The sequence below is a fragment of the Streptomyces sp. NPDC050211 genome (genome assembly GCF_040656035.1).
Classification (GTDB): domain Bacteria; phylum Actinomycetota; class Actinomycetes; order Streptomycetales; family Streptomycetaceae; genus Streptomyces.
In genome coordinates, this window is sequence record NZ_JBFALC010000077.1 from 1 (window position 1) to 40,895 (window position 40,895).

Annotated in this window: 21 protein-coding genes; 11 read left to right on the forward strand and 10 right to left on the reverse strand. The window is 73.8% G+C overall.

Features of this window, described 5'->3' with window-relative positions; translation table 11 throughout:
• The 3 genes from AB0I98_RS42780 to AB0I98_RS42790 all read left to right on the forward strand — a co-directional run.
• Positions 1 to 1,347, forward strand: a 1,347-nt coding sequence (locus AB0I98_RS42780; RefSeq protein ID WP_362951438.1) for a condensation domain-containing protein, incomplete at its 5' end; no start/stop codon positions are given.
• On the forward strand, positions 1,344 to 4,481 hold the full coding sequence (locus tag AB0I98_RS42785) for an amino acid adenylation domain-containing protein (RefSeq protein ID WP_362951440.1): 3,138 nt from the start codon (positions 1,344 to 1,346) through the stop codon (positions 4,479 to 4,481). The genes AB0I98_RS42780 and AB0I98_RS42785, both read left to right, overlap by 4 nt.
• 1 nt (position 4,482) lies before the next feature.
• Positions 4,483 to 5,844, forward strand: coding sequence for a cation:proton antiporter (locus AB0I98_RS42790; RefSeq protein ID WP_362951441.1), 1,362 nt, complete (start codon positions 4,483 to 4,485; stop codon positions 5,842 to 5,844).
• On the opposite strand, the gene AB0I98_RS42795 is transcribed toward AB0I98_RS42790, so the two are convergent.
• On the reverse strand, positions 5,826 to 6,575 hold the full coding sequence (locus AB0I98_RS42795; RefSeq protein ID WP_362951442.1) for a 2OG-Fe dioxygenase family protein: 750 nt from the start codon (positions 6,573 to 6,575) through the stop codon (positions 5,826 to 5,828). The genes AB0I98_RS42790 and AB0I98_RS42795 overlap by 19 nt on opposite strands.
• A 66-nt stretch (positions 6,576 to 6,641) precedes the next feature.
• Positions 6,642 to 8,210 carry an NAD(P)-binding domain-containing protein gene (locus tag AB0I98_RS42800; protein ID WP_362951443.1) on the reverse strand — a complete coding sequence of 523 codons (1,569 nt, stop codon included), beginning with the start codon at positions 8,208 to 8,210 and terminating at the stop codon, positions 6,642 to 6,644.
• Between the two features lie 148 nt (positions 8,211 to 8,358).
• On the opposite strand from AB0I98_RS42800, the gene AB0I98_RS42805 reads away from it, so the two are divergent.
• The 7 genes from AB0I98_RS42805 (at position 8,359) to AB0I98_RS42835 (ending at position 14,751) form a co-directional block, all read left to right on the forward strand.
• Positions 8,359 to 10,194 (forward strand): alpha/beta fold hydrolase, encoded by a 1,836-nt coding sequence (locus AB0I98_RS42805; RefSeq protein WP_362951444.1) that lies wholly within the window; start codon positions 8,359 to 8,361, stop codon positions 10,192 to 10,194.
• Positions 10,191 to 10,385, forward strand: coding sequence for a hypothetical protein (locus AB0I98_RS42810; RefSeq protein ID WP_362951445.1), 195 nt, complete (start codon positions 10,191 to 10,193; stop codon positions 10,383 to 10,385). Before AB0I98_RS42805 ends, AB0I98_RS42810 begins: the two co-directional genes overlap by 4 nt.
• Positions 10,382 to 11,458, forward strand: coding sequence for a ribosome small subunit-dependent GTPase A (gene rsgA, locus AB0I98_RS42815; protein ID WP_362951446.1), 1,077 nt, complete (start codon positions 10,382 to 10,384; stop codon positions 11,456 to 11,458). The genes AB0I98_RS42810 and rsgA overlap by 4 nt, the downstream gene beginning before the upstream one ends.
• 222 nt (positions 11,459 to 11,680) lie before the next feature.
• Positions 11,681 to 12,349, forward strand: coding sequence for a DUF4097 family beta strand repeat-containing protein (locus AB0I98_RS42820; protein ID WP_362951447.1), 669 nt, complete (start codon positions 11,681 to 11,683; stop codon positions 12,347 to 12,349).
• A 43-nt stretch (positions 12,350 to 12,392) separates the two neighbouring features.
• The gene (locus AB0I98_RS42825) at positions 12,393 to 12,890 is read left to right on the forward strand and encodes a GtrA family protein (protein ID WP_362951448.1); all 498 of its coding nucleotides are present in this window, start codon (positions 12,393 to 12,395) and stop codon (positions 12,888 to 12,890) included.
• Between the two features lie 208 nt (positions 12,891 to 13,098).
• Positions 13,099 to 13,869, forward strand: coding sequence for an alpha/beta fold hydrolase (locus AB0I98_RS42830; RefSeq protein ID WP_362951449.1), 771 nt, complete (start codon positions 13,099 to 13,101; stop codon positions 13,867 to 13,869).
• 81 nt (positions 13,870 to 13,950) lie between these two features.
• Complete coding sequence (locus AB0I98_RS42835; RefSeq protein ID WP_362951450.1) at positions 13,951 to 14,751, forward strand: alpha/beta fold hydrolase; 801 nt, start codon at positions 13,951 to 13,953, stop codon at positions 14,749 to 14,751.
• A gap of 199 nt (positions 14,752 to 14,950) precedes the next feature.
• Here AB0I98_RS42835 and AB0I98_RS42840 read toward each other — a convergent pair whose 3' ends face one another.
• The 8 genes from AB0I98_RS42840 to AB0I98_RS42875 form a co-directional block, all read right to left on the reverse strand.
• Positions 14,951 to 18,229, reverse strand: coding sequence for an amino acid adenylation domain-containing protein (locus AB0I98_RS42840; RefSeq protein ID WP_362951451.1), 3,279 nt, complete (start codon positions 18,227 to 18,229; stop codon positions 14,951 to 14,953).
• Positions 18,230 to 18,359: 130 nt separating this feature from the next.
• A complete protein-coding gene (locus AB0I98_RS42845) occupies positions 18,360 to 21,455 on the reverse strand; it encodes an acyltransferase domain-containing protein (protein ID WP_362951452.1) in 3,096 nt (1,031 codons plus the stop codon).
• A gap of 15 nt (positions 21,456 to 21,470) precedes the next feature.
• A complete protein-coding gene (locus tag AB0I98_RS42850; protein WP_362951453.1) occupies positions 21,471 to 28,028 on the reverse strand; it encodes a type I polyketide synthase in 6,558 nt (2,185 codons plus the stop codon).
• A 9-nt stretch (positions 28,029 to 28,037) separates the two neighbouring features.
• Positions 28,038 to 33,596 (reverse strand): SDR family NAD(P)-dependent oxidoreductase, encoded by a 5,559-nt coding sequence (locus AB0I98_RS42855; protein WP_362951454.1) that lies wholly within the window; start codon positions 33,594 to 33,596, stop codon positions 28,038 to 28,040.
• Between the two features lie 39 nt (positions 33,597 to 33,635).
• Positions 33,636 to 36,716 carry an acyltransferase domain-containing protein gene (locus tag AB0I98_RS42860; RefSeq protein WP_362951455.1) on the reverse strand — a complete coding sequence of 1,027 codons (3,081 nt, stop codon included), beginning with the start codon at positions 36,714 to 36,716 and terminating at the stop codon, positions 33,636 to 33,638.
• Positions 36,717 to 36,772: 56 nt separating this feature from the next.
• A complete protein-coding gene (locus AB0I98_RS42865; protein ID WP_362951457.1) occupies positions 36,773 to 37,510 on the reverse strand; it encodes an alpha/beta fold hydrolase in 738 nt (245 codons plus the stop codon).
• The gene (locus tag AB0I98_RS42870; protein WP_362951459.1) at positions 37,507 to 38,757 is read right to left on the reverse strand and encodes a cytochrome P450; all 1,251 of its coding nucleotides are present in this window, start codon (positions 38,755 to 38,757) and stop codon (positions 37,507 to 37,509) included. Before AB0I98_RS42870 ends, AB0I98_RS42865 begins: the two co-directional genes overlap by 4 nt.
• The gene (locus AB0I98_RS42875) at positions 38,754 to 39,017 is read right to left on the reverse strand and encodes a phosphopantetheine-binding protein (RefSeq protein WP_362951460.1); all 264 of its coding nucleotides are present in this window, start codon (positions 39,015 to 39,017) and stop codon (positions 38,754 to 38,756) included. The genes AB0I98_RS42870 and AB0I98_RS42875 overlap by 4 nt, the downstream gene beginning before the upstream one ends.
• Positions 39,018 to 39,318: 301 nt before the next feature.
• On the opposite strand from AB0I98_RS42875, the gene AB0I98_RS42880 reads away from it, so the two are divergent.
• A complete protein-coding gene (locus tag AB0I98_RS42880; RefSeq protein WP_362951461.1) occupies positions 39,319 to 40,836 on the forward strand; it encodes an FAD-dependent monooxygenase in 1,518 nt (505 codons plus the stop codon).
• Positions 40,837 to 40,895 lie beyond the last annotated feature (59 nt).

The following is a 40,895-nucleotide window of genomic DNA, read 5'->3' on the forward strand; positions in this document are numbered from 1 at the left end:
GCCGGCCCGGCACCGCTGAGCGGCGAACAGTACGAGATCTGGCGGTCCCTCAAGGACGGGGCCCCGCAGGCCGCGTTCGCCGTGGTGGAGGCGCTGCGCACCGGGCCCGTCGACGCGCACGCGCTGCGCGAGGCGGTCGAGGACACCGCCGCCCGCCACGACGCCCTCTCCAGCCGCCTGGTGGACGACGGCGCGGAACCCCGCTGGCACCGGCTGCCCGTGCCGCGCATCTCCTGGCACGAGGAGGACCTGAGCGCCCTGGCGCAGGACGACCGGGCCGCGGCACTGCGCGAGATCGCCCAGCGGCACGTCGGCGAACCCTTCGACCTGGCCGCCGGCCTCCTCGTCCGCGCCCGCCTGGTGCGGCTCGCCGCCGACGCGCACGTCCTGCTGCTGGCCGTCCATCACATCGCCGTGGACGGCCGCTCCATGGAGCTGATCGTCGCGCAACTGGAGGACGCCTACGCCGCGTTCGCGTCCGGGCGGCGCCCTGACCCCGAACCACCGGGCCGGCTGCGGCTGGCGGACGTCGCCCGCTGGCAGCGCACCCGCACCGGCAGCCAGGACGGCGTCCTGGACGAGTGGCGCCACGCCCTGGCCTGCCCGCCGCCCGAGCTGCGGCTGCCCTATGACCGGCCCCGGCTGGTGCGCGCGGCGCTGATCCCCACCGAGCTGCCGTTCCTGCTGCCCGCGCCCGGCGCCGGGCGGTTCGCACGGACCGCGGGACTCACCCCGTTCACCGCCGCGCTCACCGCCCTGACCGCGGCGCTCGGACAGTACGGTCAGCACGAGGGCCGGGGCGAGGTGTGGCTCGCGACCGTGCTCAGCACCCGGGACCGGCCCGGCCTCGCCGCCGTCGTCGGCCCGCTCACCAGCACCGCCGTGCTGCGCGTCGACACCGCCGGTGCCTCAACCCACCGCGAACTCGCCCGGCGGGTCGCCGACGCGCTGCTGAACGCACACACCCACCCCGACACGGACCTCACCGCCGTCGGCGAGCTCGCCGAGCGGGAATACGGCATCGACCGCGCCCGGCTCAGCCAGGTCCTCGTGGTCGCCCAGGAGGAGGCCGCCGCCCGGCCCGGCGGCCTGTTCACCCCCGACGGCGACACCGCCGCGGTGCGCCCGACGGCCACCGCGTTCGATCTGGTGTGGTCCCTGCGCGCCGGACCCGACGACGTCGAGGGCGTCCTCACCTACAAGGGGGAACTCTTCGACGCCGCGACCGCCGACGGCCTCGTCCAGCGCTACGGCCGCGCCCTTGACGCCCTGCTGCGCACCCCGGACGCCCCCTGGCGGGACACTCCCGGCGGCGAGCGGACCGGCGCCGCCGGGGAGCGGGCATGAGCGGCGACTGGGCCTCGGTGCTCGCGCGGCTCAACGACACCGCGGCGCCCGTCCCCGACGGCACCGTCGCCGACCTGCTGCGTGCCCGGTCGGCCGGCTGGGCCGGCCGCCCGGCCGTGATCACCGGCGACCGCACCCTCACCCACGCCGCCCTGCACGCCCTGGCCGACGTCCTCGCCGGACGCCTGGCCGACCACGGGGCCGGCCCCGGCAGCGTGGTCCGCGTCTGCCTGCCGCGCTCGGCCGAGCTGGTCGTCGCCCTGCTCGCCGTCCTGCGCTGCGGCGCGGCCTATCTCCCGCTCGACCCCGGCTACCCGCGCGCCCGGCTCGCCCACATCGCCGAGGACGTCAGCGGCGAGATCACCGTGACCACACCCGGCCTCACCGGCCTGGTCCCCGACGGCCGCACCGTGCTGCTCGACCTCGACGACCTGCACGACCACCTCCCCGCCACACCGGGCGCGGTGCGCTGCCCCGCCACCGGCGGCGACCTGGCCTACGTCATTCACACCTCCGGCTCCACCGGCCGTCCCAAGGGCGTCGGCATCGAACACCGCAGCCTGGTCAATCTGCTGGCCGCCACCGCCGAACCCTTCGGGCTGCGGCCCGGGCGCCGCGTGCTGCAGTTCGCCGGCCCGGGCTTCGACGTCTCGGTGTGGGAGATCTTCGCCGCGCTGTGGGCGGGCGCCGCCGTCGTCCCCTTCGACGCCCCGGCCGCCTCCGCCGATGCGCTGGCCGCCCTGGTCCGCGACCGCGAGGTGGACACCGTCTTCCTGCTCGCCGCGCTCCTGGCCCAGCTGGACCCCGCCGGCTTCCCCGGCGTGCGCACCGTGGTGACCGGCGGCGAGGCGTTCTGTCAGGCGCTGGTGGACCGCTGGGCCGCGGCGCCGGGCCGTGACCTGTTCTATGTGTACGGGCCGACCGAGGCCACCGTCTTCCAGTCCTGGCACCGCTGCCCGCCCGGCGCCCCGGGCGAACCGCCCACCGTGGGGCGGCCGATGGCGAACCTGCGCTACCACGTGTACGACGCGCAGGGCCGGCCGGCGGGCCCGGGCACGGTGGGCGAGCTGTACATCGGCGGCACGGGCGTGGGCCGCGGCTACCTGGGCCGCCCCGGACTCGACACGGAGCGCTTCGTCGCCGACCCGTGCGATCCGCGGCCCGGCGCCCGCCTCTACCGCACGGGCGACCTCGCAAGCCACCGCCCCGACGGCACCCTCGACTTCCGCGGCCGGGCCGACCGGCAGGTCAAGATCCGCGGGTTCAGGATCGAACCGGGAGAGGTGGAGGCCGCCCTGACGGCCCTGCCGGGGATCGCCGCCGCGGCCGTCGTGGTACCCGCCGGCACCCCCGAACCCCTCCTCGTCGCCCATGTGGTGACACGCGGTCAGGGCCTGCCCGGCGACTGGCGTGACCGGCTCGCCCAGCGTCTGCCGTACTACATGGTCCCGGCGGCCGTGGCCGTCTGCGACCGGCTGCCCCAGACACCCAACGGCAAGATCGACCGCCGCGAACTGGTATCCCGCGGGCTCCCGGCAGCACCCCAGGCCGCGGGCGAGGCCGGGCCGGCGGCGGGCGCGGCGCTGCGGCCGCAGGTGCGGGCGCTGTTCGTCGAAGTGCTCGGCCGCCCGGTCACCGACACCGACGACTTCTTCCACTGCGGCGGCACCAGCCTCAAGGCGGCCGCACTGGCCCAGAGGGCGGCCGGCCGGCTCGGCACCACGGTCACCGTACGCGACGTGTTCGAGTCGTCCACCCCGGCCACCCTCGCGGCCCGCCTGGCCGCCCGCCCCACCACCGAACCCCCCGACGAGCCCGCCGCCGGGTCCCCCGCGGCTCCCCTCCAGCGCCGCCTCTGGCTGGAACAGCAGCTGCGCGGCCCCCACGACACCGCCTACCACGTGCCGTTGCTCCTGCGCTGCACCGGCACCCTCGACCCGCAGGCCCTCGCCCGCGCCGTGACCCTCCTGCAGACCCGGCATCCGGCGCTGCGCACCGCGTTTCGCGAGCAGCGCGGTGAACCGGTGCCGTACCTGCGCGCCGACGCTGCGCTGCTCGCGGTGGAGCGGGCCGCCGGCCCGGCGCAGCGCGAGGCCCTCGTCGAGCGCCTGGTGCACGAGCCGTTCGACCTCGCACGCGGCCCGCTGCTGCGCGCCACCCTGATCCGCACCCCGGACGAGAGCCACCTCCTGCTGGTGCTCCACCACACCGTCGCCGACCAGCTCTCCCTGCAGATCGCCGCCGATGACCTGGTCTCCTGCCACGACGCCCTGGCCGAGGGCCGCCCGCTGCCCCCGCCGCCCGCCGGCGACACCCCCGACCCGCAGCCGACCGGCCGTGAACTCGCCTACTGGAAAGGCGAGTTGACCCCCTTGCCCGAGCCGGTCCCGCTCCCCGTCGACCACCCGCGCACCCCCGCGCCCGGCCGCCGCACCGCCGTCCACGGTGAACGCCTGGACGCGGCGGCGACCCGCGCCCTTCAGGACCTGGCCCGTGCCCGGCGCACCTCGCTGTTCACCCCGCTCGCCGCGGCCGTCGCCCTGGCGCTGCACACCGCCACCGGCGCCGAGGACATCTGCCTGGGCACCGCGGTCAGCCACCGCACGGGCGGCACCATCGGCTGCCGGATCAACACCGTGGCCCTGCGCACCCCCGTCCGCCCGGCCCTCACCTGCGCAACTCTCCTCGACCACCTGGCCGGGAAGGTGGTCGGCGCGCTCGAGCATGCCGCGCTGCCCTTCGACGAGGTGGTCCGCGCCCTTAACCCGCCCCGCCCGACCGGACGCGGCCCCCTCTTCGACGTCTGGGTCACCCTCTGGGAGGAGATCGACGCCGCCGGGCTGCTGCGGCTGACCGGCTCACCCGTGCCGCTGCGTGACGGACTGTTCGACCTGTCCTTCCAGTTCGCCAGGGACCCGCACGGAACACGCCTGACCCTCCAGTACGACCGGGACCTGTACGAGCCCGGCACCGCCGCCGCCCTCGCCCGCCGGGTGCTGCGGCACGCCGAAGCGCTCACCCGCGCCCGGCCCGGGGACCCCGTCCCCGTGTGCCCGGCCGGATCCGTCCCGCCCGCCCGCGCGGGCTTCGCCGGGTTCGACTGGACCGCGGCCCCCGACGACGAAAGCGTGTGAGATGCCCACCAACAACGAACTGGCCATGCTGTTCTTCGTGCAGCTGGCCGCCGTCCTGGCCGTGTGCCGGCTGCTGGGACTGCTGCTGCGCCGGCTGGGCCAGCCGCAGGTCGTCGCCGACATGGCGGCGGGCTTCCTGCTCGGCCCCACCCTGCTCGGCCATGTCTTCCCCGCCCTGTTCGACGACCTCTTCCCGCGGCTGCTCACCGTGCCGGGGACGGCCACCGACATCCAGCACCCGGCCCTGACGACGCTGTTCGTCGCGGGCCAGCTCGGCCTGGTCCTCTACATGTTCGTGGTCGGCCTGAAGTTCGACCACTCCATCCTCGCCGGGCACCTCCGGCAGTCCGCCGTCGCCTCGGCGGCCGGCGTCCTCGCGCCGATCGTCGTCGGCGGGCTGCTCGGCTGGTATCTGGCCGACGGCGACCTGTGGTTCGCCGACGACGTCGCCGCCTGGCAGGCCGCCGTGTTCGTCGGCGCGGCCTGCGCCATCACCGCGTTCCCGATGCTCGCCCGCATCATCCACGACCGCGGGCTCACCCGCACCAAGATCGGCACCGTCGCGCTGGCCTGCGCCGCGGTGGACGACGCCGCCGCCTGGATCCTGCTCGCCATCGTGGTCGCCGCCGCCCAGGGCGATCCCATGGTCGCGCTGCTCGCCCTCGGCGGCAGCGCCCTGTACGTGGCCGTGCTGCTCGGCGTCAAGCGGGTCGCCGGCGCGCGCTTCGCCCGCTGGAGCACAGGCGAGGGCGGGGCGCGGCCCGAGGCGCTCGGCGCGGTCGTCGTGGTCCTGCTGGTGTGCGCGACCTTCACCGAATGGGTCGGCGTGTACTCGGTGTTCGGCGCGTTCGTGCTCGGCACGTGCATGCCGCGCGGCGCGTTCGCCGACGAGATCGGACGCCGCCTGGAACCGGTCACCTCCTACGTCCTGCTGCCTTTGTTCTTCGTCTACGCGGGCCTGGGCACCCGCCTGGACGTGGTGTTCGACCCGACGGTCCTCGCCACGCTGCTGCTGGTGCTCGTGGTGGCGTTCGCGGTGAAGGGCGGCGCCTGCACCCTCGCCTGGCGCGCCACCGGCAGCAGCTGGCGCGACGCCGCCTCGCTGGGCTCACTGATGAACGCCCGCGGCCTGATGGAGCTGATCCTGCTGAGCATCGGGCGCGACGCGGGCCTGATCACCGTGGAGCTGTACACCGTCCTCGCGCTGATGACGGTCCTGACCACCTTCGCCGCGACCCCGCTGTACGAGTGGATCGAGCGCCGGGGCGCCGCCAAGGCCGGGCCCGGGACAGGGACGGCGACGGCGCCCCTGCCCCCGCCCGCGGCCGAGCCGGTGGGCGCAGGTCAGTCCGCGCGCCGGTAGCTTGTCAGCAGCATGTCCCGGTGGCCCTCGGGCGCACCCGCCGCCGGATCCAGCCGCACCGGCTCGGTGCCGTGCAGGATCCGGCGGTCGTCGGCGTACAGCGAGTCCATCGGCTCGGCCAGCAGCGGGGTCTCGATCGGCGTGCCGTCGGCGGAGCAGATGATGCTGCGGCCGCCCAGCACCCGGCGGCGGTCCATCAGATGCAGGGAGATGAAGTCGAAGCCGTCGCGGTGCACCCCCTCCGGGGAGGGCAGCCCCATCTCGTCGGCCAGCGCCCGGATGCGCACCAGATGGACGTCCACCTCCCAGTCGCAGGGCGCCGCAGTGTCCGCGAACACCCGCACACTGCGCAGCAGCAGCGCGTGCAGGAACGGATTGTCGCGGACCTGGGGCGGGAGCGGGGCGAAGTGGCGCGGCGTGCCGCCCGCGAACGGGTTCACCTCGGCGCTCTGCAGATACGGGCCCGGCCGCTCGGGCAGCAGCGCCTGACGCGCCGCCCGGTAGCGGTAGCGGGCGTGGCGGCGCAGCCGGTAGGCGCCGCCGTCGGCGAGATAGGCGTCCGGCTCCAACTGCCCGTACGCGGCCCGCAGTCCGGCCAGCGCCGGGGCCCAGGCGGCGGTGCGGAACGCGCTGCCGGGCACGGTCGCATACCCCTTGCGGCGCACCCGGCCGGCGATGTCGGCGTCGACGGCCAGGGCCGCGGCCCGGCCGCGGTCGATCACAGGCTGCACGGTGTTCTCCCAGTTCCCCTCGTACCGGTCATGCCGGCGTGCCGGTTGTCCCTATGGGCCGGCCCGTCAGCACAGGCGCTCCAGCATCCGGCCGACCGCCTCGCGGGCGGGCTTGAGGTAGGTCTCCTTGTCCCACTCGTTCTCCAGGTCCTCCGGGATGTGGTGGGTGTCGAGCAGGGCGCCGCCGCGGTACAGCCGCAGCACCGGGTGGATGAACTGGCTGGTCGAGCCGTCCGCCGGGTCGCGTTCCACGTGGAAGGGGTCGGCGCCGGGCGGCAGCTTGCCGTACTCCAGCGTCACCAGCAGCAGCGGACGCTCGGCCAGGCCGGGGCTGTCCAGGGCGTATTCGACGGGCACGTCGACCCGCGTCGACGCCGTGCCGTCGGGGCCGTCCAGCGCGTACACATCGCCGAGGAAGCCCGGCAGCTGGAACAGCGAGGAGGCGTGCACGGCGCGGTGGGCGATGCGTTCGACGAGGGCCTCGGGGCTGCGCCGCAGCGTGTGCCAGGGTGCGGGGGCGCCGTGGTGGCGCTCGGCGAAGTGCCCGGCAAGGAAGCGGATGTTGTAGCGGAAGCCGTGGATGAAGCCCGAGAAGGACCGCTTGTAGTCGCGGGCCTGCATCAGCGTCCCGGCGAAATACAGATCGGGTACGTTGACGGATTCCCAGGCGCTGGTGAGTGCGGGGAAGCGGCCCTCGCGCACGGTGTCCGGCACGGCCCCTTCCCCGAATATGGAGAAGTCCGGCCTGAATCCGGTGCACAGGACCACACGGTCGACGTCGAGGGTCCACTGCTGTCCGTGGGCGTGGCTGTAGCGGAAATCGACCCGGAGTTTCCCGGAGGACAGTTTCTCGATCGATTCGAGTTTCCCGTCCAAAATGGTGTTCTGCATCTTCAGCTGATAGGAGTCCAGCGTGTTGTTGTAAACTGCCCGCAGGTCGCTCACATGGTGTGTCGTCCAGGCCAGGCGTACCGGATTCGGGCTGAGCATGTGCGTGGATGCGGTGTGCTGGAAAATGTTCTCCGCGGTTTCGAATCCAGAGTTTCCCTTGCCGACGACCAGCACGCGCTGGCCGGCGAAGTCCGCGGGGTTGGTGGAGATGTCGGCGTAGTTCTCGGCGTACTCGATGCCGGGCACGCCGGGCGGGGTGAACGGCACGTGGAAGCCGGTCGCGATCACCGCACGGCGGGCGCGCCAGCTGCGTCCGGCCCGGTCCGTCACGGTGAACAGGCTCTGCCCCGGGGCGGGTTCGGTGCGTGTGATGCGCTCGACGCGGGCCCCGGTGGTGACGGTGAGGCCGTGGCGCAGGCGGAAGTCGCGCAGATAGCGCACGAGGTCGTCGGCCTTGGGGAAGTAGTCCGAGGAATAGCGCGGGAACACCAGCTCCGGGTCGTCGCTCAGCAGCGAGTTCCAGTCCCAGCGCAGTTTCTTGTCGGCATCGTCGAATCCGGTGTGCACCTTGTTGTTGGAGATCAGCCGGCGGTGCCGCGGATACCGCGTGAAGAACGTGGCGACGTCGTCGCCCGCCTCCAGCACCCGGTAGGTGCGCTGCTGCCGGTGCAGGAAGTAGCCGAGCTGCAGACCGGCAGGACCGCCGCCCACAACGATGTAGTCGAGAATTTCTGAGTCACCCACGGATGGTCCTCCGGATTCGGGAGGAGAACCGCGGAAAATGGCATGAGATTCCCTCGGAGCGGCGTACGGAAACCCTGCTCCGCTCCTTCTCGGAAATATTCCGCTGGGGCTCTTCCCGGGCTCGATCCTCGTTCCACATAATGGCGTGGTGACTTTATACAGCGGGGCACTAGAAGCGGAGTCGAGTCCGGCGGACCGCTGCGCGGTGCCCTCGGTGGGGCTTCCGGTGTGGGGGCGTGAGCGGCCCGGGGTGTGCGCGGTGCGCGGCAATGCGAGCGGGACCGCGCAGTTCTATCTGTGGGACCTCACCACGGGCGCGTTCAGGCAGCTCACCGACGCGGCCCACGGAGTGGAGCTCGGCCTGGTCGACCCGCGCGGCCGGCGGCTGTGGTGGTACCGCGACGACGACGGCAGCGAGCAGGGCCACTGGGTGCGCTCCCCGCTGCGCGGCGGGCCCGCCGTCCCCGCGCTGCCCGGCATGCCCGGCGGCTCCCCGGAGGGTCTCGCGCTCGGCCGGTCCTCTCTCGCCGTGTCCGCCGTCGGCGAGCCGGACGGCGGATACGGCCTGTATGTGATGCGGCCGGGCGCCGCCGCCGTGACACCGCTGCGTCTCAGCCGGAGTCCGCTGTACGTCGGCGGGATCAGCGACGACGAGTCGCTGGTGCTGTACGTCCACGCCGAGCGCGGCGACCCCCAGCGGACCGCCCTGCGCGTGGTCGGCCTCGACGGCGCAAGCGTCGGCGAGCTGTGCGACTGGCCTGCGAGCGGCATCGAGGTCCTGCCCTTCGGCCACCCCTTCGAGCCCGGCGGCCACCGGGTCCTGGCCACCCACGAACGCCGGGGCGTGCGCGCCCCGTTGCTGTGGGACCCGCGCACCGGCGAGGTGCGGGAGATCGCCACGTCGCTGCCCGGCGAGGTACGGGCCCAGTTCTACCCGGACGGCCGGGCGCTGCTGCTGCACCACCGTCACCACGGCCGCAGCGAACTGCTGCGCCACAGCCTCGCCGACGGCCGCACCACCGCGCTGCCCACCCCGCCCGGCACCGTCCACGAGGTGGCGGCCCGTCCCGACGGCGGCCACTGGTACACGTTCTCCTCCGCGGCCACCGCCCCCGTGCTGTACGACGGCACCGGCAGCGAACTGCTCAGCGTGCCGCGGGCGTTCCGCCCCGCCTCACCCGTCCGGGAGATCCTCACCGACGGCGCCGGCGGCCCGGTGCCCGCCTATGTCAGCACCCCCACCGGGCAGGGTGAGCGACAGCGCGACGGGGCCCCGCACCCGGCCGTGTTCCTGCTGCACGGCGGCCCGCACGCCGCCGACGGCGACGCCTATCTGCCCGCGGCCGCCGCCTGGAACGACGCCGGATACACCGTCGTACGCGTCAACTACCGCGGCTCCGGCGACAACGGCCGCAGCTGGCGGCTGGCCCAGCGCGCCGCCGTGGGCCACACCGAACTCGCCGATGTCGCCGCCGTCCGCGCCCGCCTGGTCGCCGACCGGCTCGTCGACCCCGGCCGCTGCGTCCTGGCCGGCGGCTCCTGGGGCGGCTACCTGGTGCTGCTGGGCCTGGGCACCCAGCCCGGCCTGTGGGCCTGCGGTGTCGCGGAGAACCCGGTCGGCGACTACATCGCCGCCTACGAGGAGGAACTCGAGGGGCTGCGCTGGGTCGACCGCGCCATGTTCGGCGGCAGCCCCGCCGAGGTCCCCGCCACGTACGCCGCCTCCTCTCCCCTCACCCATGCCGGAGCCGTCCGCGCACCGCTGCTCGTCCTCGCCGGCGAGCACGACCCGCGCTGCCCGCCGCGGCAGGTCGAGAACTACGTCGCCGCGCTGCGCGGCCGGGGCGCCGACGTCGAGGTCCGCTACCGCGCCATGGGGCACCGCACGGCCCACACCGGCCTCGGCGCCGAGTCGATCACCACGCAGATCACCTTCGTCCACAGCCGGGTCGGCACCCGGCCCCACACGGAAGCGGGAACATGAGCGAGAACAGCGACAACAGCGGCACCAGCACGCAGCAGCCGGCCACCCCCGCACCGCGCCGCCGTTTCACGGTCCAGCGCGGCGGCTGCGGCTGCGAGGGCAAACCCGCCCCGGCCGCGGCCGCCCGGGCCGCCGGCACCGAAGAGACCGCTGCCCAGCCCGCCGGCGCCGAGCAGGGAGAGGGCCGTTGAGCACCAGCGACTTCACCGGACTCGATGTCCTCGGCTGGCGGCCCGAGCTGGCCGTGGCCTGGGCCGACGGCGGCTTCGCGGACGCCTTCCCGGGCTCCTCGCCCGGCCGCGTCGGGCAGGTCGACCGCGGCGCCTGCACCGTGCTCCTCGCCGGCCGGACGGTGCGGGCCACCCCCGCACCCCGGGTGTTCAGGCCCGAACAGCCCCGCCTCGGCGGCCCCGGACTCGCCACCGGCGACTGGGCCGTCGTGGCGGACGACCGGGTCGAGGACGTCCTGCCGCGCCACTCCGCGTTCGTGCGGGGCAGCGCCGGCGCCCGGACCGAGGCCCAGATCGTCGCCGCCAACGTCGACACCGTCTTCGTGGTCGCCGCCCTCACCGGGGAGCAGCGGCTGCGCCGGGTCGAGCGGTATCTGGCGGTGGCCTGGCAGAGCGGCGCCCAGCCCGTCGTCGTCCTGAGCAAGGCCGACCTGCACCCCGACCCCGAAGCCGCCGCCGACGAGGTCCGCCGCATCGCCCCCGGCACGCCGGTGCACACCCTGTCCTCCCACACCGGCGAGGGCCTCGAGGCGCTGCGCCGGTACGCGGGCCCCGGCCGCACCGTCGCCCTGGTCGGGCTGTCCGGCGTCGGCAAGTCCACCCTGGTCAACGCCCTCAGCGGCAGCGAGAGGCTGAGCACGCAGGAGGTGCGCGGCGACTTCAAGGGCCGCCACACCACCACCCACCGCGAACTCGTCCCGCTGCCCGACGGCGGCCTGCTCGTCGACACCCCCGGCATGCGCGGCCTGGCCGTGTGGGACGCCGACGAGGGCATCGACCGCGCCTTCAGCGACATCGAGCAGCTGACCGGCCGGTGCCAGTTCCGCGACTGCACCCACGGCGCGGAACCCGGCTGCGCCGTGCGCGGCGCCGTCGCCGAGGGCGCACTGGACGCCGGCCGCCTCGGCAACTGGCACAAGCTGCGCCGCGAACAGCGCATGCTCGAACTGCGTCAGGACGCCCGCGCCCGCGCCGAGGACAAACAGCGCATCCGCTCCCGCGCCCGCGCCCTGAAGAAACGCCCGCACCGCTGAACCCCGGACCCCCGGGCCGCCCCCGGGGGTCCGGCATAGCGTTCACCCTCAATTCATTGCAATGAACCAGCAGGCACTGTTGCATTAGATTCAGACCCGTTGCAACGATTTCTCGGCTCCTACCTGCATTGATAATGATTATGCGCAACGATTCTGTTGCCAGATCCTTGAATGCAACGTAGCGTTTCTTTCATCAGAAACGACGAGCCGAAGGATCACACCATGAAGCAGTACGCCACCTCCGCCCCCATCTCCGTCGTCCTCGACATCCCCGCCGGGCACATCCGCCTCGTCGCGGCCGACCGCACCGACACCACCGTCGAGGTCCTGCCCGCCAACGCCGCCAAGAGCCGCGACATCAAGGCGGCGGAGCAGACCGAGGTCAGCTACGGCGACGGCGTCCTGCGGATCGAGACCGCGGCGGCGAAGAACCGGGTCCTGGGGCCGTCCGGCTCCCTCGAGGTGACCATCCAGCTGCCCGCCGGCTCCCGCATCGAGGCGAAGGCGGCCGACGCCGAGTTCCGCAGCGCCGGACGCCTCGGCGACGTCACCTTCGAGGGCGCGCACGGCACCGTCAAGCTCGACGAGGCCGCCAGCGCCCGCCTCACCCTCCAAGCCGGCGACATCTTCCTCGGCCGCCTGGGCGGCCCCGGCGAGATCAGCACCCACAAGGGCGACCTGCATATCGCCGAGGCCGTCCACGGCACGGTCACGCTCACCACCCAGTCCGGCGACATCACCGTCGGCGCCGCCCGCACCACCTCCGCCACCCTCAACGCCCACAGCGCCCACGGCCGCATCGACAACGCGCTGCGCAACACCGACGGCGCCGCCGGCCTCACCCTCCACGCCACCACCCAGCACGGCGACATCACCGCCCGCAGCCTGTAAGGCCCCCAACGCCCCTGACGCCCCGCCAGAAAGGAGCACGCCCATGACGTCGCCACTCGCACCCAGGCCCGAGCCGGCGACGCCGGCCGGCCCCGGCCCCCTCGCCTCGTTCCTGCGGTTCGTGCTCTTCGGGGGCGGCGTCGGAGTCCTCTGCAGCTTCGCCGTACCGCTGCTGGCCATGGCCCTGCCCTGGGCGGTCTCGAACGCGGTCATCACCGCCGCCTCCACCCTGCTGTGCACCGAACTCCACGCCCGCTACACCTTCGCCACAGGGCGCGGCGCCGGCTGGCGCGAGCACGGGCAGTCGGCGGGCTCGGCCCTCGCCGCCTACCTGGCGACCAGCATGGCCGTGTACGTCCTGCATCTGGCGCAGCCCTCCCCCGGCCTGCTGACCGAGCAGATCGTCTACCTCGGCGCCTGCGGCCTGGCCGGCACGGCCCGCTTCGCCGTCCTGCGCCTGTACGTCTTCGCCGCCCGCCGGACTACGCGGCGGCCCCTGACGCGGCAGGCGCCGGTGGCCGCGCCCGTCCTCGCGGCGTAGGCCACGCCCGCTCTCCACCGCCCTGCGAGCACCCGTCGAGGGCGGGGCGACAGGGTCGGGTCCAACGCTCCGACGCGGACGGGCCCGAGCCGCCGCGGGGGCACCGAACCGCCCGCCGGCGCCCCACGTCCCCCGGGGGCACCGGCGGGCTTCTTACTGCCCGCCGCCACGTGACGTGCGCCGGGCGGCAGGACGAAGGGACACCGAAGTGAACAGCACGTGGTTGAGGCGCTTCACCACGGCCGCGGGCAACGGGCCGCGGCTCGTGTGCTTCCCGCACGCGGGGGGCTCCGCGACGGCGTACGTGCAGCTGGCGCGTACCCTGCCCGCGGACTTCGACGTGGTGTCCGTGCAGTATCCGGGGCGTCAGGACCGGTACGGCGAGGCGCCGTTCACCGCCCTGGCCCCGCTCGTCGAGGCGGTGGCCGAGGAACTGGCCCAGGAACTGGCGGCGGAGGCCGCACGGCCGTACGCCCTGTTCGGCCACAGCATGGGCGCGCTCGTCGCGTTCGAGACGGCCCGGCTGCTCGCCCGCAGTGAACTGCCCGCCCCCCGGCGGCTGTTCCTGTCCGGCCGGGGCGCGCCGGGCACCCGGATCAGCGCCCAGGACCGCCTCTACGGCGACTACGACGACGCCGATGTGCTGGCCGAGGTGCGCCGGCTGGGCGGCACCGATCAGGCCATGCTCGACAACCCCGAGATCCTGGAGATCGTGCTGCCGGCGCTGCGGGCCGACTACCGGGCCCTGGGCACGTACCGCTGGAGCGGAGGAGAACCGCTCGCCACCGCGATGACCGTCCTGGTCGGCGACAGCGACCCGATGGTGACGGTCCAGGAGGCCGGGACCTGGCGGGAGCACACCAGCGGTGACTTCGCTCTGAAGGTCTTTCCCGGCGGGCACTTCTATCTCGCCGACCACGTCGGCCAGGTCGCCGCGGCCGTCACCGAGGATCTGCTCGCCGGCACCGCCGCCTCCTGACCGCCGGGCCCGGCGGCCGGGCCCGGGATGGCTCAATGTGGCTGGTTGACCATGACCCCGGGTCAGGGGGGACCCTGGGGCATGACCCGTTCTGCTCGTTCGCCCTGGGCCCGCATGGTCCCGGTCGAGGACACGGCCCTGGCCGTCAACGACACCCGCGGCCCCGGCCGTCCCGTCGTCTACCTCAACGGCTCCTATGCCGATTACCGGCCCTGGCGGCCCGTGATCGCCGAACTCGGCTCCGACTGGCGGCACATCACCTTCGACGAGCGGGCCCGCGGCCGGTCGAAGCGGTCGGCGGACTACTCCTTCGAGGCGTGTCTGCGGGACATCGACGCCGTCCTGGAGGCGACCGGGGTGGACCGGCCGCTGCTCGTCGGCTGGTCCTACGGTGCGGCGCTCGCGGCGCACTGGGCCGACCGCAATCCGGACCGCGTCCTGGGCGTGGTGTGCGTGGACGGCGCCATTCCGTACGGTCTGACCGGTGAGGCCGGCCGCGCACGGATCCGGAAGCTGTTCCGCCGGATGCGGCTGCTGCTGCCGCTGGTGCGTCCGCTGGGCATGGCCGCGCGGATGACCGCCGACCAGCATGCCGACATCAACATCGAGGCCAATGAGATCAACGCCGCCATCGAGCCGGTCCTCGCCCGGCTGACCTGCCCGGTGCGCTACGTCCTGGCCACGGGCAAAAGCCTCGGCGGGGGCCAGGAGGAGATGGAGGAGATGCGGGCCTCGCTCAGTCCGGTGCTGGCCCGCAACCCGAACCTCCAGGTGAGCGCGAAGGTCGCGAGCAACCACTCCCACGTGCTGCGCAAGGACTTCCGGGCCGTCGCCGAGGCCACCCGCCAGATCGCCGCCGCGCACGAGCAGGGGGCCCGCTGAACAGACGGTGCGGACCGTGCGCCACCCGATCGCGCGGCGCGCGGTGCCGCACCGGCTCGGCGACCCTCGGTACGCCGCGTCGATGACGCGTTCCCAGGAGGCCGGGTCGTGGGATCCGGGCGACCCACGGCCCGGCTGCCTGCGCGCAGTGGGCGTCGACGGCCCGCGTCGACGGCGGCCCGGCCGGCGGGCCCGGTGCTCACAGGACGGCGCCCTCCCTGGTCCTCCTGCGCAGTGTGGGCCTGCTGGACTGGGCGAGGTCCTTCCACATGTCCGACAGACCGGCGACGGTGCGTGCCGCGAACAGCGTGCGGATGGACACCTCCTGGTGCAGCTCCGACCGGATCAGGCCGACCAGCCGGATCGCCCGCAGTGAGTTGCCGCCGAGATCGAAGAAGTCGTCGTCGATGCCGACCCGGTCCCGTTCGAGTACGTCGGCGAAGGCCGCGGCCAGGGTGCGCTCGGTGTCGTTGCGCGGTGCCCGGTAGGTGCCGTCGTCGGTCTCGGGCTCGGGCAGCGACGCCCGGTCCACCCTGCCGTCGGCCGTGACCGGCAGGCGGTCCAGGGCGGTGAACACCGTCGGCACCAGGGACTGTGGCAACCGGCCCGCGGCGAACCGGCGCAGTTCCTCGCCCGGGACGGCCCGGCCGGCCGCCCAGACCACATGGGCCACCAGCCGCTGCTGCCCGGCGTCGTCCGCGGCGACGCTCACCACCGCCTGTGCCAGGCCCCGGTGCTCGGCCAGCGCCTCCTCGGCCTCGGCCAACTCGACCCGGACACCGCGTACGTCTGCCTGGCTGCCGGCCCGGCCGACGTACTCGAGCCGGCCGCCGTCGGCCCACCGCACCCGGTCCCCGGTGCGGTGCATGAGCGCGCCGGGCGGACCGAACGGGCAGGGCACGAAGCGCTCCGCACTCTGCCCGGGGCGCCCGTGGTAGCCGCGTGCCAGGCCGGGCCCGGCCACATACAGCTCTCCGGTCACGCCGGCGGGGACCGGCGCCAGCCCCGGGCCCAGCACATAGAGGGCGGTGCCGGCCGTCGGGCGGCCGACCGCGGGCGCGGGGGGCGCCGGTTCGCCGGCGGCCAGGCGGTGGGATGCGGCCCACGCGGTCGTCTCCAGCGGGCCGTGACCGTGGACGATCGTCAGGTCGGGGCAGGCCTGGCGTATCCGTCGCAGCGCGGCCGCGGGCACGCGGTCACCGCCGGTCCACACCTCGCGCAGCCCGGCAAGGGATGCGGGGTGTGCCGCGGCGAGTGCCGCGAACAGGCCGGCGGGCAGCCACACCGTGGCGATGTCGTGCGCCGTGCGCAGCCGGGTCAGCGCGTCGAGGGCCGGCTCGCCGTCAGGGGCCACGACCACGCGGCCGCCGCTCAGCAAGGGCGCCCACACTTCGAGGGCGAACGCGCCACAGGTGGGCGGCGAGTGCCACAGCACGGTGCCGCGGCCGGCTTCCCGCACCTGACGGTCGGTGACGAACCGCTGCAGGTTGCGGTGCGTCACGGCAACTGCCGTGGGCGCACCGGCCGCTGTGGAGGCGTACAGCACGGCCAGCAGGCCGTCCGGGTGTGCCGGGGCCGCAGCCTGCGGCCCGCCGTCGCCGTCGGCGTCGGCGGTGTCCGGCCCGAGGTCGTCGCACACGATCGCCAAGGCGTCCAGGCCGGCGGGGAGCGTCTGGGCTGTCGCCGCGTCGGTGAGCAGGGCGCGCGCCGATGAGTCGCCGAGCTGCGAGGTGATCTGCTCCGCCGGGGACGTCGGGTCGATCGGGAGGTAGGCGCCGCCCGCCCGCGCCACCGCCAGCAGGGCGACGACCAGGTCCACCGAGCGGGGCAGCGCCACCGCCACGACCGTCTCGTCTGCGATGTGCCGCCGGCGCAGCGCCCGGGCCAGGCGGCCGGCCCGCTCGTCCAGTTCGCGGTAGGAGACCGTGGCGTCGCCGGACACCAGGGCGACGGCGTCGGGCTCTTGCCGCACCTGCCGGGCGAACAGCTCCGGCACGGTCAGCGCCGGCGCCGGCGCTTCGGTGTCGTGCGGTGCCGCCAGGACCCGGTCGCGCTCCACGCCGCTGACCACGTCCAGCGCACCGACGGGCTGCTCCCCGGCGGCCACCACGGCCCGGATGCAGGCGAGCAGTTCTTCGCCGATGAAGCGCAGCTCCGCGCGGGTGTACAGGCTCGCCGGGGCGTCGAGGCGGATGAACAGGTCGCTGTCGGCGCTGCCGTCGGTGTAGACGCCGATCGACAGTTCGTCGAAGGTGCCGGTCGTCGCGCCCAGGTAGCGGGCCCGGTGGCCGGCGAAGTGGAGCTGCTCCACGAATTCGACGACGTTCATGACGGCACCGAAACTGCCGCGGCTGCCAAGGACGGTTTGGGCCGCGCGCTGGATGTCCGAGTAGTGGCAGGCGGTGTGATCGAAGATCTCGTACGTCTCGTCGCTGATCGCGTCGGCGAGTTCGGTGACGGTCGCACCGAGGGGAACCCGCACCCGTACCGGCACCACGTTGACGGCCAGGCCGGGCGTCCTGCTGGCCACCCCGACCCGGTTGCCCACGGCCAGCGACAGGAGGAACTCCGCACGCTCGCAGCGGTGCCGCAGGAACACCGCGGCGGCCGTGGTCAGCAGCTGCGACATCCACACGCCCATGGACTGCGCGGTCTGGGTCCACGCGTCCGCCTCGGCGCGCGCGACGGTCAGCGTCCGGCTGGCCATGCCGATGGCGCCGGCCACCTCCGACCAGCGGTCGGCGCTGCTCATCGGCGCGTCGAGCGCGGACCGCATCGGCTCGGACAGGGCGACGCGCGGCACCTGCGCGGGCGCGGGCGCATCGGTCAGGTAGGTGCGCCAGAACTCCGTGTCCTCGGTGAACGTGGGGGAGGCGAGGTAGTCCACCGCTTCGGCCGCGAACGACTCGGCGTCCCACGGGTGCGGCAGCCGGGGTACGGGCTCCCCCCGCACCAGCGCCGTGTACACCTCGGCGAGACGCTTCGACAGCAGGCCGCCCGCGCCGAACCCGTCCGAGATGAGGTGGTGGTAGGCGATCACCAGGAGGGAGCGGGTCGCCGCGAGCTTGACCACACCGAGCCGGAACAGCAGGTCCCGCTCCAGGTCGAACGGCTGCCGCACCAGGTCGGCGAGGGCTTCGCGGGCCGCCTGCTCGGGGTCGGCCTCGGCGCTGAGGTCGAGGAAGAACGGCTGCCAGTCCCCCAGTTCCCGGGGGATCAGGCGCAGCCCGCCGCCGTCGTCGGCGAAGGTGACGCGCAGCACGTCCGCCTCGCCCATCACGTGCAGGAACGCGGATTCCATGACCGCCGAATCCAACTCACCGTCCACATCCCACATGGTCAGCGCATGGTTCGGCGTGTCGGGAGCCATTTCCTGCGCCCGCCACATCCCTTTATGCGCAGACGACGCACCGAACGAACGCACACAGATCAACCCCTCAGCAAACAGGCCCGGGAATCGGAGGAATTCACAGATCACCCCACCTTCGGGGAGGTGAATCGGCCGTTCAAGACAACTCGATGCCGGGCGGGACAGGCCGCTGCGGAGCTTGCGGTGTCCCGCCGGCGGGACAGTCCCCAGTCCTCAAGGACAGTCCTTACGCCATGCCTTATGGCAGGGAGGACATGAGGTGCTCGGCGATCCGCCGCGGTGACGGGTGCCGCAGCACCAGATTCGCCCTCAGTTTCAGTCCGGTCGACGCGGTGAGGCGTTTACTCAGCTCCACCGACAGCAGCGAGTCGAATCCGAGCTCCTTGAACTCCTGGTCGGGGTCGACGGATTCACTGGAGGGATGTCCGAGCACGACGGCGACCTTTTCGATGACGTGGTCGAGGACGAGGGCCTTCGCGTCGTCGCCGGCCAGGCCCAAGATCCTCGTCGACAGGGAGACGGGCTGGTCATCGTCTGCGGGCGGCTGCGCCGGGGGCATCTGCGCCGCGGCCGCCGTGGGCGCGGAGCTCAGCCAGTACCGCTGCCGCTGGAACGCGTACGTCGGAAGGTCCACCCGCCGGCGCGTGCCGAACAGGGCATCGAAGTTCACCGACCCGCCGCGGACGTGGAGTTCGGCCAGCGAGCCGACCACGGCCTCCACCTCGTCGCGCTCCCGGCGTGACGACGACAGGACCACCGCGTCGTCGACGTCCTCGACGATTTCCTGCACCGGGACGGTCAGCACGGGGTGCGGGCTCATTTCGATGAACACCCGGAAACCGTCCTGGGCCAGCCGCCGCACGGAGGATTCGAAGAGGACCTTTTCGCGCAGGTTGTTGTACCAGTAGTCGCCGTTCAGCCCGGCGGTGTCGATGATTTCGCCGTACAGGGTCGAATAGAAGGGCAACGCCGACGCTTTCGGGCTCACGTCGGACAGCGGGTCGATCACCTGGTCGCGGACCCGGGCCACCTGGTGGGAATGGGAGGCGTAGTCGACGGATATGCGCCGCGCCTGAACGCCGTCGGCCTTCATCTTCTCGACGAATTCATCGAGTGCGTCCGGTTCCCCGGACACCACCACGGAGCGGGGTCCGTTGACCACGGCGACGCTCACCCGCTCGCTCCACGGAGCCAGCCGCTGCGCCACGACGTCCGCGGACTGTGCGACCGAGGCCATCCCGCCGTGCCCGATCAGCTCCACCAGGGCCTTGCTGCGCAGCGCCACGATCTTGGTGGCGTCCCGCAGCGACAGCGCACCGCAGACATGGGCGGCGGCTATCTCGCCCTGGCTGTGTCCCACGACCGCGGCCGGTTCCACACCCCAGGACCGCCACAGGGCGGCCATGGACACCATCACCGAGAACAGTGCCGGCTGCACCACGTCCACCCGGTCCAGGGCGGGCGCCCCCTGAACGCCGCGTATCACGTCGAGCAGCGACCAGTCGACCCACTCGGCCAGGGCGGCCGCGCACGCGTCGAGGCTCTGCGCGAAGACGGGGAAGGTGCCGTACAACTGGCGGCCCATGCCGGCCCATTGCGAGCCCTGCCCGGGGAACATGAACGCGACACCGCCGAGGCTGCCGGCGACGCCCCGCACCACCGAGGCCGACTCCGCGCCCTCGCTCAGCGCCGCCAGCCCACCGAGCAGCTCGTCCCGGTCGCGGCCCAGCACCACCGCGCGGTGCGCGAACCGCGACCGGCCCGACACCAGCGACCAGCCGATGTCGGCGATGTCCGCGCCCGGACGGGCGGCGGCCTCGCGCAGCCGGCCCGCCTGCCGCTGAAGCGCCGTCGCCGTCTTGCCCGACACCACCCACGGCACCAGGCCGCCGACGACGCCCGGGCCCGGGCCGCGCTCCTCGGCCGGCGGCGGTTCCTCTTCCAGGATCACGTGCGCGTTGGTGCCGCTGACGCCGAACGACGACACCCCGGCCCGCCGCGGACCGTCCGCCCGGGGCCACTGGCGCCCCTCAACCAGCAGCTCGACCGCACCGGCCGACCAGTCCACGTGCGCGGACGGCGTATCCACGTGCAGGGTCTTGGGCAGGTAGCCGTGGCGCAGGGCCAGCACGGCCTTGATGACTCCGGCGACCCCGGCGGCGGCCTGCGCGTGCCCCATGTTCGACTTCAGCGACCCCAGCCACAGCGGCCTGCCCTCGGGCCGGTCCTTGCCGTACGTCGCCAGCAGCGCCTGCGCCTCGATGGGGTCCCCCAGCACGGTTCCGGTGCCGTGGGCCTCGACCAGGTCCACCTCGGCGGGCGAGAGGCTGGCGTTCGCCAGGGCTGTGCGGATCACCTTCTCCTGGGCGCGGCCGTTGGGAGCGGTCAGCCCGTTGCTGGCGCCGTCCTGGTTGACCGCGCTGCCGCGCACGACGGCCAGCACCGGGTGGCCGTTACGGCGGGCGTCCGACAGCCGCTCCAGCAGCAGCACGCCCACCCCCTCGGCCCAGCCGGTGCCGTCGGCCGCGTCCGCGAAGGCCTTGCACCGGCCGTCGGCCGACAGGGCGCGCTGCCGGGAGAACTCCACGAACATCGCGGGCGTCGACATCACCAGCGCCCCGCCCGCCAGCGCGAGCGAGCACTCCCCCGCCCGCAGGGACTGCGCGGCCAGGTGCAGGGCCACCAGCGACGACGAGCACGCCGTGTCCACCGACACCGCAGGCCCCGTCAGCCCGAGTTCGTACGCCACCCGGCCGGAGGCGACGCTGAGCGAGCTGCCGTACAGCAGGTGGCCCTCCAGCTCGCTGTGGCCCGCCTCCAGGAAACGCCACCCGTATTCGGTCGAGCTCACCCCGGAGAAGACGCCGACGTCGGCGCCGCGCACCTCGGCGGGAACGATGCCGGCCCGCTCGAAGACCTCCCACGACGTCTCAAGCAGCAGGCGGTGGTGTGGATCGATCGCCAGGGCCTCGCGGGGGCTGATGCCGAAGAAGCCCGCGTCGAAGTCCGCCACGCCGGTCAGGAAGCCGCCCTGGCGGGTGTACGAACTGCCGGCCGTGTCGGGGTCCGGGTCGTACACGTCCCGCCATCCGCGGTCCGTGGGGAAGTCGTCCACGACGTCCCGGCCCTCGCGGATCACATCCCACAGTTCCTCGGGCGTCGACACGCCTCCCGGGTAGCGGCACGCCATGGCCACCACGGCGATCGGCTCGCCGCGGCCGGCTTTCAGGGCGTCGTTCTCCTGCCGGAGGCGGTCGCGCTCCTCCAGCAGGGTGCGCAGCGCCCGCTGGACCCGGTCCGCGCCGTCCGCTGTGCGATCCGCGGAGTTGGTCATGTCACTTACCCCTTCTCATTCCAGAGCCAGGTCTACGAGTGCTTCCAGGTCCAGGTCCGCGAGTTCGCCCGCACCGCCGTCCGCCTCCGGCCCCGGCCCGTCGGTGTCCGGCCCGGGCGGGCCGGCGCAGGCCAGAACCTGCTCCAGGAGGCCCGCGCTGCGCAGCCGGTCGATCGAGACGTGGCGCAGCGCCTCCCGGATCCCGGCGTCCTCGTCCGGGCCGGTGTCCGGTGCCGGACGCAGCAGGCCGCGGATGTGCTCGCTCAGCTCGCGGGGTGTGGGGTAGCTGAAGACGAGGGTGGTCGGCAGGCGCAGTCCGGTCTGGGCGGCCAGGCGGTTGCACAGTTCGACCGAGGTCAGCGAGTCGAAGCCGAGCTGGGTGAAGGCCTGGTCGGCGTCGACGACCGCGCCGGCGGGGTGGCCGAGCACGAGGGCGACCTGGTCGCGGACCCAGTCGAGGACGGCTGGTGCCGCTTCGTCCGCCGGCAGGCCGGCCAGCCTGGCCGGCAGGCCCAGGGCGCCGCCGCCGGTGGCCGTGCCCGCGCTGGTGCGGCGTGGTCGGCCGCCGGCGGCGAGGTCGCGCAGGAGCGGCGGCAGTTCGTCACCGGCCTTGTTCCGCAGCGCAGCGATGTCCACCCGGGCCGGGATGAGGACCGGCTTGTCGATGGCGCACGCCGTGTCGAACAGGGCCAGGGCCTCGGGGGTCGGCATCGCGGCGATGCCGCTGCGCCGCAGCCGGGAGAGGTCGGCCTGGTCGAGGTCCCCGGTCATGCCGCTGCTCTGCTCCCACCAGCCCCAGCACAGGGAGGTGCCGGCCAGGCCCAAGGCCCTGCGCCGCGCCGCCAGACCGTCCAGGAAGGCGTTCGCCGCGGCGTAGTTGGCCTGTCCCGCGTTGCCGAGCGTGCCGGCGAGGGCGGAGAACTGGACGAACGCCGACAGGGGGCGATCGAGGGTCAGCTCGTGCAGGTTGATGGCGCCGCCGGCCTTGGCGCGCAGCACGTGGTCGAGGCGGTCGGCGGTCAGCGACTCGACGGTGCCGTCCGCCAGCACACCCGCCGCGTGCACGACGGCCGTCAGCGGGTAGCGCGGGGGCATGTCCGCGAGCAGCTCCGCGACGGCGGCCCGGTCCGCGACGTCGCAGGCCACGACGCGGACGGCCGCACCCGCACCCTCAAGGTCCGCGACCAGCTCGTCCACGCCGTCGGCCGCCGGTCCCCGACGGCTCGCCAGCACCAGGCTCCGCACGCCGTGTTCGGCGACCAGGTGCCGCGCCACGAGCGATCCCACTCCCCCGGTCCCGCCGGTGACCAGCACGCTGCCGCCGCCGAAGCCGCCGCCCACCTCGAAGACCAGCTTGCCGATGTGGCGGCCCTGGCTCATCTCGCGGAACGTCCTGCGCGCGTCGCGGATGTGGCGCACGGAGACCGGATTGAGCTGCACCCGCCCGTCGGCGAACAGCTCCATGACGGCCCGGAACATGTCGTGGATCGCGTCCGGGCCCGCCTCGTACAGGTCGAAGGCCCGGTAGGCGACGCCGGGATGGCCGGCCGCCACCTGGTGGGGCTCGCGGATGTCCGTCTTGCCCATCTCGATGAACGTTCCGCCCTCGGGGAGCAGCTTCAGTGAGGCGTCGACGAAGTCGTGCGCGAGGGAGTTCAGGACGACGTCGACCCCGCGGCCACCCGTGGATTCCAGGAACTTCTGGGCGAAGCGCAGATCGCGCGACGAGGCCAGGTGCGCGTCGTCCAGTCCCAGGCCGCGCAGGGTGGGCCACTTGGCCGGGCTGGCGGTTGCGTAGATCTCGGCGCCGGCGTGCCGGGCCAGCTGGACGGCGGCCATGCCGACGCCGCCGGCCGCGGCGTGGATGAGGATCCGCTGTCCCTTCGTCAGCCGTGTGACGTGGAAGAGCGCGTAGTAGGCGGTGAGGAAGGTGCTCGGCACCGATGCCGCCTCGGCGTAGCTCCACCCGTCGGGGACGGTCGTGAGCATGCGGTGATCCGCCACGGCCACGCGGCCGAAGGCGCCGGTGAAGATGCCGGTCACCCGGTCACCCGGCGCAAGACGTGTGACGTCGTCGGCGACCTCCAGCACCACTCCGGCGCCCTCGCTGCCCAGCCCGGCGTCGATGGCCGTCCGGTCCACCAGTCCCAACGCGATCGTGACGTCACGGAAGTTGAGCCCCGCGGCCTGGACGGCGATGCGGACCTGGCCGCTCGTCAGGGGCGCTTCCACCTCGGGGCACGGGATCCAGGTCAGGTTCTCCAGCGTCCCCTTGGTCGGGATGCCCAGCCGGTGGGCGCCGGTGGCCGGGGGCTCGATCCGGTGGTCCGCGGGTGCGGCCGGCGTCATGCGCGGCAGGAGGCAGGTGCCGCCGCGCAGCGCCAGTTGGTCCTCACCAAGGGCGAGCACGTCCGGGAAGCGGGCCCAGGAGGCCTGCTCGTCGTCGATGTCCACCAGCCGGAACCTGCCGGGGTGCTCGGTGCGGGCGGACCGGATCAGCCCCCACACGGACGCGCCGGGAAGGCTTTCGACGCTCTCCCCCGCCCCGGTGTCCAGGGCCAGGCGGGTGAGCACCACCAGCGTGGATTCGGCGAGGGATTCCTCGGCGAGGAAGCGCTGGACCCAGTCCAGGACGCGCTGGTCGGTGCCGGTGACCGTGGCGAGCAGATCGGGGCCGGCGGCGACGACGTCGTCCAGGCACAGGACGATGTGCCGGGGCGGCCGGCCCGTAAGGACGTCGTCCAGGGACGCGTAGCACACGGCGCTCTCGCCGCCCGCCGCCGTGAGCCGGGAGGCCAGGCCGTTGTGCGCGCCGATGACGCCCCACGGCCCGTGGTGGGTTTCCCGCGTGCTCTCCTGGACCGGCCGCCACGCCAGCTCGTACAGCGGCTGCTCCTGCCCGCCGCGTGCCGAGCGCACCTGCTCGGCGCTGGCCGGCCGGAACGTCAGCGCGTCGACGGATGCGATCGGGCGGCCGTGCTCGTCGGCGATCGCCACGGACACGACGCCTTCGCCGGCCGGGGAGAGCCGGACCTTCACGGTGGGGCCGCACGGGCCGGCCAGGTGCACGCCGGACCACGAGAAGGGCATCCAGCCCTGCTCGCCCGTCACCTCGATGACACCGCCGGCCACCACCGCGTGCAGGACGGTGTCGAGCAGGGCCGGGTGCAGGGCGAACCCGCCGCCGGCCGGGGCCTCGGCGCCGGCCGGCAGGGTGGCGAGGGCGAACAGGTCGTCGCCGTGCTGCCAGACCTCGCGCAGCCCGCGGAACGCCGGACCGTAGTCGAAGCCGCCGTCCGCGAGGGAGTCGTAGAGGCCGTCGAAGTCGAGCTGCCGCGCCCCGGCCGGCGGCCAGGCGGCAAGCGAGCGCGCCTCCTCGGCCCGCGCGGGCGTCGGCGGTGTGCCCGGTGCCAGGCTCCCCCGCGCGTGCCGGGTCCAGCCGCCCGCCACCGGGGCGTCGTCGCCGGGGCGCGCGTACACGTCCACCGGGCGGCGTCCCGTCTCGTTTGCCGCGCCGACGACGACGCGCACCTGCACGTCGCCCGCCTCGGGCAGGATCAGGGGAACTTCCAGGGAGAGTTCCTCAACCGCACCGCAGCCGACGTGGCCGCCCACCGACAGCGCCAGGTCCAGGTAGGCCGTCGCCGGGACGACGACCGCACCGAACACGGCGTGATCGGCCAGCCAGTCGTGACTCCGCAGGGACCAGCGGCCGGTGAACACCACCTCGTCGGTGCCGGGGTGGTCCACGCAGGCGCCCAGCAGCGGGTGCTCCGGGGCCGACAGACCGGCGGAGGCGACGTCCGCCGAGCCCATGCCGGCCAGGAAGTCCAGCCAGTACCGCTGCCGCTGGAACGCGTACGTCGGCAGGTCCACCTGCCGGCGCGTGCCGAACAGGGCATCGAAGTTCACCGACCCGCCGTGGGCGTGCAGTTCGGCCAGCGCGCCGACCAGGGCCTCGGCCGCCGGGCGGCCCGGCCGCGACGCCGACAGGACCACCGCGTCGGGCACGCCCTCACCGGCGAAGGCCTCCTTGGTGATGCTCGCGAGCGTCGCTCCCGGCCCCACGTCGAGGAAGACGTCGGCGCCGGCCGCACGGGCGCACTCCACGGCGTCGTAGAAGCGGACGGGTGCGCGGACGTGGTCCACCCAGTGCTCGGCGGACGTCAGCTCCCGCAGCGTGGCCTCGCGGCCCAGCCGGGTCGAGACGATCGGGATCGACATCTCGCCCGCGGGCAGGTCACCGATCGCTGCCGCGAACTCGTCCAGGATCGGGTCCATGAGCGGGGAGTGGAACGCGTGGTCGACCGGGAGCAGTTTCGCCGATGTGCCGTCGGCGACGAGCCGTTCCTTCAGGGCGTGGACCTCCTCGCGCAGGCCCGAGACCACCACCGACTCCGGGCCGTTGACGGCGGCGATGCCGAGGCGGCCGTACGCGCCGAGCAGGGGGCTCACCTCGGCCTGGGAGGCTCGGACGGCCAGCATGGCGCCGCGTTCGGTGACGGTCTGCATGGTCCGTCCGCGGGCGGCCACCAGCCGGACCGCGGTGTCCAGGTCGAGGACTCCGGACACATGGGCGGCGGCGATCTCGCCGACGGAGTGACCGATCAGGTGGTCGGGCCGCGGACCGTACTGCGCCAGCAGCCGGTACAGGCTGACCTGCAGGGCGAACAGCGCCGGCTGCGCGATGTCCGTACGCTCGCGTCCCGCGGGGTCGTCGGCGAGGAGCAGGGGCCCCAGCGCGAAGGGGAGATGTGCGTCGAAGTGTGCGCAGATCTCGTCGAGGCTCTGCGCGAAGGCGGGGAAGGTGTCGTACCACTGGCGTGCCACACCGGCCCAGGGCGAGCCCTGCCCGGGGAACATGAAGACGCAGCCGCCGAGTTCCGCTGCGACGCCCCGCACCACCGCGGCGGACTCCGCGCCCTCGCGCAGCGCCGCCAGGGCGGCGAGCAGCTCGTCCCGGTCGCGGCCCAGCACCACCGCGCGGTGCGCGAACCGGGATCGGCTCGACACCAGCGACCAGCCGACATCGGCGATGTCCGCATCCGGATGGGCGGCGGCGAATGCGTGCAGTCGCTCCGCCTGCGCCCGCAGCGCCTGCTCCGAGCGCGCCGATACGGCCCACGGGACCAGCCCGGTGAGGCCGGGGGCCGGCTCCGCCTCGGGCGCCTGCTCGGTGGTGTCGGGGGCCTGCTCGAGGATCAGGTGCGCGTTGGTGCCGCTGGCCCCGAAGCTGGACACGCCGGCGCGGCGGGGCCGGCCGGCCGGGGCGGTCCACTTTCTGGCCTCGGTCAGCAGCTGAACCGCCCCGTCCGACCAGTCCACGTGCGTCGTCGGGCGGTCCACGTGCAGCGTCTTGGGCAGCATCCCGTGCCGCATCGCCATGATCATCTTGATGATGCCGCCGACGCCCGCCGCGGCCTGGGTGTGGCCGATGTTCGACTTCAGCGACCCCAGCCACAGCGGACTGTGGGCCTCCCGCTCCTGGCCGTAGGTGGCCAGCAGCGCCTGCGCCTCGATGGGGTCGCCCAGTGTGGTGCCGGTGCCGTGCGCCTCCACCGCGTCCACCTCGCCGGCCTGCAGCCGGGCGTTCGCCAGCGCGGCCCGGATCACGCGCTGCTGGGCCGGACCGTTGGGCGCGGTCAGCCCGTTGGACGCGCCGTCCTGGTTGATGGCCGAGCCGCGGATCACCGCCCAGATCCGGCGCCCGCCGCGCCGCGCGTCCGACAGCCGCTGAAGGACCAGCATCCCGGCGCCCTCGGAGAAGCCGGTGCCGTCCGCGGCCTGGGCGAACGCCTTGCAGCGGCCGTCGGCGGACAGGCCCCGCAGCCGTGACATCTCCCGCAGCACCTGCGTCGTGCCCATGACGGTGACGCCGCCGGCCAGGGCCAGAGAGCACTCGCCCTGCCGCAGCGACTGCACCGCCTGGTGCACCGCCACCAGCGACGACGAGCAGGCGGTGTCGACCGACACCGCCGGGCCCTCAAGGCCCAGCGCGTACGCCACGCGCCCGGACGCCACGCTCAGCAGGGAACCGGTCTGCCCGTAGCCCGCGATGGTCTCGGGGGTGAAGAAGTGGTTGCCGTACCCGAAGTACGCCAGGCCCGCGAAGACGCCGGTGTCGCTGCCGTGCAGGGTCTGCGGGTCGATGCCGGCCCGTTCCAGGGACTCCCACGACGTCTCCAGCAGCAGCCGGTGCTGCGGGTCGGCGGCCAGCGCCTCGCGCGGATTGATCTCGAAGAACTCGGCGTCGAAGTCACCCGCGTCGTACAGGAATCCGCCCGAGCGCGTGGAACAGGTGCCCGGCCGGTCCGGATCCGGGTCGTAGAGGGCCTCAAGGTCCCAGCCCCGGTCCTCGGGGAAGTCCGCCACGACGTCCGCGCCCTCGCGCACCAGCTCCCACAGCGCCTCCGGGGACGCCGCACCGCCGGGGAAACGGCAGGCGACGCCCACCACCGCGATGGGCTCGCCGGCGGCGTCCGTCAGCTCCTGCAGGCGCTTGCGTGTCTCGATCAGCTCGATCGAGGTGCGCTTGAGGTAGTCGAGAACCTCGGCGTTGTTGTCGTTCGTCATCGCTCTCCCCTAGCCGAGCTCTTTGTCCAGCAGCGAGAGCAGCTCTCCCGCCGAGGCCGAACTGATCTGGTCGACGATGGCGACCGGTGATCCGGCGCTCGCCATCGAACGGACTCGGCCCTGCACTTCGCCGAGCAGCGTGGAAAGGGCGGCCTGGTCCTTGGCGGCGAGGGTGCGGAAGGCGTCCTCGAGCCGGGCGCCCAGGTTCTCGATCTCCTTCGCCAGGTGATCGGCCGGGGAGCCCTGGCCGGCCCCGGAGTCGGGGGTGATCCGCGCGTTCAGGAACTGCGCGAGGGCGCCCGGGTTGGGGTGGTCGAACACGAGCGTGGCGGGCAGCTTCAGGCCGGTCACCGCCGCCAGCTTGTTCCGCAGTTCCAGCGCCGTGAGCGAGTCGATGCCCAGTTTCTTGAACGCCGCGCTCGGACCGATCCGCCCGGTGTCGGCGTGGCCGAGGACGATCGCGGTCTGCGTGCGGACGGCATCGAGCAGCACCGTCTCCGCGTCGGCCGGCGGCAGCGACCTCAACCGCTGCGCGAGGGCGATACCGGCAGGCTCCCGGCTGTCCGGGCCGCCGGCTGCGGCGGTCGTCCCGGTCAGGCCGCGCAGCAGCGGCGAGGCCGTGGCGCCGGCGTCCGGTGTGCCCAGTGCCGCGAGGTTCAGCCGCACCGGCACCAGCACCGGCTCGTCCACCGTGAGCGCGGCGTCGAAGAGGGCGAGCCCTTCCTGCGACGACATCGGCTGCACGCCCTGCCGCCCCAGGCGTACGACGTCCGCGTCGCCGAGGTCGGCGCTCATCTCGCTGCGCTCGGCCCAAAAGCCCCAGCACAGGGAGGTGGCGGGCAGTTGCTCGGCGCGGCGGGCCTGGGCGAGGCCGTTGAGGAACGCGTTGGCCGCCGCGTAGTTGGCCTGTCCCGCCGTCCCCAGGACGCTCGCGATGGAGGAGAACAGCACGAACGCGGACAGCTCCAGGTGCCTGGTCTGCTCGTGCAGGTGCCAGGCACCGTGCACCTTCGGTGCCAGGACCGCGTCGATACGGTCCTCGGTCAGCGCCTCGACGACGCCGTCGTCCAGCACGCCCGCGCAGTGGATGACCGCCGTCAGCGGGTGTGCGGAGGGCACCGCGGCGATCAGTTCGGCGACGGCCTCACGGCTCGTGACATCGCAGGCCACGACCTCGGTCTCGGCGCCCGCGGCGGTCAGTTCCTCCCGCAGCGCTGCCGCCGCCGGAGCCGCCGGCCCGCGCCTGCTGGTCAGCAGCAGCCGGCGTACGCCGTGCCGCTTCACCAGGTGCCGGGCCAGCAGGGCGCCCAGGCCGCTGGTGCCGCCCGTGATCAGCACCGTCCCGGCGCCGAGGGCGGGCCCGTCCGGCGCGGATGCGGCGGGGGTGTGCGCCAGGCGGGGGGTGGTCACGCCGCCGGTGCGGATCTTGAGCTGGGGTTCCCCGGTGGCGGCCGCCGCCGGGACCAGGGCCCGGGAGGCGGGCTGGTCGTCGATGTCCACGAGCGTGAACCGGCCGGGGTTCTCGGTCTGCGCGGTGCGGACGAATCCCCAGACCGCGGCCGCCGCGGGATCGGGGTGGGGAACGTGCTCGTCGCGGAACGCCTCCCGCGTCACGATGACCAGATGGGAGTCGGCGAACCGGTCGTCGCGGAGCCAGGCCTGCGTCCAGCGCAGCACCCGGTGCAGGGTGCGCTCGACGGCGGCGGGCGTGTCACCGCCGTCGGCGCCCGCCCGGTCGAGGGCGGCGATGACGACGGGGGGTATCTCCCCTTCAAAGGCGGCGAGTTCGTCGAGATCGGCGAAGAGCTCCGCGTCCTGTCCCACCGCGTCGGCCGCTCCCAGCACCGCGTACCGGCCGGCCGCCCCCGCCCCGCCGGGCGGGACCGTGAGGGGGGTCCAGTCCTGCTGGAACAGCGCGTCCTGGTGGTCGAAGCCCAGCGCGGTCAGCTGCTCGACGTCCGCGGGCTCAAGGCTCAGCGAGGCGATGCCGCCGACGGGTGTCCCGTTCTGGTCCGCGAGGGTCACCGACAGCGCGTTGTGCCCCGCGGGGGCGAGACGGACGCGCAGGCCGGTCGGCCGGGCGGAGTTCACGCGCAGGCCCGTGCAGCGCAGCGGCAGCCAGCCCTCGGGCCGGGAGTTGTCGACGAACTGTCCGAGGCCGATCGGGAGCAACGCGGCGTGCAGCAGCGCCGGGTGGATGCGGAACCGGCCCTGGTCCGCGCCGTCGGGCTCGGCCGGCTCCACCTCCGCGAACAGCGTGTCGCCCTGGCGCCACACCCCCTTCAGGCCGCGGAAGCGGGGCCCGTAGCTGAAGCCGAGGGCGGACAGCCGGGCGTACTCGTCCTCGAAGGGCACCGCGGCCGCGCCCGCGGGAGGCCACGCGGCGAGGCCTTCCGCCGCAGGAGCTGCCGAGGTCCCGGTCCCGGCGGCCCCGACGGCGTTGCGCGTCCACTCGTCCTCGCCCTCGCCCCGTGAGTACACGCTGATCACCTGCTTGCCGTCGACCACGACGCGGATCTCGCGATCGGCCGTCCGGGACAGCACCAGCGGTGTTTCCAGGGTGAGTTCGTCGACGACGTCGCACCCCACCGTGTGCGCCGCCCACATCGCCAGCTCCGCCAGCACGGTGGCCGGCACCAGGACGGCGCCGTGCACCACATGGTCGGCGAGCCACGGGTGGCGTTCCGGCGACAGGCGCCCGCTGCCCACCACCCCGCCGCTCTCCCCGTCGCCGGGCAGATCGATCACGGCGTCGAGCAGCGGGTGGTCCGACGTGCTCGCGGTGGTGGTCTCGCCGGGGGTGTTCAGCCAGTAGCGCTGCCGCTGGAAGGCGTACGTGGGCAGTTCGGCCCACCGGCCGTCCCGGCCGGGGAACGCCGCCTGCCACGACACCGCGAGGCCCGCGACGAAGGCCTCGGCCGCCGACTGGTACAGCCGCGCCAGGCCGCCCTCGTCGCGGCGCAGCGAGCCCACCGCGAACCCGGTGGCGCCGGGGGTGGTGTCGAACATCTCCTGGATGTTCATCACGAGCAGCGGGTGCGGGCTGAGCTCGATGACCGCGCTGTGCGGCTCCTGTTCGACCAGGCGGCCCATGGCGGCGGCGAACTGCACAGGCTCCCGCAGGTTGCGGTACCAGTAGGCCGCATCGAGTTCCAGCGGGTCGATCGGCCCGCCGGTCACCGTCGAGTAGATCGTCACCGGTGAGGGCAGCGGGGTGATGCGGCCCAGCTCGTCCTGGAGCCGGCCGTCGAAGCGGTCCATCAGCGGCGAGTGGCCGGGCACGCTGGACTTGATCAACCGGGCGCGGGCGCCCTCGGCCTGGCAGGCGGCGACCAGTTCCTCGACCGCCTCGCTCTCACCGGAGACCGTCGTCGAGTTCGGTCCGTTGACCGCGGCGATCCCGATCCTCGATTCCCGCCCCTGAAGCAGTTCCCGCACCCGGTGTTCGGGCAGCAGGATCCCGGCCATGCTGCCCTGCCCGGTGACGGTGGCCAGGAGCCGGGACCGCAGGGCCACGATCTTGGCCGCGTCGGGCAGGGTCAGAGCGCCGGCGACGTAGGCCGCGGCGATCTCGCCCTGGGAGTGGCCGATCACCGCATCCGGTGTCACCCCCAGCGAACGCCACACCCGCGCCAGCGACACCATCACCGCGAACAGCACCGGCTGGACGACGTCGATGTCCTCCAGGTCCGCCGCCGCCGGCCCGCCGCACACGGTGTCGATCAACGACCAGGACACCCACGGCTTAAGCGCCTGCGCGCAGGCGCGCAGTTCCTCGGCGAAGACCGGGGAGGTGTCCATGAGTTCGCGGCCCATCGCGGCCCACTGCGCCCCCTGGCCCGGGAAGACGAACACCGTCTTGCCCACCGGCTTGGCGACTCCGGACACCGCGGCGGCCGGGCCGGGCTCGTCACCCGCGGCCACGGCGGCCAGCGCGGCGAGCAGTTCGTCCCGGTCGGCGCCGATCACCACCTGGCGGTGCTCGAACAGCGAGCGCGTCGTCACCAGCGCATGCCCCACGGCCGGCAGGTCGGTGCCGGGGGTCGCGGCCACGCTGTCCCGCAGCCGCAGTGCCTGCTCCCGCAGCGCCGGAGCCGACCGCGCCGACAGCACCCACGGCACCGCCCCCGGGGCGGTGCCCAAGTCCTCTTCTGCGGCGGGCGGTTCCGCCCGCACCTGGGGTGCCTGCTCCAGGATCAGGTGCGCGTTGGTGCCGCTGATCCCGAACGACGACACGCCCGCGCGGCGGGGCCGGCCGGCCGGGGCGGTCCACTTTCTGGCCTCGGTCAGCAGCTGAACCGCCCCGTCCGACCAGTCCACGTGCGTCGTCGGGCGGTCCACGTGCAGCGTCTTGGGCAGCATCCCGTGCCGCATCGCCATGATCATCTTGATGATGCCGCCGACGCCCGCCGCGGCCTGGGTGTGGCCGATGTTCGACTTCAGCGACCCCAGCCACAGCGGGCTGCGCGGGTCGCGGTCCTGGCCGTAGGTGGCCAGCAGCGCCTGCGCCTCCATGGGGTCGCCCAGCCTCGTGCCGGTGCCGTGCGCCTCCACCGCGTCCACCTCGCCGGCCGACAGCCCGGCATCGGCCAGGGCTGCCCGGATCACCCGCTGCTGCGCCAGTTCGTTCGGCGCGGTCAGCCCGTTGGACGCGCCGTCCTGGTTGATGGCCGAGCCGCGGATCACCGCCCAGACGCGATGCCCGTTGCGCAGCGCGTCCGACAGCCGCTGAAGGACCAGCACGCCGGCGCCCTCGGAGAAGCCGGTGCCGTCCGCGGCCTCCGCGAACGCCTTGCACCGGCCGTCGGCGGACAGGCCCCGCTGCCGGGCGAGTTCCACGAACATCCCCGGCGTCGGCAGCGTCGACACCCCGCCGGCCAGCGCCAGCGCGCACTCCCCGGAGCGCAGGGACCGCACGGCCTGGTGGACGGCGACCAGCGACGACGAGCACGCGGTGTCGGTCGACACCGCCGGGCCCTCGAGCCCCAGCACGTACGCCACCCGGCCCGAGGCCACGCTGGTGTACGTCCCCTGGATCGCGAAGCCCTCCACGTCGCCGGCGGCCCCGCCGCCCATCCGCGGGCCGTAGTCGACCGCGTAGAGGCCGGTGAACACGCCGGTCGCCGAGCCCCGCAGGCCGGCCGGGTCGATCCCGGCCCGTTCCAGCGCCTCCCACGACGTCTCCAGCATCAGCCGCTGCTGCGGATCCATCGCGAGGGCCTCGCGCGGGCTGATGCCGAAGAACGGCGCGTCGAAGTCCGCGAGATCGGGCAGGAAGCCGCCCGAGCGGGTGTACGTCTTCCCGCGCGCCTCGGGATCCGGGTCGTACAGCGCCTCCACGTCCCAGCCGCGGTCCTGCGGGAAGTCGCCCATCGCGTCCACCCCGCCGGACACGAGCGACCACAGCCCGTCGGGGGACGTCACCCCGCCCGGGAAGCGACACCCCACACCCACGACCGCGATGGGCTCGCGGGCGGACTCCTCCAGCTCGCGCACCCGCTCACGCAGTTCCTGCGCATCGCCGACGGCGCGTCGCAAGTAGGACCGGAGCTTGTCGACATCCTCCACCAGGGCCTCCCCCAACGGTTGTTCAGAAGAAAGGTGTGGCTACACGTATCCGCGGTCGATCAATGCGTACAGATCGTCATCACTGCGGCTTTCCGGGCTTGTGTCCTCCTCCGGTTCCGGGGCCTCGGGTTCGAGGAGGGAGAAGAGGTGGCGGGCGAGCGCCTGCGGGGTGGGGTAGGTGAACGCGACGGTGGCCGGCAGCCGCACCCCGGCCGCCGCGGTGAGCCGGTTGCGCAGCCCCACCGCCATCGAGGAGTCGAAGCCCAGGGCCTTGAACGTCTCGCCCGACCGTGCCGCGAGAGCGGCGCCCGTCAGGCCCGCGTCCTTCGCGCTCAGCAGCGCCGCCGTCTTGGCGCACACAAGGGTGAGGACCGCTGATTCCGAGCCCAGGTCCGCCGCCCCGGCACTCGCCGCCTGCGCGGCAGGGCTGTGCGTGGCGCCGGCACCGTCGGGCGCCGTCAGCCAGTACCGCTGCCGCTGGAAGGCGTAGGTCGGCAGGCCGATCCGGCGCGGCCGGTGTGCGGTGAACACCGCCGTCCAGTCCACCGGCACCCCGCGCACGTGCAGTTCGGCCAGCGACGCCAGGACCTTGCCCGCGCTCCCGTCGTCCTTGTGCAGGGTGCTCACCACCAGCGGCGGGCGGGCCAGCTGGTCGGCGGCCTCCGCCATCGCCACCTGGAGCACGGGATGCGGGCTGACCTCCACGAACACACCGCCGCGCTCGCGCATCAGGCCGTCGACGACCTCGCCGAACCGCACCATCGAGCGCAGGTTGTCGTACCAGTACGTGCCGTCGAGGACGCGGGTGTCGAGCAGTTGGCCGGTGACCGTGGAGTGGAACTCCACCGCCGACTTCCTCGGCGCGACGCCCGCGGTGTCCGCGAGCAGCCGGTCACGGATGCGTTCGACGTGGTGGGAGTGGGAGGCGTAGTCCACGTTGACCCGCCGTACCCGGATGCCGTCACCGGCCGCCGTCGCGGCGAACTGCTCCAGCGCCTCGTCGTCCCCGGAGATCACCACGGAGGCCGGCCCGTTGACGGCGGCCGCGGACAGCCGCCCGGGCCACTGCCGCAGCCGGTCCTGAACCCAGGCCAAAGGCGCGGCCACCGCAGTCATCCCGCCCAGGCCGGCCAGGTCGGTCAGCGCCTTGCTGCGCAGGGCCACGATCTTGGCCGCGTCCCCCAGCGAGAGGGCGCCCGACACGCAGGCCGCGGCGATCTCGCCCTGCGAGTGCCCCACCACCGCGTCCGGGACCACGCCCAGCGAGCGCCACAGCTCGGCGAGGGAGACCATCATCGCGAACAGCGCCGGCTGCACCACGTCCACCCGGTCCAGCGACGGCGCCGACCGGGCGCCGGTCACCACGTCCACCAGCGACCAGTCCACCCACGGCGCAAGGGCGCGCGCACAGTCGTCGATCCGGCGGGCGAAGGCGTCCGACTCCGCGTACAGCTGCCGGCCCATGCCCAGCCACTGCGAGCCCTGGCCGGGGAAGACGAAGACGACCGGGCCCACCGGCCCCGTGGCCTGCCCGCGCACGGCGCGCGCCGCGTCGCCGCCCGCCGCCACCAGGTCGAGACCGGCCAGCGCCTCCTCGCGGCCGGCGCCGAGCACCACCGCCCGGTGCGCGAACAGCGACCGGGTGGACACCAGCGAGTGGCCCACGTCGGCCGCCGACAGCGACGCGTCCGCGGCCACGAGATCCCTGAGGCGGGCCGCCTGCTCCCGCAGGGCCGGCTCCGAACGCGCCGACAGCACCCACGGCAGGACCCGGGAAGCGCCGGCGGAGGTCAAGTGCTCGTCGGTTGCCGGGAGTTCGGTCCGCTCCTGGGGGGCCTGTTCCAGGATCACGTGCGCGTTGGTGCCGCCCATGCCGAACGCCGACACCCCCGCCCGGCGCGGCCGGCCGGGCCCGCCCGGCCAGGGCCGCACGGTCCGGGGAACGTCGAAGTCGTGGTGGAAGTCCGTGATGGCGGGGTTCGCAGAGCGGAAGTTCAGGCTCGGCACCAGCTGGGCGCGGTGAACGCAGAGCGCCGCCTTCACGAAGCCGGCGATGCCCGCGGCCGGCTCCAGGTGCCCGACGTTCGTCTTCACCGAGCCGATCGCCAGCCGGCGGCTGCGGCCGGTTTCCCGGAACACCTCGCGCAGACCGGCGATCTCCGCCGGGTCACCGAGCCGGGTGCCGGTGCCGTGGGCCTCGACGTAGTCGACCGTCTCGAAGGCGATGGCCGCACTCTCGAGGGCGGACAGCACGGCCGCCGCCTGCCCGGCGGGGCTGGGATCGGGCATCCGGGTGGACGCTCCGCCGCTGCCGACGCCCCAGCCGCGCACCACCGCGTAGATGTGATCGCCGTCGGCGACGGCGAGGTCGAGCCGCTTCAGCACGACGAACGCCCCGCCCTCGCCGCGGGCGAAGCCGCTGGCCCGTTCGTCGAAGGTGAAGCAGCGGCCGTCGGGCGACAGGGCGCCCAGATTCGCCAGCGCGCCGCCCGCCTCCGGATCGACGATCAGGTGCACGCCGCCCGCGATCGCCGTGTCGATGGCGCCGCTGCGGATCCGCTCGCAGGTCAGCGCCAGCGACACCAGGGAGGAGGACTGGCCCGAGTCCGCGCAGAAACTCATGCCGCGGACGTCGAACAGGCTGGAGATCCGGTTCGCGATCAGCGCACCGCTGGAGCCGAGCGCGGCGTAGTGGTCGTCCCGGTCGCTGCCGGACTGCTTGCGCAGCAGGTCGTACCCGGAGGGCGCGGCGCCGACCACGACATCGACCGCGCGGCTGGCGAGCGCGCCCGCCGGGATGCGGGCGTCCTCGACGGCCTCCCAGGCGAGTTCCAGGCCCAGCCGCTGCACGGGGTCCATGGCGGCCGCCTCCGCCGCGGGCACGTGGAAGAACTCCGCGTCGAAGGCGTCGACGGAGTCGAAGAACGACCCCGCGTTCAAGGTGGCGGCGTCCGGGTGGGAGGCGTGCCGCCAGTGCGCGTCGGCGGCCCGCTGTTCGGGGAACGCGGCGACGGTCGACTCCCCCTCGACCAGCAGGCGCCAGAACTCGCCCAGGTTGTGCACGCCGGGGAAGCGGCACGACATCCCGATGACGGCGACATCGCCGGCTGCGCCACTCATACGCTGTCCTTCCGGTGTCCCTCGGGGTACGGCTCTTGCGGGCGGCTGCGTCGCGCTCACAGCCAACGGGTCAGCACCTTCCGCAGCTCGTCCGGCGCGTCCATGAAGTCGTAGTGGCCGCCCTCGAGCACCCGGAACTCGACCGAGTCCGCGTACCGGCGCCAGCCCTGAAGGTCGCCGAGGCCCACGTCCGGGTCGTCCCGCCAGTGCAGTACGACGACGGGGCAGTCCACCGCGGCCGGCTCCTGGCGCCGGTAGGCCCCCGCGGCGGCGTGATCACGCAGCAGCACCATGAGGCCGAGCTCGACCATGTCCGGGCGCGGCTCGATGCCCCGGCCGCGGATGAACGACTCGACCTCGGCGCGCAGTTCGGGCTCGGTCATCGTGAGCATCCGGTCGCGCGTGGCGTCGTGCGGGGCCGGCTGGCCGGACACGAACAGGCAGTCCGGGGTGGGCAAGCCGCGTGCGGCGAGCCGCAGCACGGTCTCGTACGCGGGCAGCGCGCCCGCGCAGTGCCCGAAGAACGCGAACGGCCCCTCGAGCAGCGGCGCCAGCGCGTTCGCCAGGCCGTCGGCGAGGTTCTCGTAGGTGCCGTAGTGCGGATGGGCCAGCCGGTTCTCGCGGCCGGGGAACTGCACCGGGCAGACCTCGATGTCGTCGAGCGCTGCCGGCCAGGCGCTGAAGGCGGAGGCCCCGGAGCCGGAGAAAGGGAAGCAGAAGAGCCGGGCGGCGTGGCCGGTGGACGGCGGCCGGACGAACCACGGCGACGCGGCGGTGGTGGAGCCGGAGGTCATGGCGTGGGCCGTTTCTGCGCGACGATGGGGAGGTGGGTCATCCCGGCGATGAAGTACGACCGCAGGTGCTGCGGTTCGCCGGCCAGGTCGATCGAGGCGAACCGCTGGAGCAGTTCCTCGAAGAAGATCCGCAGGGTCATCCGGGCCAGCGGCGCCCCGATGCAGAAGTGCGGCCCGAACCCGAACGCGATCTGGCGCTTGGCGTTGGGGCGGGTGATGTCGAAGGTGTGCGGGTCGGGGAACTGGGCGGCGTCCCGGTTGGCCGACCCGATCCACGCGACGACCGCCCCGCGGGCCGGGATGGTGCCCCCGCCGATCGTCACGTCGTCCACGGCGTACCGCATGAAGTTGCAGGCGGCCGAGGTCCAGCGCAGGCCTTCCTCGACCAGGTTCGGGATCAGCGTCGGGTCTGCCTGCGCCTTCTCGAACTGCTCGGGCCGCTCGATGAGCGCGTGCACGGTGCCCGAGACGGTGTGCGGCGTCGTCACGTTGGCGCCCAGGAGGATGCTGTAGCCGTCGAGGGCGATCTCCTCGTCGGTCAGCGGTGCGCCGCCCGGGCGGACGCTCATGAGGTGGTGCAGGAGGCTGTCGTCCTCCTCGCCGCTCGCCCGCCGCGTCGTGACCCAGTCCTTGACGTAGGTGACGAGCTCGTGGTGGGAGATGGCGAGGGTCGCCGCTTCGCTGCCCGTGCGGAAGTGCGGGTCCGAGGGGGCCGTCACCATCGCGGTCAGCTGGACGAGTTCTTCCCAGTCCTTCTCCGGGATGCCCAGGAGCGGGCCCGTGACCATCGCCGGCAGGAGCAGCGCCTTCTCGGCCAGGTCGAAGGGCTCGCCGTCGAGCGCGGGCTGCAGGAAGCGCTGGATCGTCCGGCGGATCGTGTCCTGCCAGGACTTCACCGCCCGCGCGGTGAGCTTGGAGCCCAGCGGCCGGCGGACCTCGGTGTGCCGGGGCGGGTCGGTGGACGTCAGCAGCACGCCGGCCGCGACGTCGTCGGTCCCCAGGTGGGTGGGCACCGTGCCGCGCTCCGAGGTGAACTCGCGGTGGTCGCCGAGCACCCGGCAGACGTCCTCGTAGCGGGTCACCGACCAGAACTCCCGGCCGTCCGGGAGGACTTGGTGGTGCAGCGGTGCCCTCTCGCGCATCACGTCCCAGATCGGGTGCGGATCGCCCGAGGTGTACAGGTCCAGGTCGAACAGGTCGACGCTGGCGAGGTCGATGTCGCGCCCGGCCCCCGGCGTCAACCTCACGTCCCCGCCCTCCCCTGTTCGATCAGCTCGGCGACCCGGGCCGGGGTCTGCGCCAGGTAGAAGTCGCGCACGGACAGCTGGACGCCGTAGTCCTGCGCCACCCGGTCGATGATCTTGATGCCGGTCAGTGAATTCCCGCCGAGCGTGAAGAAGTCGTCCTCCACGCCGACCTCGCGGCCGCCCAGGTGTTCCGCCCACAGCTGAGCGATTTCCTGCTTCAGCGACACCGGCGCACTCGAAGGCGCGGCTTGTTGTTCCATGCCAGTCTTTCCTTCCTCCGGGGCCCTTTGCGCTGTCCCGCCGGCGAGACACATTCCGTGAATGGCCGAATTGAGTGTCGCGTGAATTCCCGTCCGCTCACACCGTGTTGGCGGCCTGCCGCATGCGCCGGCCGGTGAGGTTGAGGGTGGACCGGCGCGCCCGCATGCTGGCACCCCCGAAACATCCGCTCCCGAAGAAACCGTCCCGCCGGCGGGACAGGGCAAGTGGACAACATATGACGGCGCTGAAGGCGCAGTGGAAAAGCAGTGGAATAGCAGTGGAATAGAGGGGGCAAACGACGTGGGACACACCGGCATGGACGCGGACGTGGTGATTGCGGGCGCCGGGCCGACGGGCCTGATGCTCGCCTGCGAGCTGCGGCTGGCGGGCGTCGACGTGATGGTCGTCGAGCGGCTCGCGGCGCGCACGGGCGAGTCACGGGCCGGCGGGATGCACTCCCGCACCCTGGAGGTGCTGGACCAGCGCGGCATCCTGGACCGCTTCCTGGCGGCCGGCGCGCTGCAGCCGGTGGGCCACTTCTCCGGCCTGTATCTGGACTTCGACGAGTCCGAGTCCCGGCACCCCTACCCGCTGATGATCCTGCAGTCCGACATCGAGCGGCTGCTGGAGGAGTGGGCGGCCGAGCTCGGCGTGCGGGTGCGCAGGTCGTGCGAGGTGACCGAGGTGCGCCAGGACGCGGCCGGCGTGACGGTCGAGCTGAACACCGGACAGGCGACCCCCGCGCCGCTGCGCGCCCGCTACCTCGTGGGCTGCGACGGCGGGCGCAGCACGGTGCGCAAGCTGGCCGGCATCGGCTTCCCCGGCACCGAGGCGACGATGACCGCGCTGATCGGCGACGTCGAACTGCCCGATCTGCCCGAGGACTACGTCTGGGTGCGGCGCTGTCCGGCCGGCGACTACTCGGCGATCGCCTTCGAGCCGGGCTGGTACCGGGTGATCACCTCCGAGTACGACCGGGTCGCGGACCGGGACGGACCGGCGACGTTCGAGCAGCTGAGGGAGTCTCTGATCAGGGTCGCGGGCACCGACTTCGGCATGCACAGCCCGCGCTGGGTGTCCCGGTTCAACGACGCCGCACGGCAGGCCGAGCACTACCGGCAGGGCCGGGTGCTGCTCGCGGGCGACGCGGCGCACATCCATTTCCCGGCCGGCGGGCAGGGCCTGAACATGGGCGTGCAGGACGCGGTCAACCTCGGCTGGAAGCTCGCCTCGGTGGTGCGCGGCCGGGCGCCGGAGAGCCTGCTGGACAGCTACCACGCCGAGCGCCACCCCGTCGGGGAGCGCGTGCTGCACAACACCCGGGCGCAGTCGGCCCTGGCCCGCCCCGGCGCCCAGACGGACGCGCTGCGCGAGGTGTTCGGCTCGCTCATGGTGCTCGACGACGTCAACCGGTCGCTGCGTCTGATGCTGACCGCGCTGGACATCCGCTACCCGGCCGACGGCGACCATCTGCTGGCGGGCCGCCGGGTCCCCGACGCCGGCCTGAAGACGGCCGACGGCGCCACCCGCGTCCACGAGCTGCTGCACGCCGCCCGCCCCGTCCTGCTCGACCTGCGCGGCAGCGCCGAGGTGGCGGCGCTCGCCGCCGGCTGGGCCGATCGCGTCGACCTCGTCGAGGCGCGCAGCGAGGACGACCACTGGAGTGTCCCGGCCGTCGGCGACATCCCCGCTCCCGGCGCGCTCCTGGTCCGCCCCGACGGCCATGTCGCCTGGGCGGCCGCCGCCGACGCCGCGCCCGACACCGGCGCGCTGCGCACCGCCCTCGCCACCTGGTTCGGGCCGGCTCTGCCGGGGTGAGACACCGCCCGACGTGACCGGTTCGCGGGACGCTGTCGGTCACGTCGGGCTGGCGTGAG

Coding starts and splice junctions, on each gene's coding strand:
- AB0I98_RS42785 (WP_362951440.1), top strand. CDS start 1,344: ATGAGCGGCGACTGGGCCTCGGTGCTCGCGCGGCTCAACGACACCGCG.
- AB0I98_RS42790 (WP_362951441.1), top strand. CDS start 4,483: ATGCCCACCAACAACGAACTGGCCATGCTGTTCTTCGTGCAGCTGGCC.
- AB0I98_RS42810 (WP_362951445.1), top strand. CDS start 10,191: ATGAGCGAGAACAGCGACAACAGCGGCACCAGCACGCAGCAGCCGGCC.
- AB0I98_RS42820 (WP_362951447.1), top strand. CDS start 11,681: ATGAAGCAGTACGCCACCTCCGCCCCCATCTCCGTCGTCCTCGACATC.
- AB0I98_RS42825 (WP_362951448.1), top strand. CDS start 12,393: ATGACGTCGCCACTCGCACCCAGGCCCGAGCCGGCGACGCCGGCCGGC.
- AB0I98_RS42835 (WP_362951450.1), top strand. CDS start 13,951: ATGACCCGTTCTGCTCGTTCGCCCTGGGCCCGCATGGTCCCGGTCGAG.
- AB0I98_RS42845 (WP_362951452.1), bottom strand. CDS start 21,455: ATGACCAACTCCGCGGATCGCACAGCGGACGGCGCGGACCGGGTCCAG.
- AB0I98_RS42850 (WP_362951453.1), bottom strand. CDS start 28,028: ATGACGAACGACAACAACGCCGAGGTTCTCGACTACCTCAAGCGCACC.
- AB0I98_RS42860 (WP_362951455.1), bottom strand. CDS start 36,716: ATGAGTGGCGCAGCCGGCGATGTCGCCGTCATCGGGATGTCGTGCCGC.
- AB0I98_RS42865 (WP_362951457.1), bottom strand. CDS start 37,510: ATGACCTCCGGCTCCACCACCGCCGCGTCGCCGTGGTTCGTCCGGCCG.
- AB0I98_RS42875 (WP_362951460.1), bottom strand. CDS start 39,017: ATGGAACAACAAGCCGCGCCTTCGAGTGCGCCGGTGTCGCTGAAGCAG.